Below are 56,717 nucleotides of genomic sequence, written 5' to 3' on the forward strand. Positions count from 1 at the left end.
CACCGACTCATCCAGCACCGCCACCACGTCGACGATTCGCCCGTCCACCGGCACCACCTCGCCGGGCCCGACGACCAGCACATCATCGACGGCCACCTCGGCCAGCGGAATCACGCTGACCTGCGACCCGACGCGTCGCCGCGCGAACCGTGGCGCCCGCTCCAGCAGGGCCCGCAGATCGTGGGAGGCACGCCGCGCAGCCGCCGCGTCCAGCGCACGGCCGCCGGCCAGCATTACCGCGATCAGAGCGCCAGCCAGATACTCGTGGACCAGCAGGGTGCCGACCAGCGACAGCACCGCAATGACATCCACGCCGACTCGTCCCCGGCGCAATGCCACCAACACCCACACCAACGCCGGCACCAAAGCAAGCACTGTGCCGGCGATCCAGCAGCCATCGGCTACATCCCGCCAACCGGCCAGCCACGCGATCCCGCCGCCGGCAAGCGCGCCCAGGGTGAGCACCACCAGGGCCGGTTCGATCAGCGGGCGCAGCCGCGACAGCCTCCGCACGGCCACAGAATCCGTACCGGCCATCACCACTGATCCTCTCGGCCGCACATACTTTCCGTGTACACACCACTGCCAACGCGCACAGGGTGGCAGCGTGGCGAAACGAACTCACATTGAGTCGATCAGTGGCAGCTAGTGGAATCTAGGGTCGCAATACCTCGCCATTACGGGCCGTTAGGCCCGCGAGTCCAGTGGGGACGAGATTGGCCATTTTTTGGCCCACCATGAGTTACACGTTTGGCGGGTCGAGGATGCGGACAGGACGCAGCAGCTCGGCCAGCTTGGCGCGCTGCTCACTGGTTACCGGCGGCGCTTGCGCCAGCACACGCTTGATGTGATCTTCGAGTTTCTTGTAGGCGGCGCAGCCAACGGCTCTCGCGGGGATACCGGCGAATTCCTCGGCCGATTCCGCGCCGCAAGGTCGCGAAAGCCCCACTTCAACGCATCCGCCAAACTGGTCACGTACTCCTGCTCAAGAGAGTCATCGTGCTGCCGCTTGACCCAGGATGGGTGCTTGGCAAATAGGAGATCGGGGGAGGGCGCAGCCTTTGCCTGGGGGGCGTGCAGGCCTATGAACGGCCATCGCAGCTCTCGCGCCTGGGGATAGAAAGCCCGCAAGGCAGCTTCGGCGTCTCGCCCCAAGCCGATAACCAGCCTCGGCTGGCACCGGTTGTTGTGTCGGCGCACACCGGGTCTCTGTCCCGGCCACGTGATCTCGTCGAGCTCTGTCTGGCCTTCGAAGTGCATCGCCAATTCATGTAGCGGTCTCGGAGGCCCCACGCCGGCGACTACAACGCCGACGGGCAGCTGTTGTTCCGGTTTAGAACTCTTGCCCGGTCGGAGCGGCTGTCTGCCACCCCATGGGATCGGCCTACGGGACAGTTCTAATCATTGCGCGTCGTGGTCCGCTCAGCGGACCGCTTTCTTCTCATTGCATATGTTTGCCGAAACAATGCGGCGGTATGTCGAAAGATGAATTAGGCGCCTCCCTCGCCAGTCAGTTGGGAAAGCGGCTTCCCACAGTCGGTATGGCGACAACGTGACGACGTCGCCGCCGCTTCCCCCGATACCGACAGTCACGACGATCGACGGGGTAGTAGAAGCAATTGAGTCGATCATCGATTGGTCCATCTCCGTTTCGAGCCGTCTGGGATATTTCGCTGCGCTGTACAAGCGGATCACGATCGCGATCGGCACCGCGGTCTCACAGGGAGAGTTCGAGGACGCGACGCGCATGCAGCGCTTCGACGTCACATTCGCCAGCCGCTACTTCGACGCGCTCAACGGGTACTTCCACCCCACCCAGTTTGCGAAGCCGACACGGTCTTGGCGGTCGACGTTCGATGCGGCGAGCGGGCCGGAGCCGATCATCCTGCAGCACTTGCTGGCCGGCGTGAATGCACACATCGAGCTGGATCTCGGTATCGCCGCTCAAATAGTCGCTCCCCGAGGAAATCTGGAGGCGCTGCACAACGACTTCAACACAGTCAACGCCGTATTAGCCAGCCAGGTCGGCGGGGTAGTCAGCGAGCTCGATGAATTGTCGCCCGTCCTGGCCGACCTCTACCACGTACTGACGAGCAACGAGATATTCATCATCGACGAGGCCGTGAAGACCCTTCGCGACAGCGCATGGACATTCGCCATGATTCTCGCCCTCGAGCCTGCGCTCGCGCACCCGGCCACGATCTGGGCCCGGGATGAAAAAGTGTCAGCGCAGGGTGAACTGATCTACGACCCGCCGGGACTGATCGGTCTGCCCCAGGACATCGTCGCTTCCATTGCGGCGCGCGAGAGTCGGGACGTCGTCAAGAACATCCGAACGTTGAATGCGATCGCAGCGACTCCCGCGCCGATCAACCCCAACTTGTGACCTAATTCCCGCCGTACGTCGGCCCTTGTACGCCGTCGCGCCAGGTGGTGCATTTCTGCGCGATGCAACAGGTCTCGATCAGGCTGGGGGCCTGGCCGAAGTGAGGTGATACCTCCTGCGATGTGTATTGGCCGCCGGAGCTCGCGCACTGACCCTGAACATCGGTTGCGTGGGCAAGGGGCGCGGCCAAGATGGTCACCGCGGTCGCTATTCCGAATACAAGACGCTTCATGTTCCTCCGTAGCTCCGACGGCGACAGTTTACCGGTTCCATCCTTGACCTCGACTTCTTCGGCCTCCGCAGCTGCCCGTAGGCGCGGGTAAACTACAGGGATGTAATTCGGCGTGACGCGGGCGAAGATCGCCCTCGCCGACCAAAGGAACGGCCCATGGACCCACTCAAAATAGCCAGCGTTGAACTCGACGATCGAGATCCTTTTCGAGCGACTTTCAACGTGCACCTGACCCGCGACATGACCGAATTCGAGCGCCAGACGCTCCCTCCGCTGCTCTCCGGCAGCTTCTCACCGTCCGAGGCTCGGGGCGAGGCGGTGGTGGCCATCAGAAACGCGACCATCGCGATGATCGAAGATCACCGTGACCTCCTCAAACAGATTGTGGCGGAAGCCGAATCGCTGGCCAAGACAATGGAGCACGATCAACACGCGGTTGCCGCCCAGGTCGCGGCCAGGGTGGAGGATGTTCGGCAGCGCGCCGCGGCCATCGACTGGAGCTGACGCATCGGCGACGGATAATGGGGCCGTGACAGCCACCACGCGTCGGTTCCTGGTTGCGCTGCTCCTTATCGCGACTGTCAGCAGCTGGGGTGCGCGCGCCAATGCCGACGTGCCTCCGCTCGGCGCCGCGGCGCGCTCGGCGGGATTTACCGACGTCCGCTCCGTCGTTGCCAGCGCGGTCATCGATCTGCGCTATGCGACGACGAACAATTTCACCCACATGCCGTTGTATCCGGCCGATGCCCGCTGTCTGGTGCACGAATCCATGGCGCCCGGGCTCGCCGCTGCAGAGAAGACCTTGGCTTCGCACGGCGGCGTACTGGTCTTCTGGGACTGCTATCGACCGCACGATGTGCAGGTCAAGATGTTCAACGTTGTGCCGAATCCGGCCTGGGTCGCGAAGCCCGGCCCCGATGCCCGCAGCCATGAGTCGGGGCGCTCAGTTGACGTGACGATCGCGAGCGCACAACAGCCATGCCCGCCCGCGCGGCAGTTGGCCGGCCGGTGCCTCGTCGATATGGGAACCGACTTCGACGACTTTTCGCCCCGCGCAACCGCCTTTGCCACCGACGGCGTCAGCCCGGACGAGCAGGCGAACCGGGCCCTGCTCCGCGACGCGATGAGGGCCGGCGGTTTGTCGGTGTACTCCGGTGAGTGGTGGCATTTCGACGGCCCGGGCGCCGGGGTCGGGCGCCCGATCCTCGACGTTCCGGTCGACTGAGGCGTTGGTTGCCGATCCCATATCGTGGGATATTTGTTTCGTATCATGAAATGCGCGGCGGTAGCCTGGATTCGGGCATGGTTCGACAGCGAGGAGCCGCACGATGAACAACAAACCCCATGCCGTCTACACCCACGGGCATCACGAGTCGGTACTGCGTTCGCACCGCAGGCGCACCGCAGAGGATTCGGCCGGCTACCTGCTTCCGCACCTGCGACCCGGGATGTCGGTGCTCGACGTCGGTTGTGGGCCGGGCACCATCACCGTCGACCTGGCCGCCCGTGTTGCACCCGGCCGGGTTACCGCCGTCGAATTGACCGAGGACGCTTTGGATCTGGCTCGCGCAGAGGCGCAAGCGCGCAAGCAGTCGAACATCGAGTTCCTGACATCTGACGCGCACGCTCTCGACTTCCCGGACAACACCTTCGACGTCGCGCACGCGCATCAGGTGCTGCAACACGTCGCCGACCCGGTGCAGGCGCTGCGGGAGCTGCGGCGGGTATGTGTGCCGAACGGCATCGTCGCGGTCCGCGACGCTGACTACGCCGGATTCATTTGGTTCCCGCAGCTTCCGACGCTGGATCGGTGGCGCGAACTGTACGAGGAGGCGGCCCGCACCAACGGCGGCGAACCCGACGCGGGGCGGCGGCTGTTGTCGTGGGCCCGGGACGCGGGATTTGACGACATCACGCCCACGGGAAGCACGTGGTGCTTTGCGACGCCCGAGACCCGCGACTGGTGGGGCCGGATGTGGGCCGACCGGATCGTCGAGTCGGCCCTCGCCCGTCAGCTGGTGGACTCAGGCATGGCCACCACCGCGGAGCTCGACGAGATCTCGTCGGCCTGGCTGGACTGGGCCGCCGCTCCGAATGGCTGGCTGGCCGTCCCGCATGGCGAGATCTTGTGCCGGGCCTAGACCGGCGCTAGCTCGCCTTTAGCCTGGTCAGACATACGGTATTGGCATTCTCTTTTTTTGCAAGTACGTTATCCATCGATGGATAACCACACCGAAACGTCATCCGGCATCCCGCTGGAGCCCGTTTATGGGCCGGGGGACCGGGGTGTCGAGCCGCCGCCACCGGGCAGCTATCCATTCACCCGGGGCAACTTCGCCAGCGGCTATCGCGGCAAGCTGTGGACGTTTCGGCAGTACTCCGGATTCGGCACCGTCGAGGAGTCCAACCGCCGTTACCGCTACCTGCTGGAACAGGGCGGGACCGGGTTGTCGGTGGCGCTCGACCTGCCAACCCAGTGTGGCTATGACTCCGATGATCCCGAGTTCGGTGAGGAGGTCGGCCGGGTCGGCGTCGCGATCGACACCCTCGCCGACGCCGAGATCCTGTTCGACGGCATTCCGCTGGACAAGATCAGCACCAGCTTCACGATCAACGGCACCGCCGCGATCCTGCTGGCGTTCTACGTGGCGGCCGCCGAGCGCAAAGGCGTGCCGCGCGCCAAGCTCACCGGGACCATCCAGAACGACATCCTCAAGGAATACGCCTCGCGCGGCACCTGGATCTGGCCGCCGGAGCCATCGCTGCGATTGATCGCCGACACCATCGAGTTCTGCGCGGCCGAAGTTCCGAAATTCAACGCAATCTCGGTGGCCGGTGCGCACTTTCGTGACGCCGGGGCCAACGCGGTACAAGAGATGGCGTTCACCCTGGCCGACGGCGTCACCTACTGCGACACCGTGGTGGAACGCGGCCGCATGACCATTGACCAATTCGCACCGCAGATTTCGTTCTTCTTCTACACCCACGGCGATTTCTTCGAGGAGATCGCGAAATACCGCGCCGGACGGCGACGTTGGGCGACGATCGTGCGGGAACGCTACGGCGCCACCACCGACAAAGCGTCGATGTTCCGCTTCGGCTGCGTGTGTGGCGGGGCGTCGCTGTTTGCCCCGCAGGCGCAGAACAACTTGGTGCGGGTGGCCTATGAGGCGATGGCCGCCGTGCTGGGCGGCGTGCAGTCGATGTTCACCGCGGCCTGGGACGAGCCCTTCGCGCTACCTACCGAAGAGTCCACCACGCTGGCGCTGCGCACCCAACAGATCTTGGCCCATGAAACCGGTGTCGCCCGCGTCGCCGATCCACTCGGCGGCTCCTACTTCGTCGAGGCCCTCACCGACGCCACCGAGGCCCGCATCGTCGAGATCATGCACGACCTCGAGCAGCACGGCGGAATGGTCCGAGCCATCGAAGACGGCTACCTGCAGGGCCTGATCGCCGACGAGGCCTTCCGGATCCACCAGGACATCGAGGCGGGCACGCGGCCGGTCGTCGGGGTCAACCGGTTCGTCTCCGAGGAGCCGCCGCCCGAAATTGTCACCTACGAGCTGGATGCCGAGGGACGTGATCTGCAACTCAAACGCCTCTCCAAGGTGAAGGTCGAAAGAGATTCGGCCGCAGTAGAATCCAGCCTTGCGGCGTTGTCGCGCGCGGCCGAAGGAACCGACAATCTGATGCACAAGCTGATCGACTGTGCCAACGCCTACTGCACGGTCGGTGAGATGGTGTCGACGCTCAAAGCGGTCTGGGGCGAATTTCAGCAGCCGGTGGTGTTTTAGATGGCAGTGCGCATCCTGGTCGCCAAGCCCGGTCTCGACGGACACGACCGCGGCGCCAAGATCGTCGCACGCACCTTGCGCGACGCGGGATTCGAGGTGATCTACACCGGCATCCGGCAGCGCATCGAGGACATCGCATCCATCGCCGTGCAAGAAGATGTGGCCGTCGTCGGGCTGAGCATTCTGTCCGGTGCGCATGTCGCGCTGACCACCCGCACCATCGAGGCATTGCGCGCGGCCGACGCCGCCGACATCGCCGTGGTGGTCGGTGGAACGATACCCGAGGCTGACGTGCCCAAGCTGCTGGACGCCGGCGCGGCAGCGGTGTTTCCCACGGGCACTTCGCTTGACGTCCTTGTGCGCGACATTCGCTCGCTCACCGGCACCCCGAACCCCGAGGCAAAGGAAACACAGTGCGCATCGGAGTGATGATCGGCGCCGAGCGTGGCGATATGGCCCGCAAGGTGGCCAAGTTGGCCTCCGATATCGAGTGGGCGGAATCTGCGGGACTGGATACCGCATGGATGCCGCAGGTGCCCAACGACTTTGACTGCCTCACCATGGTGGCGTTGATGGCAGCCCACAGCTCGCGCATCGAACTGGGCACCGCGGTGGTGCCGCTGCAGGCCCAGCATCCGATTGCTCTTGCCCGCCAAGCGCTCTCGACGCATGCGGTGGCCGGTGGACGGCTGGCGCTGGGCGTCGGGCCGTCGCACCACTGGATCATTCGGGACATGCTCGGTCTGCCCTATGAGAAGCCCGCTGCCTACACCCGCGATTACCTGCAGGTGCTCAACGCCGCCCTCAGCGGTCCGGGAGCTGTTGACGTCGTGAATGATTCGTTCACGGTGCACAATCCGACGGCGATCGGGGCCGACACCCCGATGCCGGTACTGGTCGCCGCGCTGGGGCCAGTGATGCTGCAGCTTGCCGGTGAACTGGCCGACGGCACCGTGTTGTGGATGGCCGATGAGCGCGCGATCGGTGATCACATCGCGCCGAAGATCACCAAGGCCGCCGCAGGTGCCGGACGCCCCGCGCCGCGTATCGTCGCCGGTATCCCGGTATGCCTGTGTGCGCCTGCCCAAGTCGACGAGGCCAAGGAGCGGGCCAACCGCATCCTGGGCGAGGCCGAGGTGTCACCCAACTACCAACGTCTGCTTGAACGCGGCGATGCGCGAGATGTCGGCGATCTCTGCGCGGCCGGCGACGAGGCAGCCATCCTGGCGCGGATGCGCCGGTTCGCCGACGCCGGGGTCACCGACCTGTCGGTGCGCCTGCTGCCGATCGGGGAGAACCGGGACGAACTCATCGCTTCCAAGCGCCGGACGCGGGAGATGATCGCCGAGCTCGCAGCGGAGTTGCGTTGACGCCCGCACCGCTGGCGGGAATACGAATTCTCGAAGTCGGCACCATGCTCGCCGGCCCGTACGCGACCATGCTGCTGGCCGACCTCGGTGCCGAGGTGACCAAGATCGAACCCGGCGGTGGTGAGATATCGCGCGGTGTCGGGCTCAGCTACTTCGCCAGCCTCAACCGCAACAAGTCCAGCATCTGCCTTGACCTGAATTCCGATGCGGGACAACGGCGGTTGGGTGAACTGGTGTCGGAATCCCACGCTCTGCTGGTGAATCTGAAACCGTCGGCCATCCGCCGGCTGGGTCTGACTTATGACCAGCTGCGACGGTGGAACGAGCGGATCGTCTGTGTTGCGATCACCGGCTTCGGGCTGTACGGCGGTGACGACCCGGCCTTCGACTACGTGGTCCAGGCGGGTGTCGGTATCGCCGCGTTGACCGGCGATCCGGACGGCCCACCGACGTTGCCGGGCTATTCATCGGCCGACAACTCCACCGGAATGTGCGCGGCGCTGGGGCTTTTGGCCAAGATCATCTCCGGCACAGGCGGACAAGTTGATGTGTCGCTGCGCGACGTGATGCTGTCGCAGCTCAACTACCACGCGTCGGCCTACCTCAACGACGGCGTCGAGCCGGCCCGCAGGCACAACGGCGCCCACTCGTATTACGTTCCGGCCCAGCTCTTTCCGACCGCCGATGGATACCTCGCGCTGTTCATCACGCACGACGGCTTCTGGAAGTCGTTCGCCGCCGAGGCGGGTATCGACGGTTTCGAACGGATGGCGGAACGGGTTGCCCGGCGGGACGAGGTGCTCGCCGTCGTCACGGCCACGCTCGCAACCGACACCGCCGCCGGTTGGGAAGCCCGCCTGCGTCCGCTGGGGGTGCCTGCGGCGGCGGTGCGGACACTGCCGGAAGCGTTGCAGGCCACACCGGAAATCGTGGTCAACGCAGGCGATTTCCGCCTGGTCGGCAACCCGATCCGGGTCGACGGCTACCGGCCGGACTACCGTCCGCCGCCGGAGCTGGCCGTCGACTGAGATCAGTCCGGCGCGGTGAGGTGCGCTTCGGCCAGTTTGCGAAAGACCGCCACCAACCGGCTGCGATCATCCGCCCGGGTGGCCATTACGACGTGGCTGGGCTCGACACCCTCCAACGGGACTGTGACGATGTCGGGCCGCAGGCTGTTGAGGTGGATGCCGGCCGTGATGGCCACCGCCTGCCCGGCGGCAATGACTTCGAACTTGTCTTCCAGCGCCTCGATAAACGGACCATCTGGTGCGCGGCGCCCATCGGGGCGCGGATCGACCCGCCAGAAGGCACTCCAGGTCGGATCAGAGCCTCGCACCCGTGGGATGGGTTCGTCGGCAATGTCTTCGAGCTTGACCGATCGCCTGCCGGCCAGGCGGTGATCGGTCGACACCGCGAGCACCCGAGGCTCGTCATAGAGGATCGTCACGTGCAGCCGGTCGGTCGGAAAAGGCAGTCGCGTCACCACCGCGTCGACTCGATGGTCAAGTAGCGCATCCCGCGCTTGATCCCAATCCACGTGCATGACTTGCACTTCGGCGTCCGGGTGCTCGCGGCGCATCTCGCGCACCGCCGGGGTGACGATCAGGCCCGACGTATAGCCGATCGTGATGCGGCTTGGCTGGGCTGCCGCGCGGGCCTGTGCTGCGGCCTGCGATGCCGAGCGCAGCAGCGCCTTCGCCCGCGGCAGGAACACGTCGCCGGCCTCGGTCAGCCGGGTCCCTTGCGGCGTGCGATCCAACAGGCGCACCCCCAACTGCTGCTCCAGGCGCCGGATCTGCCGGCTCAGCGAGGGCTGCGCGACGCGCAGAGCGGTGGCCGCGCGACCGAAATGCCGGTGCTCGGCCACCACGACGAAGTACCCGACCAGCCGCAGGTCGAGATCTACCACCGGCGATACCGATTCGGTCATGCATGAAGTGTAGGCGCCCAATCCAGCCATGTGCCGCGCGTAGCCTTGCTGAGCTGCTGTGATGCCTAGATTGCATGGCGCCATCTGAAATAGGACTTGGACAGGCTTGGTGGGCCGTCGTTGACTTGATGACATCGACCAGAACGGGTCGACCAGGAAGGGATTGCCATGCACGTCTTTGTCACCGGCGCGACCGGACACATTGGTTCCGCCGTTGTCACCGATCTCCTCCAAGCCGGCCACCGCGTTACCGGCTTGGCCCGTTCGGACACGTCCGCCGCGGCGCTGACGGCCAAGGGCGCCACGGTGCACCGGGGCGACCTCGCCGACCTCGACGGCCTTCGGGCCGCGGCCGCGGCAGCCGATGGCGTCATCCACCTCGCGTATCGAGACGATTTCGACAGCGACTTTGTCGGCGCCGCCGAGACGGATCTATGTGTCGTCGAGGCAATGGGTGAGGCGCTGGCGGGCTCCGACCGTCCCTTGGTAAACACCGCCGGAACGCTGTTGCTGGCGGGAGTCGTGCAAGGACGGACCGCGACGGAAAACGATGTCGCCGAGGGCGGTCCGCGGATCGACTCGGAGAACGCGACGATCGCGATGGCCGAACGCGGCGTACGATCGTCCGTCATTCGCCTGTCGCCGCTGGTGCACAGCACCCTCGATCACCACGGCTTCGCTCACCGCCTGATCGACATCGCCCGCGAAAAAGGCGTCTCCGCCTACGTCGGCGACGGTTCCAACCGCTGGCCCGGCGTCCACACGCTCGACGCCGCGCGCCTGTACCGGCTTGCCGTCGAGGCGGCTCCGGCGGGGACCAGGTTGCATGGTGTCGCCGACGAAGGCGTGCAGTTCCGCGACATCGCCGCCGTCATCGGCCGTCACCTTGACCTGCCGGTAGTGAGCATCTCCGCCGAACAAGCGTATGAGCACTTCGGATTCCTTGCGATCTTCGGATCTTTGGACAATCCGACCTCAAGCGCCCTGACGCAGAAAGTGCTCGACTGGCATCCCAAAGGGCCTGGGCTCATCGAGGATCTCGACGCGGGCCACTACTTTCAACAGTGATGGCCCGCCAAACGCTGGGGCCGGTAGGCATTTGCCTACCAGTCTCGTTCACCAGCGCGGCACCCGCCGTCGCGCAGCGCGAGGCCGTCGCTCGGCTGGAACACGCCGGCTACCAGGCTATCTGGACCAATGAGGTCATTGGCAAAGACGCGTTTGTGCAACTTGGTGTGCTGTTGGCCACCACCGAGCGGACGGTGTTCGGCACCTTTGTCGCCAATATCTGGGCCCGGCCGGCGCAGACCATGCATGCCGCGGCTGCTCAACTCGCCGAGGCGTACCCCGGCAGGCTCGCTGTAGGCCTGGGGGTCGGGTATCCCGAGCAGGCGGCAAGCGTTGGGCAGGAATTCGGCAGCCCGCTGGCCACGATGCGCGACTACCTGGAGCGGATGGACAGCCCGACCTGGCCGCCGGCGCCTGATGCCGCGTATCCGCGGATGATCGCCGCCAACGGACCGAAAATGCTTGCGCTGGCCGGCGAGATTGCGGATGGCGCAATGCCGGCCGGGCTGCCCGCGACGTTCACCGCTCAAGCCCGCGAGGTGCTCGGGCCCGACAAGCTCTTGGTCGTCGGATTGTCGGTGATCCCGGACGCCGACGCCGACCGGGCGAAAGCGGCTGCGCGGGAATCGGTGTCGGGCCGCCTCGCTGCGCCGTCATATGCGGCCAGAATGGCCGGGCTGGGCTACACAGCCCAAGAGATCGCCGAGGTAGGCGATCGTTTGGTGGATGCGCTTGTCGCCCATGGCGATTCGGCAGCGGTCGCGGCCAGGGTGCAGCAGCATCTGCGCGCCGGCGCGGACCAAGTTGCGCTGCTGCTACCGATTGGCGGCGAATTCAGCGCGGGCATCGACCAAGTCGAACAACTCGCACCGGCACTGGCCGAACTCGGCTAGTTCGACGCCGGATTCGTGTAGGCGCGGGTCGGTGAGATCAGCACAGCGGTGCGGCGCTGTTCGCGCATCACCCGGTCGTAGGTGTCCCAGTCGTCGTGGGTTCCGCCGGCCGCCGTGAAGATCTCACGCAGCAAGACCCGGAGCCGCTCGTCGTCGACGTCGGGATGCGGGTCATCGGGCCCGATCAGCTGGGCCGAGCCCTCGACGGTGGCCCACTGCCAACCGGCGCGGGCCGTGACGGTGGTGCGTGGATCGGCGCGCAGATGGGCCAGCTTGCGGGCGCCCCCGATGGCCACCAGCGCGACGACCGGCTCATTCGTCAGTGGGTGTGCCATGACCCCGGCGTTGACTACCGATGCCTGGGCGCTGCCGTCGCGGCGCAACGTCGTGAACACAATCAGCCCCTGGTCGGCAGAGGCGAGATCAGCGAAGCCGGACAGGTCGGTCATGACTAAGTCTCCTTCCGCCCCGGCTATAGCTAAAGCCGTTACAGTGCGGGGCTACTCGTAAACCACTGTCACCGACGTCGTGTCGGGCACCGCCTGACACGTCAAGATATAACCGTCGGCCAGCTCGTCTTCTTCCAGCACGTCGTTGTTGCGCATGGTGGCGCTGCCTTCGGTGAGCAGGGCCATGCACGTCCCGCAGTTGCCGGCCTCACAACTGAACGGCGGCGACAGCCCGGCCCGGCGCGCGGTCTCCAGCAGCGTCTCCCCGGCGACCTGCGGTACCGACACCTTCTTGCGTTCGAGGTGGATCGTCACGGTACCGCCCGCTTCTCCGGCGACGGCCACATCAGCAGTGGTCGCCTTGAGCGGCGGTGATGCGTCGAAGTCCTCGACTAGGACCCGCGCGCCATCCGGCAGCGCGGAGCGCACCACGGCCATGAAGCCTTCCGGGCCGCACACATAGCATTCGGCATCCGTATCGCCGCCGACGAACCTCGTGACGGCGTCCGGTTCCAACAGCCCGTGCTCGGCGTCGATATGGCGGTCCACCGACAGCCGGCCGGGATAACGCTCGACGAGTTCATCGATGACCGCCTCGAAGATCACCGAAGCCCGGTCGCGGTCGGCGCACAGTATGCGCACCGCGCGGTCGGTGGTCGCCAATGCGCTCTTGGCCAGCGACAGGATCGGCGTCACGCCGCTACCGCCGGCGAAGGCCAGCAACGGCACCGAGGTAGGGCTGAGGACAAACGTGCCCGCGGCTCTGGTCATGGTCAGCTCATCGCCTTCGACCACGTTGTCGACCATCCAATTGGAGACCTTGCCGCCGGCGACCCGCTTGACCGTGGTCATCAACTCGCTATCGGTCTCGGGCGCGCTCGACATCGAATACGACCGATACAGCTCCTGGCCGTCGACCGTCACCCGGAAGGTGCAGAACTGGCCGGCGCGATAGGCGAACGGCGTCTCGTGTGGGTCCAGCACAAAGGTGCGGGTGTCAGCCGTCTCCTTGACGATCCGGGTCACCGTGGCCTGCTGGAACACGTGGCGTTCCGCCATGCCTGCACCCTCCACACTTTGCGTTCTTCACTTCAGAGAATACTATTCTCTCAAAACGATAGGATGTTCTCAATGTCGCAGGCCGGGCCGCCACAACGTGCGCCGACCGCGCTCGCGTTCGAGGACCGGCACTACAGCCTTGCGCAGCTCAACGCGCTGGCCGACGGGCTGGCGGCCAGCCTGCGCGGACGCGGCGTAGCGGCCGGTGACCGGGTGGCGCTGATGTCGTCCAACCGCCCCGAGTTCGTCGTCGCGCTGCACGCGATCTGGCGGCTGGCCGCGGCCGTCGTGCTGATCAGCCCGGCCTGGAAGCGTGACGAAGTCGAGCACGCGCTGGCGTTGACGAATCCGTCCCACGCCGTCGGGGACCATGCGGTGCTGTCGGAACTGATGCCGATGCGCCATCTCGACGAGCCGATCGCGCCGGGCGAACCGGTGTTCGGCTCGCCGTCGCCGGACGCCGATGCGGTGTTGGCGTTCAGCTCGGGCACCACCGGTCTGCCCAAGGCGGTTCGGCACACGCATGCGTCGTTGCAGGCCGCCGTTCGGCATTGGCGCGACGCGCTGGGCTTGACCGCAGGCGACCGAATCCAGATCGCCACACCGCCGTCGCACATCCTCGGTTTGCTCAACATCGAGACGGCATTGCACACCGGGGTATGGATGCGCCTTCATCGCCGATTCGACATCGACCGCATCCTGCAGCACATCCAGGCCGACCGGATCACCGTCGAAATAGCCGTCGCGCCAATCGCATTGGCGATCGCCTCGCATCCGCGCCTCGAGTCCTACGATCTCTCGTCGTTGCGGTTCATCATGTGGGGCGCGACCCCGGTCAGCGAGAGCGTCGCCGAAACCGTCACCCGGCGCACCGGCATCGGCTGGCTTCCCGCGTACGGCACCACCGAGCTGCCGGTCATCGCCTGCAATCCGCTTGAGGGTGCGCGGCTCGATTCGGTGGGGCGGCCGGTGCCCGGCGTGCAGGTGCGGGTGGTGTCGCTGCAGACCGGCGAGCCGGTCGGCCCCGGCGAGGTCGGCGAGATCCAGGCCCGGTCGGAGTCGCTGATGGCCGGCTATCTGCCCTGCGAGGCGACGCGAGATGCCTTGTACGACGGCTGGTATCGCACGGGCGACGTCGGCTATCTCGACTCCGGCGGCTGGCTGCGGATCACCGACCGGTCCAAGGAGATGATCAAGGTCCGCGGTTTCCAGGTTGCGCCCGCCGAGATCGAGGCGGTGCTGCATGCTCATCCCGCCGTCGAAGACTGCGCGGTGTTCGGGATCCCCGACGGCGTCGACGGGGAGTCGGTCGTCGCCGCGATCGCGACGCGGGCACCGGTCGACGCCGCCGAACTGACGGCCCGGGTGGGTGAGCGGCTTGCGTCGTACAAAAGCCTGAGCCGTGTGGTGTTCGTGCCCGAAATACCTCGGCTGCCCTCCGGAAAGGTGCTACGCCGAGTTCTCAAGGAGCGCTATGGATGTACGTCTGACAGCTGAACAACAACAACTGTGCGACGCCGCCGCCAAAATGGCCGACGACCTCGGCCCGGGTTCGGTGCAAGACCTCGACGACGACGATCGAATTGCCCGGCTGGACAAGCAAATCGAGATGACGGGCTGGCGATCGCTGCGTACCGACGGGGCCTCCGGGGTGGAAGTGGCTATCGTCGCTGAGGAATTCGGCCGCGGATTGGTCGACGCCCCGTTTCTCGGACCGGTGCTTGCCGACGATCTGGCCCGGCATGTCGGCGGCGACGGCGCCGGGTCGACGATCGCCGTGGGGGGTCACGGTGTCGACGCTCGGGGTTATCAGCGGGCGTTGTCGTTGGACGGGACGACGGTCCTGGCCGCCGATCTGAGCGCAATCGGCGAGGCCGTGGACCTGACCAGGGCCACCGCCGACGTCGTCGGAAAAGCAAGCGCCATAGGCGAACTGGACGCCGATGTCGCCGGCCGCTGGCTGGCACTAGCCCTGGCCACGACCTCGGCGGATCTGGTCGGAACGGCCCGAGGCGCACACACCCTGGCCTGCGACTACGCGAAAATCCGTGAACAATATGGTAATTCGATCGGCTCCTATCAAGCCATCGCGCACCTGCTCGCGGAAAGCCTGGCGCTGATCGAGGGTTCGGTGAGTGTGCTGCGACATGCCGCCTGGGCGGTCGACGAACTGGCCCCGGACGAGGCCATCCGCGCGGCTCGGGTCGCGAAGATCTATTGCGCGCGCGCCGCGCGAACGGTGTGCGAGACCGCCATCCAGGTGCACGGCGGCATCGGCAACACTTGGGAATGCCTGGCGCACGTCTACCTGCGGCGCGCGTTGACATCGACCGAACTGTGGCCTGTCAAGTTGGAGGAGATCGACGTTGGACTTTCGTGATTCGGCCGACGAAGCGGCCTTCCGTGATCAGCTGCGGTCGTGGCTTGCCTTGCACGCCAAGGAGTTTCCGAGCTCGGGCGACGAATACTGGGCCAAGCAGGGCGAATGGCATCGGGCGCTGTATGAGGGTGGCTTCTTCGGGCTGTCCTGGCCCCGTGAATACGGCGGGCAGGAGCTGCCGCCGGTGTACGACGTCATTCTCGACGAAGAGCTGGCGCGGGCCGGCGCCCCGCCCCGGCCCAGCCTCGGCTATCTGGTCTCCGGCCTGACCCGACACGGCAGTAAGGAGCTGTGCAGTCGGTTTTTGCCCGGCATGATCAACGGCACCGAGCGATGGTGCCAGGGCTTCAGCGAGCCGGGCTCCGGCTCGGATCTCGCGTCGCTGACCACCACCGCCACCCGCGACGGCGACAACTACGTGATCCAGGGACACAAGATCTGGACCAGCTACTCCGATGTCGCGGACTGGTGTCTGCTGTTGGCCCGTACCGATCCGGACGCCAAGCGCCATCGCGGCATCTCGGCGTTCATCATCTCGATGAAACAGCCAGGCGTGCAACAGCGTCCGCTGCGGATGATCAACGGTGTCACCACCGAATTCGGCCAGGTGTTCTTCGACGGCGCTCTCGCGCCGGTGCAGCACATGGTGGGTGCCCCGGGCGAGGGGTGGGCACTTGCCATGACGGTGGTCGGCCACGAACGCGAACCCTCCACGCTGGGGTACGCGGCGCGCTACGGCAAGCTCGTGCGTGAGCTGGCCACCCGCACCGATGGTCCGGCACCCCCCGAATTGGCTTGGGCCGCAGTGCAGACCGAGATGCTGACCCATCACGTCCGGCGTCGGTTGTCCGAACAGCTCGACGGCGTGACGCACACGTCGGACGGATCGCTGGACAAGTTGCTGATGACCTGGGTCGAGCAGTCGGTCGGCCACGCCGCGTTGGCCGTCACGGGCATCGACGACCCCGGCCTGCTGTCCGCCTACCTCTACAGCCGCGCGCAAAGCGTGATGGGCGGGACATCGCAGATCCAGAAAAACATCATCGCCTCACGAATCTTGGGATTGGGAGCCTGACGTGTACGACATGCCGACCGAAATCGACGTTCAGGCCGACGGGCCGCTGCGGATCATCACGCTGAACCGGCCCGATTCGCTCAACTCGGTCAACGACGATCTACACCACGGGCTGGCCAAGCTGTGGCAGCGGATGAGCGACGACCTAAGTGTCCGTGCCGCGGTGATAACCGGTGCCGGCCGGGCGTTTTCGGCCGGCGGCGACTTCGCGTACCTCGAGGAGTTGGCCGGCGACGCAGCGTTGCGGGCCAAGACGATCGCCGACGGGCGCGAAATCGTGCTGGGCATGGCTCGCTGCCGGGTCCCGGTGGTGGCTGCCGTCAACGGTCCGGCCGTCGGGCTGGGCTGCAGCCTGGTCGCGCTGAGCGACATCGTCTACATCGCCGAAGACGCGTACCTGGCCGACCCGCACGTGCAGGTGGGGTTGGTGGCCGCGGACGGAGGACCGCTGACCTGGCCGCTGCACATCAGCTTGCTGTTGGCCAAGGAGTATGCGCTGACCGGCATGCGGATTTCCGCGCAGCGGGCGGTCGAACTCGGCCTGGCCAACCACGCGGTGGCCGACCCGCTCGCCGAGGCCGTGAAGGCCGCGAAAAAGATTCTCGAACTGCCGCAGCAGGCGGTCGAGAGCACCAAACGCGTCCTCAACGTGCATCTCGAGCGCGCGGTGCTGGCCACGATCGACTATGCGCTGTCCGCCGAGAATCAGTCCTTCCAGACCGAGGACTTCCGCTCAATCGTGACGAAGTTGGCGGCCGGCAAAAATTGACCGGTCACGCACCCACCGAACGTCACGCCAGAGTGGCGTTGGGCGGCGACTGTTGCGCTGGCGTGACGTTCGACGCGCCGACGGCTATTCGACCGCCGGCACCGCCAACGACGATTGCGTCCCCGCTTGCCCATTGGAGAAAAGCCGGCGATGTGTGCGGGCGGGGAGTTGGGTTCGGCCACGGTCATCGAGGCTCCGGCGGCATGATCGTCAGATGACGATCGCTGATCTGATCGCCGCCGCGCGCGGCGGTTCGCCGCGAGCCGCCGGCCGGTTGCTCAGCCTGGTCGAAGGTGAGCGTCGCGACGAGGTGCTGGCGAGCCTCGATCCGTCGTCGGTGCTCGTCGTCGGGATTACCGGCCCGCCCGGCGCCGGTAAGTCGACGACGATCGCGGCGTTGGTGGGGGCCTACCGGCAACGCGAGTTGCGGGTGGCGGTGCTCGCCGTCGATCCGTCGTCGCCGTTCAGCGGTGGTGCGTTGCTCGGCGACCGAATTCGGATGGCCGCACACATCAACGACCCCGATGTGCTGATCCGCTCGGTGGCCACCCGGGGTCATCTGGGCGGGCTCGCCGCGGCCGTTCCCGCGGCCATCCGGTTACTCGGGGCGCTGGGCTACGACGTGATCCTGCTGGAAACCGTTGGCGTGGGGCAGTCGGAGATCGAGATCGCCGCGGTCGCCGATCCGACCGTGGTCATCCTCAACCCCGGTGCCGGCGACGCGGTGCAGGCCGCCAAGGCCGGACTGCTCGAGGTCGCCGACATCGTGGCGGTGAACAAGGCCGACCGGGAAGGCGCCGAGCAGACCGTCCGCGACCTTCGCGGCGAGACCAAAGCTCCGATCATCAGCCTGATTGCCGCCAAAGGTGAAGGGCTGTCGGGCTTGATGGAGGCGATCGACGCCCATCACCGCGCCGACAGCCGCGATCGCCGCTCTGCTCGCGCGCGGGCCCAGATCCTGTCGCTGGCGCAAACCCGGCTGCGCACGCACCCCGACCTCGATCGGCTCGCCGAATCGGTGGCCGACGGCCGCGACGATCCCTACACTGCCGCCGAACAGCTGCTTGCCCCCGCACCCCAACCGTACTGTGCCGCAGAGGAGAAGACGCATGACAACGCGATCCACGACTAGCGAGGTTTTGGTCATCATCGGCGTCGGCGGGATGGGGCTGTCGATCGCCCGTCGTGTCGGAGCGGGGCGGACGATCGTGTTGGCGGACGTCAACGCCGCAGCTTTGAAAGCTGCTGCCGATGCGCTCACCGGCGACGGGCATCGGGTGTTGACCCGGGAAGTCGACGTCACTTCCCGCAGCTCGGTGGCCGCCGTTGCGGAGATGGCTGTTGAGGCCGGGCGTGTCACGGCTGTTGTTCATACCGCAGGACTTTCGCCGCAACAGGCACCCGCAGAAGCGGTGATGGCGGTCGACCTGCTGGGGGTTGCCTTGACGATCGACGAGTTCGGCCGCGTGATCGAGCCAGGCGGCGCCGCGGTCGTCATCGCCAGCATGGCCGGCCACATGCAGCCGGCACTAGACTCGGAAGTCGAGCGGCAGCTGGCGACCGCGCCGGCCGACGAGCTGCTCGGCCTCGAAGCGTGCTCGAAGATCACCAACAGTCAGATGGCGTATCCATTCGCCAAGCGGGCCAACCAAATCCGGGTTGCCGCCGCGGCCGGATCCTGGGGCGAACGCGGTGCGCGGATCAACAGCATCAGCCCGGGGATCATCTCCACGGCGATGGGCCGCTTAGAGCTGGGCAGTGAATCCGGCGCGCTCATGCAAGCCATGGTCGACAACTCTGGACTGCGACGGCTTGGCACACCCGAGGACATCGCCGCCGCCACCGAGTTCCTGCTCGGGCCGTCGGCGGCATTCATCACCGGTGCCGATCTGTTGGTCGACGGCGGAGTGGTCGCCGCGATCCAAACCGGCACAATCGATCTCGCCAAGGCGCTCGCCGGTCGATGAGAGCCTCCATCGTCACAGCGCCGGGGGAGACGCAAATTGTCGAGCTACCCAAACCTGCGGCTGGTCGCAGCGATGTACTGGTGAAGATGCGGGCCTGCGGCATCTGCGGGTCGGACGCGTTGTACATCTCGTTGGGTGGCCTGCCACCCCGCCAGGGGAAGATGCCGCTCGGCCATGAGCCCGCCGGCGAAGTCGTCGAAGTCGGTCGCGACGTCACCGGCATAGCCGTGGGCGATCATGTCGTGATCAACCCGATGGTCGCGCCGGGCGGGATCATCGGCAACGGTGGTCCGACCGGTGCGCTCGCGGACTATCTGCTCGTCGAGGACGCTGTGCGCGGCAAGAGTCTCGAGGTCGTGCCCGATCACATCCCGTTCGAAGTGGCGGCGCTGAACGAGCCGATGGCTGTCGCGCGACACGCCGTGAACCAAGTTGCGCCCAAGGCCACCGACAAGGTGGTGGTGTTCGGCGCCGGTCCGATCGGGCTCGGCGCGACAATCGGATTCAAATCGGCTGGGGTACAACACGTCACCGTGGTCGACCTGATCCAGTCACGGCTGGAGAAAGCCCTCAGAGTGGGTGCCGATGCGGTGCTCAATTCCGCCGACGAAGACGTCGCGCAACGCCTGATCGACATCCACGGACGGGGCGAGTCGATGTTTCCGGGCAAGGCCGGCACCGACATCTATCTTGACGCCGCGGGCGTACCGGCGGTGATCAATACCGCCTTGACGGCTGCGAAGACCGGAGCCAAGGTTGTGGTGGTCGCCGTCCACAAAGAACCGGTACCGGTGGACTTTCTCAACATCATGAGCAACGAGGTCACCATTGTCGGGTCGATGGGCTACCCGAAGGAAATCTTCGAGGTCACCAAAGACATCGCCGCCAACTGGGAAAAGTATGCCGTCATCGTGAGCCACACGCTGCCGTTCGAGGACGTAGCGGAGGCCCTGCGGATGGCCGGCACGCCCGGCGCCGCCGACAAGGTAGTGGTCACTTTCGGCTGACGGCGCGCTCTTGATTTGCTGCCGGTCAACATGTTGCATGAGAACATGACTCGTTCCGCCGATGAGCTGGTAACCGAATTCTGCAAGCTGTGGTCATCTCCGAACCCGGACGAACTGGCCGGCTATTTCACCGAAGACGCCGTCTACCACAACATTCCCATGGAGCCGGTGCAGGGTCGCGAGGCGATCAAGCAATTCATTGCGGGCTTCGTCGCCGCGGTCGACGGCATCGACTTCAACGTGCACCGACAGGTCAGCGACGGCACGGTGGTGATGAACGAACGCACCGACGTGATGCACCGCAAGGACGGCGGCGAGGTATCGCTACCGGTGATGGGTGTCTTCGAGGTACACGACGGCAAGATCGCAGCCTGGCGCGACTACTTCGACATGGCAGCCATCACCCAGGCTTTCAGTTAGTCGACCGGCTTGCCTGTCGCCGCGGCATAGCCGGCGCGGAAGCCGAAAACCATTGCCGGACCGATGGTTCCGCCTGCGCCGCCGTAGGCCCGCCCGGTCACCCCGCCCATCGCGTTGCCGGCGGCGAACAGGCCCGGTATCGGCGCGCCACTGACGTGCAAAACCCGTCCGTCACGGTCGGTCCGCGGTCCACCCTTGGTTCCCATCGCACCGATCGAGATCGGGACCGCGTAGTACGGCGCGGTATCGACGGGGCCGAGCGTCTTGCCGGCCAGCGTCGTCGCACGGTCGTCGCCCCAGTAGCCGTCGTACGCGCTTGAGCCACGGCCGAAGTCGGGATCCGAGCCGGCGAGCGCATTCTGGTTCCAGTTTTCGATCGTGCGGGCCAGCCGGTCGGGCTCGATACCGGTCTTGGCTCCCAGCTCGGCCAGATCGGCCGACGCGCAGAACCAGTCCGGGACCGGCTCATCCGGCTCGACGCCCAGGAATCCGTAGTGCTTGTGGTGAATCGAGTCGAACACCATCCACGCCGGGTCGTTGACGTAGCCGTCTCGCGGGTCGAGGTAGTGGAAGGCCCCGGCCATCGAGTTGTAATCGCAGGCCTCGTTGACGAAACGTTTCCCGGCGCGGTTGACGATGATGCTGCGCGGGCGTGTTCGTTCCAGGCGTACGCTGCGGCTGCGTTGTTTCCCGTCGATCGTGTCGCCCGGGATCTGCACGATCGGCACCCACCACGCTTCGCCCATGTTGGCCAGGTCGGCGCCGTGAGCCATCGCCATGCGCAAGCCGTCGCCGGTGTTGTTGGGCGGCGAGACGGCGCCGTGCATCGGTCCGCGCAGAAAAGCGTTGACCAACGAGGGATCCCATTCGAAGCCGCCGGTGCCCAGGATGACACCGTGACGCGCACGCACGGCCAGTTCCCGGCCGGCGCGGCTGACCCGGACGCCGACGATCTCGCCGTCGTCGGCGATAAGCTCCTCGGCCCGGGCGTTCGTCGCGGGCGTCACGCCGGAATCCAGTAATCCCCTGAGCAGCCCGGCAATTAGCGCAGTGCCCGCCACACACAGGTCGGTGGTGGTCTCATCGACCGCCGCGTGCAGCCTCGCCCGGGTTTCGGCGTCGAAACCGACGTTGGACCAGTCCGCGGGAAACGACGTGATCCGATCCCGCCAGTCACCCAAGCGGGCGATGTCGAACGGGGCAGCGGTCAGCGATCGACCTCCGGCCGGGCGACCGCCCGGCAGCTCCGGCTTGTAATCCGGGAAACCGTCCGCGATTTCGAAGCGCAGACTGCTGTGCGCCTCGACGAAATCGAGCATCGCCGGCCCGGTTCGCACAAACGTGTCGACCAGCGCCTCATCCATCGAGCCGAACGACTGCGCGTCGAGATACCGCAGCGCATCCTCTACCGTCAATTCCCCGTCGGGCGAGCGATTATGCGCGGGGATCCACACCACGCCGCCCGAAACCGCCGTGGTGCCACCGACAGTCGCGGCTTTCTCGTAGACCGCCACCGAAGCGCCGTTGGCGGCCGCGGTCAATGCGGCGGTCAGCGCGGCGCCTCCGCTGCCGAGTACGACGACGTCGACTTCGTGGTCCCACGACCGCATAAGCTCGTTATCCTTCCAGCTCAGGTCAGCTGAGTAGCACCGATAATTCCTTGGCTGCCTTGATGACTGCGTCCTTGCCTCGCATCACCACGTCTTCGCGGTGCGAAATCAGGTTGATGCACGTCGGTAGCGACGGCGGCAGGCGGTGCACCGGGACGGCCAGACCGTAGGTGTTCGGCTCGATCTCGCCATGGGTGATCACCCACTCCTGCTCGCGGGCACGGACGACGAGGTCGCGTTCGTCCGGGCGCGGCGGCATGCTCGCCAGCAGTGCGATGCCCGCGGCCCCCCGATCGAGCGGGTAGCGGCTGCCCTCATGGAAGGCGAGCTGGTAAGCGACCTGGGTCGGGACGATCACCGCGACCGCGACCTGCTGGTCGCCCTCGGCGACGAGCAACGACACCGTGGTGCCGAGATCGTCGGCCAGGGCGCGCAGGGTGGGCAGACTCAGCTGGCGCACATTGCGATCGAACGATGCACCGAGAACCGCCAGGCCCGCGGCCGGCCGGTAGCGCCCGTCGTCGCCCTTGGCGACGAACCGAAATTGGGAAAGCGTCGCGAGCAGGCGATAGGCGATTGTTCGATGGACGCCGACCCCGTCGGCGACCTGCGTCACGGTCAGCCCCGACGGGGCGTCGGCCACCAGCTGCAGCGCATTGAGCCCTCGGGCCAGCGTCTGCGAACCGGGCGCGGCAGTGATCGGGGTGTCCGGCATGTCAGCACACCGTGCCGCAGTCGGCCAACGCGACCTGCGCTTCCCTTGACAGACAACCGACGGAGAGCGATGCTCTATACATAGTGCACATTAATGTGCGATTTTAGCACACACGATTGGCGCAAAACGAGAACAAAATTTCCCTGAGGCCCACGAGCCATAACAAGAGAGGAACCGGTGGCCGAGCACGAGAGCGTGTGGAGTGATCTGCAGGGTGTCCCGTTTGTGCAGGGCTACCTCGACGCCGGCGGTGTGCGAACCCGCTACCTGCATGCCGGCGATCCGGCCAAGCCGGCGCTGATCCTGCTGCATGGCTCGGGTGGCCACGCCGAGGCGTACGTCCGCAATCTGGAGGCCCACGCGGAGCACTTCTCGACGTGGTCGATCGACATGTTGGGCCACGGCTACACCGACAAGCCCGGCCATCCGTTGGAGATCGGCCACTACATCGAGCACCTGCTGGCCGTCCTGGACGCCGTCGGCGCCGAGCGCGCCCACTTGTCCGGTGAATCGCTCGGTGGTTGGGTGGCCGCCCGCGCCGCTGTCGACCATCCCGACAAGGTCGACCGGCTGGTCCTCAACACCGCGGGCGGCTCGCAGGCCGATCTCGAGGTGATGCAGAGGATCATCACCTTGTCCATGGCCGCCGCGGAGAACCCGACCTGGGAAACCGTGCAGGCGCGGATCAAGTGGCTGATGGCCGACAAGTCCAAGGATTACGACGATCTGGTCGCCAGCCGGCAGCGGGTGTACCGCCAGCCGGGCTTCGTGGCGGCGATGCGGGACATCATGGCGTTGCAGGATCCTGAGATTCGGGCCCGAAACCTCTTGGGCCCTGCCGAGTATGGCTCGATCACCGCGCCCACCCTGGTGTTGTGGACCAGCGATGACCCGACGGCCGATGTCACCGAGGGCCGCCGCATCGCGTCGATGATCCCGGGCGCGCGGTTTGAGCTGATGCCTGGTTGTGGGCACTGGCCGCAGTACGAGGACGCCAAGACCTTCAACCGCCTGCATCTCGACTTCCTGCTGGGGCGCTGACTGTGGCCGACGACCAGGATGTAGACGTCGACGTTGTGGTGGTCGGCGCAGGCCCGGTCGGTTTGACCCTGGCCAATATCCTTGGCCTGCAAGGCGTACGCACCCTGGTGGTCGACGAGCGCGCGACGCTGATCGACTATCCCCGGGGCGTGGGCCTTGACGACGAGTCGCTGCGCACTTTCCAGGCGATCGGTCTGGTCGAGCGCATTCTGCCCCACACCGTGCCGAATCAGATCCTGCGATTCGTCGACGCCAAACGTCGGGTGCTTGCCGAAATGGCGCCGCCCGACGCGCGTTTCGGCTGGCCCAAACGCAACGGCTTCGTGCAGCCGCTGGTCGATGCCGAGTTGCTGAGCGGGTTAGACAGATTCGAGCACGTCGACGTGTGGTGGAACCGTCCCATGACGTCATGCGCCGAAACCGCCGATGCGGTAACCGTCGAGCTCGACGGCGACCGCGGGCGAAAGAACGTGCGGACGCGTTACGTGGTCGGCTGCGACGGCGGACGGAGCACCACCCGGCGGCTGATGGGCGTGTCCTTCGACGGCACGACCTCACCGACGCGCTGGCTGGTTGTCGACGTCGCCAACGATCCGCTCGGACATCCCAACAGTGAGGTCGGCGCCGACCCGCAGCGCCCCTACGCTTCGATCTCGATCGCGCACGGAATTCGCCGCTTCGAGTTCATGATTCACGCCGACGAGACCGACGAACAGGCCGAAGATCCGGCCTTTCTCGCGCGCATGCTGGCTTACTTCGTCCCCCACCCGGACCGCGTCGAGGTGATCCGGCATCGGGTTTACACCCATCATTCGCGGATCGCCGGGGCGTTTCGGCGGGGTCGGCTGCTGCTCGCGGGTGACGCCGCCCACTTGATGCCGGTGTGGCAGGGCCAGGGCTACAACAGCGGGATCCGCGACGCGGCGAACCTGGGCTGGAAACTTGCGGCGGTGGTGACCGGATACGCTGAGGATGCGTTGCTCGACACCTACGACGTGGAACGCCGCAAGCATGCCCGCGCGATGATCGACCTGTCGACGATGGTGGGCCGGGTCATCTCGCCGACCAACCGTCGAGTCGCCGCGGTTCGTGACATGGTGGTGCGATCGGCGTCAATTGTGCCGTCGCTCAAGCGGTATGTCCTGGAGATGCGGTTCAAACCGATGCCGCGATACGAGCACGGGGCCGTCGTGCACTCCGAACCGCGCCGTACCGATTCGCCGGTCGGCACCTTGTTCGTGCAACCCTGCGTGGACACCCGCGAACAGCAGAACGTCCTGCTCGACGATGTCCTCGGTGGCGGGTTCGCCGTGCTGTGCTGGAACAACAATCCGCGCGAAATTCTCGGACCGACAGCGTTTGCGAACTGGAAGGCGCTGGGCGCGAAGTTCGTAGCGGCGCGGCCAATGAGCCAGCTGCACTGGACCGGGCACGACGATCCGGACGTCCTGGTCGTCGGCGACCACGGCGGCGACCTCAAAGCCTGGTTCGACACCCACCAAGAGTCCGTGCTGTTCCTGCGCCCCGACCGTTGCATCGCGGGCGCCTGTATCGCTCAACTCTCACCCGAGCTGAGTGCCTCGCTCTTCGACGTCCTCACCCTGACACCGGGAGGCAACCGTGCCACTAGCCCTGTGCTGTATGTCTCACAGCCCGCTACTGAATCTGCCCGGGCCGGCGCAGGACCTCCTTGATGACATCGACGGCGCACTCACGCAGGCAAGGGAATTCGTCGAGGGCTTCGACCCGGAGCTCGTCGTCATCTTCGCCCCCGACCACTACAACGGCTTCTTCTACAAGCTGATGCCACCGTTCTGCATCGGTACCGAAGCACAGGGGATCGGCGATTACGGCACACACAAAGGCTCGCTTGACGTTCCCGAAGCCATTGCGGTCGCCTGCGCGAAAGCGGTCCTATCGGCCGGCGTCGACGTCGCCATATCGGCGAACATGGACGTCGACCACGGAACCGTACAGCCATTGGAGAAATTGTTCGGTCGCGCGACTGCGCGCCCGGTGATACCGATCTTCATCAACTCGGTCGCAACCCCGCTGGGGCCGCTGCATCGTTGCCGGGCGCTGGGAACCGCGGTCGGTAGCTATCTGGCCACCCTGAACAAGCGGGTACTGGTGGTGGGATCCGGTGGGCTGTCGCATGATCCACCGGTCCCTACGCTGGCAACGGCGACGCCGGCAGTGGTGGAACGAATTGTGCACGGCCGGCCGATGACGACCGAACAACGGCAGGCCCGGCAGACCGCGGTGATGGATGCGGCCAGAAGCTTCGCCAACGGGGGCAGCGAGCTACAAGCCCTCAACCCGGCTTGGGATCAGCGATTCCTCGACATTCTCGACAGCGGAGAACTCGACGAGCTGGACAAGTGGTCTAACTCGTTCATCGCGCAAGAGGGTGGCAACTCCGCACACGAGATCCGCACCTGGGTCGCCGCTTTTGCGGCGCTGCGGTCCACTGGGCCATACCAGACCGGGGTGCGCTACTACAAGCCGGCTCCCGATCTGATCGCCGGCTTCGCCGTCAGAACGGCGGTGCCGACATGACTGCGCCGGCGACGATGCAGAGCGTAGCGATGAGGAGGAGCGGCGCCGATGACCTGTGACGTTGACGTGCTGGTGATCGGTTCCGGCGGCGGCGGCATGACGGCCGCTCTGGCTGCCCACGCCTCCGGTCTGGAGACGCTGGTCGTCGAAAAGTCCAGCCAATTCGGCGGTTCCACCGCGCTGTCCGGCGGGGGCATCTGGGTACCGGGCGCGCCCGCGCAGCGCCGGGCAGGCTACGCGCCGGCGCCAGAGGGTGTTGTCGACTACCTGCGGCGGATCACCGACGGTTTGGTCAGCGCCGCGCGCATCCGGCAGTACGTCGACTCGGCGCCGAAGATGATGGAGTTCCTCGAGCAACTCAGCCCGTGGTTCGAGTTCGTGTGGAAGCCCGGCTACGCCGACTACTATCCGGAACTGCCGGGTGGTTCCGAACTCGGTAGCACGATCAATGTTCCGCCGATCGATTTGCGCACGTTGGCGGAGGAGGAACAACATCTGCTTCAGCCCCTGGCCTTGGCACCTCGCGGAATCTGGCTGGGCCCCAAGGAGCTTCGGTCGTTCTACCAGGTTCGCCAGTCATGGGCCGGCAAGGGCGTCCTGGTGAAGCTGGTGTGGCGGATGGTCAGGGCGCAAGTCTTCGGGGATCGAATCGCGGCGATCGGCCAGTCGCTGACTGCGCGGCTCCGGCTGGCGATGAAAGACCGCGGTATCCCGCTGTGGCTGGACTCGCCGATGACCGAACTGCTCACCGACGACGACGGGTCGGTGACCGGTGCGACCGTCGTGAAAGACGGCTCCCCGCTGCAGATTTCCGCCAGGCGCGGGGTCATCCTGGCGACCGGCGGATTCGATCACGACATGGCATGGCGCAAAGAGCACCAGCCGACCGTGGAACAGGACTGGAGCTTCGGTAATCCCGCTGCCACCGGTGACGGTATCCGTGCCGGCCAGCGGGTCGGCGCGGCCACCGACCTGCTCGACGAAGCCTGGTGGTTCCCGGCCATCCAATGGCCCAATGGCCGAATGCAGTTCATGCTCAACGAGCGAATGATGCCGTCGCAGTTCATCGTCAACGGTGACGGGAAGCGCTTCATCAACGAGGCGGCTCCTTACATGGACTTCGGCCACGCGATGATCGAGGGGCAGAGATCCGGTGTCACCCACATTCCGTGCTGGCTGATCACCGACCATCGGTCCTTCAATCGGTATGTCGTCGCGGGACATCTTCCGCTGCCCAAGATTCCGGGCGCTCCGGTGCCCACGGGGCGAAACCTACCCAAGGCGTGGCTGGAGTCGGGCGTGGTCAAAGCGGCGAACAGCTGGGATGAGCTCGCCACCAAGATCGGGGTGCCGACCGGACAGCTTCGCACCACCGCCGAGCGTTTCAACGAACTGGCGCGCAAAGGCCATGACGACGACTTCAACAGGGGTGACAGCGTTTACGACAATTACTACGGAGATCCCACTCTGCCCAACCCCAATCTGTATCCGCTGGGCAAACCGCCCTACTACGCCTTTCGGGTCGTTCTCGGCGACCTGGGCACATCGGGTGGTCTGCGCACGGATGAGTACGCCCGGGTGCTGCGCACCGACGGCACCGTCGTACCCGGCCTCTATGCCGTCGGTAACACCTCGGCGGCGGTGATGGGACGCAGCTACGCCGGCGCCGGCGCGACCATCGGGCCGGCGATGACCTTCGGCTACGTCGCCGCCAAGCACCTAGTCAGTGAAAGCTCAACTCACTCAATTGTTCCGGGAGGTTCCAGTTGAAAATCTCATTGTTCTACGAATTCGCGCTACCCCGTCCGTGGGTACCGGACGACGAGCACGTCCTGCTGAAGGATTGTCTCGACGAGGTCGAGGCGGCAGACAAGGCCGGCTTCTCCACGGTCTGGTTGACCGAGCATCACTTCCTGGAGGAGTATTGCCATTCCACCGCACCGGAGATGTTCCTGGCCGGGGCCAGCCAGCGGACCAAGAACATCCGGCTGGGATTCGGCATCATGCACCTGCCGCCGGCCGTCAACCATCCGGCCCGGGTCGCCGAACGGATTGCCACCCTTGACCTCATCTCGGACGGACGGGTCGAGTTCGGCACCGGAGAGTCCTCATCGATCGGCGAGTTGGGCGGCTTCAACATCGATCCCGCCGACAAGCGGGCCCAGTGGGAAGAAGCGCTGGAGGTCGCGATCCGGTGCATGATCGAGGAGCCGTTCACCGGGTTCAAGGGCGAGCACATCGAAATGCCGGCCCGCAATGTCATCCCCAAGCCGCTGCAAAAGCCGCACCCGCCGGTGTGGGTCGCCTGCACCAGGCCGGCGTCGGTGCAGATGGCTGCCCAGAAATGCATCGGGGCACTGAGTTTCGCCTACACCGGCCCGGGCCCGCTGACCGAGCGAGTGAACGGCTACTACAAGGAGCTCGAGGAAGCCGGCGTCCCGATCACCCCGCAGATCAACCCGAACATCCTTGCCATCGGCGGTGACCTGTCGATGATGGTGGCCAAGACCGACGAGCAGGCGGTCGAACGCCTCGGGATGGGCGGCGGGTTCTTCTCGTTCGGGATCATGCACTACTACATGACCGGAATCCACACCCCCGGACGGACCGGAGTCTGGAAGCGCTATCTCGAAGAATGCGAGAAGGATCCGACGCTGGCCTATGGACCCGGTCGCGGCGCCATCGGCTCGCCGGCCACGGTGCGGGAGTTCCTCCGCGGTTACGAGGACAGCGGCGTCGACGAGATCATCTTGCTGCTCAACCCGCGCAGCCACGAAGGCACCATGGAATCCATCGAGCTGATGGGCAAAGAGGTGCTGCCCGAGTTCATCGAGCGCGACGCAAAAGCGGTCGCCGACAAGAAGAAGCGGCTGGAGCCGGTGATCGAGAAGATCGAGGCGCGCCGGCCGGAGTCGACCGCGCCGAAGTTCGACGAGGGCTACTCCTTCGGCGGCCTGCCCACCGGCCGCGGCGGCAAGTTCACCGCGAGCGAGATCCCGGAAGCCATGGCAGAAATCAACGAAGGTCGCGTTCAGGCGGCGCAGCGCGCCAAAGAGCAGAAAGCGCAGCAGTCGTGATAGCGGAAGTTGCTTGACACTTGGGGCAAATCGACGAGTTGTGGCGTTACGACGGTCGCCGAGCGGTGGTGACCGGATGCGCGTCGGGGATCGGGGCGCACGTCGTCAGGCAGCTCACCGAACTCGGCGCCGACGTCGTTGGGTTGGACAAGCATCCGCCGAGCACCGACATCGCGGAGTTCCACGCGCTTGACTTGACCGACCCGGCGTCCATCGACGGTGCCGTGGCGTCGATCGGGGGCGACATCGACGCGCTGTTCAACATCGCCGGCGTCTCCTCGGGCATCGGCGATCCGTTGCTCGTCGTGACGATCAACTTCCTCGGCCTCCGGCATGTCACCGAGGCGGTGTTGGAGAAGATGCCAACGGGGTCGTCGATCGTGAGTGTGTCCTCCCTCGCGGCCGCTAAGTATCGGGAGCATCAGCAGGTCGTCGGCGGGCTGCTGAACACCCGCACGATGCCCGAGGGGATCGAGTGGTGTCACCGCCATCCCGATGCGCTGGCCGACGGGGGCTACCGGTTGTCCAAAGAAGCGATCATCCTTTACACCATGAGAAATACCGCTGCGCTCGGTGCTCGAGGCATTCGCATCAACTGCACCGGACCGGGCGTCACCGAAACTCCGATCCTTGACCAGCTGCGGGCCGCCTACGGCCAGGGGTACCTGGATGACATCCCCAAACCATTGGGCCGGGTCGCCGACCCGGCCGAGCAGGCCGCGGTCCTGGTGTTCTTGAATAGCCAAGCCGCCAGCTATATCTCGGGCCAGGTCCTGTGGGTCGACGGCGGCAATATCGGCGCCGCGGTCGCGCGGGAACTCGAGGAAGGGCAAGCACTGTGGCCAGCCTGACCGATTTTCGCCGCGTCGCGCACGACGTCTGCAACTGGGGACGCTGGGGCGACGACGACGAACTGGGCACGCTCAACTTCATCACCGCGGAGAAGGTCGCGCAGGCAGCCAGTCTGGTCAAGCACGGCAAGGTGTTTCCGCTCGGTGTGGACTTCGGGTCGTCGGGTCCGCAGGGCGCATTCAAGTTTCGGCACAACCCGATCCATGTGATGACCATCGATGGCGGCGATGTGAGCGCGTTGGGCCGCTACGGGCCGGAGTGGGCGCGCAACCCCGGTGCGCAAGAGCTAGGAAAATACTTCGGGGGCGGTCTGCTCCGCTTCAACGACGACATGATCATCATGCCGCTGCAGGCGGCCACCCAGTGGGATGCGCTCTCGCACGTCTACTACGACGATCAGCTCTACAACGGCTTCCCGGCGAGCTCGGTGACGAGCCTCGGTGCATTTCATTGCGGCATCGACAAGGTCGACGGCAAGGGCATCACCTCGCGTGGCGTGCTGCTGGACATCGTTCGGCATCGCGGTGTGGAGACTTTTCTCGAGCTCGGGAACCCGATCACCCCGGACGAGCTTGACGACGTCGCCCGGTCGCAGGGCGTCACGTTCGAGCGCGGCGACATCGTCTTGATCCGAACCGGCTGGTGGGCAAGGTTTCTGGAGACCGGCAACGGCGGCGAGCCCGGTTCGGGATTGGACTGGCGGTGCGCCTCCTGGCTGCACGATCACGAGATCGCGGCGGTGGCCGCCGATAACCTGATGGTCGAAGACCCGATATCCGGGGTTGAGGGAACGTTCCTGCCCATGCACATGCTGTGCCTGCGGGACATGGGGCTGATGCTCGGCGAGTACTGGGATCTCAACGCATTGGCGGCGGATTGCGCGGCCGATGGCGTGTACGAGTTTCAGCTCGTCGCCCCGCCGTTGAGAATCGTTGGTGCGGTGGGTTCTCCAGTGAACCCCATCGCGATCAAGTAAGGAGGGGCGCGGTTGATGCTGACAGAAGAGCCGGAAGGGGACGGGCCGCTGGTGGTCGGCCTCGGCGGCACCCTGCGGGCCAACTCGTCCACCGAACGAGCCCTGCGCCACTGTTTGGCCGCCGTTGCGCGGCAGGGCGGACGCACCAAACTCTACTGCGGCGGGGACATCGAACTGCCGATGTACAACCCGCATGACCCGGCCCGCACGCGAGAGGCGATTCAGCTGATCGAAGCCCTGCGCGAGGCAGACGCCGTGATCGTCGGCTCGCCCGGATACCACGGCGGCGTCTCCGGGCTGGTGAAAAACGCGCTCGACTACATCGAAGACATGCGTGCCGACTCCCGGGTCTACCTCGACAACAAACCCTGGGGCTGCATCAGCTGCGCCTACGGGTGGCAGGCGGCGGTGGGAACACTCAACCAACTCCGCGGCATCGGTCATGCGTTGCGAGCCTGGCCGACTCCCCTCGGCGTCGCGATCAACTCCGCGGACCAAATCTGGGACGAGGCAGGCGAACTGATCGATGTGACCGTTACCAATCAACTGGATCTGTTGGCGTCGCAGTTGTTGACGTTCGCGCGATCCGGACCCGGCCAGGTCGTCGGGTAAGGATGCCATGGAGATTCAACGCAAAGATCTCGTCGTCGACGGCCTGGTCACCAGCTACCTGGAAGCCGGCCAAGGCGACCCGGTGATCCTGCTGCACGGCGGCGAATTCGGTGTGACCGCCGAAATCGGCTGGGAGCGAACGATACCTGCGCTTGTTGACCGGTATCGAGTGTTGGCGCCCGATATGTTGGGCTTCGGGCAGTCCGCCAAAGTCATCGACTTCAACGATGGCCGGGGGATGCGGATCCGACACATCGCCCGGTTCTGCGACGAGCTTGGCGTCACGTCCGCGCATTTCGTCGGCAATTCGATGGGCGCCATCAACTTGCTCACCGATGTCACGTCGGATTCGCCGGTGTTGCCGATGCGCAGCATGGTCGCGATTTGCGGCGGCGGCGAAATTCAACGCAATCAGCACATGGAGGCGCTCTACGACTACGACGCGAGCCTGCCGGCGATGCGCCGGATCGTCGAGGCGCTCTTCCACGATCCGTCGTATCCCGCCGACGACGACTACGTCCAGCGTCGCTACGAATCCAGCATCGCTCCCGGTGCGTGGGAGGCGCTCGCCGCGGCCCGTTTCCGCCGGCCCGGCGCTGCACCGCCGCCGGCACCGTCGAGCAAACGGGCCTACGAGCGCGTCTCGGTTCCGACGCTTGTGGTCGAGGGCGCCTGCGACAAATTGCTGCCGCCTGGCTGGGCGAAAGAGATCGCCGACCAGATTTCCAGGGGACGGTCAGCCGTGGTCGAGGCGGCCGGTCACTGCCCGCAGATCGAGCAATCGGCAGCCGTCAACGAGCTGCTGCTGCAATTCCTGTAGTTACGGCCAATCAAGCTTCAGCGCCGACGGATTGCGATCAGCCGGTTGGCTACGGCAGCCAGCATGTAGACGACCGCCACCACGATGATCAATGTCAGAGCAGCACCCCAAACCCGCAGGAAGCCAGCGTGTTCGGGATTGTTGAGTTCGCTGTAGATCAATAGCGGCAGCGACGCCATGTTGCCCTTGAAGATGTCGGTGTTGATCGAGCGGCTATATCCGACCAGCACCAGCACCGGCGCGGTTTCGCCCATCACACGCGCGACCGACAGTAAGACGCCGGAGATGATGCCCGGCATCGCGACGGGAACGACGATCCGCATGATGGTCTTCCATTTCGGAATGCCTAAGGCGTAGCTGGCTTCCCGCAGGTCGTCGGGCACCAGCTTGAGCATCTCCTCAGCCGACCGCACCACGATTGGCAACATCAGCAAGACCAATGCGAGTGACACCGCAAAGGCACTCTGCTCGAATCCCATGGTGGCGATCCATAGGCCGAAGATGAAGAGCGCGGCCACGATCGAGGGCAGCCCGGCCAACACGTCAACCATGAAGCTGGTGAACCGCGCTAGCCGATTGGAACGGTATTCCGCCAAGTACACCGCGGTCATGAATCCCAGTGGGATGGCCAGGAAAGCCGCCACCGCAGCCTGCACCACAGTCCCGTAAAGGGCGTGGTAAACCCCGCCGGAAAACTGCTCCGGCAGCACTCCGCGTAGTGACTGACTCCACCACCCGGGCTGCACGATGGCGTAGAAGCCTCTGTGGATAACAACCCATAGCAGCCAGATCAGCGGTACCAACGCGATGACGAAGCAGAAGACGAAAAGCGATGCCGCAATGTTGTTTTTGACCCGTCGTCCGAGACTGATCGGCTGGACCGCCGAAGCTTTGACCGGAAGGTCGAGGGCAGGGGCGCTCATGTCTTGACCGCCCTGCCAACGATCGCGCGGGCAGCCGCATTGACCATGAAGGTGAGAACGAACAGCACAAATCCCGCCGCGATATACGCTCCAGTCGGCAGTGGTTCGCTGAATTCGCTTGCCGCAGAGGCAATTTTGGAAGCAAATGTGTAGCCACCGTCGAAAAGCGACCAGTTCCCGGCATGCGCGGACGCTCGCAAGATGATCAGCACCGCCACGGTTTCACCGAGAGCACGACCCAACCCCAGCATCGAAGCGGCGACGGCACCGCTACGACCGTAGGGGAAGACGGTCATCCGCACCACCTCCCACTTTGTCGCGCCCAGTGCTTGCGCCGCTTCGATGTGAGTAGAGGGGGTCTGCCGGAACACTTCTCGCGATACCGATGTGATGATGGGCAGGACCATCACGGCAAGCACGACACCAGCGGTGAAGATATTGCCGGCACCGGCCAATGAAACGTTGCCGGCCTTGAATAAGGGCAACCATCCCAGGTCTCGGTTGAGCAATGCCTCGATCGGCTCGATCACCGGTGCCAGCACGAAAATCCCCCACAACCCGAAGACGATCGACGGCACTGCGGCGAGCAGATCGACCAATGCCCCGCAAAGGCGTGACAGCCTTGCCGGCGCGTATTGGGTCAGGAACACCGCGATCCCGATCGCAACTGGTACCGCCAAGGCCATGGCCCAGAGTGAGCTCAGCACCGTCACCATAAAGAGATCACGGATACCAAACGCCAGGTTGTTGCTGTCGGTGGTATTGAATTGCGCGCTGGTAAAGAAATTCGCGTGGTTGGCGCGCAGTGACGGGATGGCTTCGATCAGCAGGAAGATCGCGATCAGACCAATTGCGATCGTGATCGTCGAACCCGCGGCGCCGGCGACCAACTTGAACAGTCGGTCGCCGCGCCGTGCCCGGGCTCCGTCGCCGGCGCTCAGCGCAGGCGTTGTCCGCAGCGCAGGCGTTGTCGCAGTCAAGGTGGTCCTAGATGATCACGCGATGGCATTAACGGCGGTGGACAACCTCGACTTGAATGCGTCGGGTATCGGAATGTATCCGTTGTCCGCCAACCCGTTCTGGCCGGGACCGATGGTGGCCTGCAGGAAGGCCTTCACGGCCGTGCCGACCTGACTGTCGGGGTATTTCGAGCAGACAACCTCATACGTCGCCAGGACGATCGGATACGAGCCCGGCTGCGTAGGCTTGTAGAACGACACCGTGTCGAGCATCAGGTCGTTGCCCTGTCCTTTGACCTTTGCCGCGGCGATGGTCTTGCCGACCGAATCGGCGCTGATCGACACCGGGTCGGGACCCGCCGAAGTGACGATCTTGGCCATGTTGAGCTTCTGTGCCTGGGCAAACGACCATTCGTTGTAGGTGATTGATCCCGGGGTGCTCTTGATGGCCGCCGAGGTGCCGTCATTGCCTTTGGCCCCTTCACCGACACCACCGTTGAACGACTTCCCGGTGCCCTTGCCCCATGCACCGTCCGATGCGGTATCGAGATACTGCTGGAAGTTATCGGTCGTTCCCGATTGGTCACTGCGGAACACGACGTGGATCGGCAGTGCGGGCAGGGTGGCGCCGGAATTCAGCGCCGTGATGGCCGGGTCGTTCCACGTCTTGATGGTCCCGTTGAAGATTTTCGCCGCTGTCGGCCCGTCCAGACTCAGTGCCGTCACGCCGCTGACGTTGTAGGTCACCGCAATCGGGCCGAACACCACCGGCAGGTCCCACGCCGGCGAACCGCACCGCTGCTGCGCTTTGCCGTGCTCCTCGTCGCTCAGCGGCACGTCCGAGCCACCGAAGTCAGTTTGATTACCCACGAACTCATTGATCCCTGCACCCGAACCATTGGCCGTGTAGTTCAAGGTTTGACCCGAGCACGCCTGTTCGAACGCGTTGACGAACCGAGCCATGGCATTCGCCTGGGCGGTGGATCCGCTGGCTTTCAGCGTCTGCTTTCCGCCGCAGCTCACGTTCGCCGACGACGAACCAGACGAGGACGTCGCACCGCCTTGACTTGTGGTGTTGTTGTTTCCACACGCGGACAGCATTAGCGCACCGGTGGCCAACACGCCGAGCGCAGCACCAAATCGGTTGTGTTTCAAATTGGTTCCTTTGAACGGTCGGGTCGATGGACTACTTTCACTGGGCCACCAGCTCGGGCTGGCCTACAGATCCTGCCAACATACGAAACCGTTGCTGCTCCAGGCCAACGCCGCGAGGATTCGAAGTTAACAAACCGCGTCGTCGAGCCGAACGTAACACCCAGCCGAAACAGTCAGAGACCTCTGAGCTAAATCAATCGCTTGACTTAACCGATCCCGCGCCGATTAACTCTTCGACATGGTCAATGAACTGACCGGCAAGGTTGCGATCGTCACCGGCGGCGCATCTGGCATCGGTGCCGGCGTCGTCGAGAAGTTTCTGGCGGAGGGCGCGCGGGTCGTGATCGCCGACGTCGAGCGCGATCGCGGTGAAGCTCTCGCCTTCGCACTGGGCGCGGACGCAGTTTTCCGATTGACCGACGTCTCCGACCCCGTCCAGGTCGGTGCGCTGGTCGCGGCTGCCGTTGAGACGTTCGGTGGGTTAGACGTGATGGTGAACAACGCCGGAGTTTCCAGCCGGATGCACCGGAGCTTCCTTGACGACGACCTCGCCGACTTTCAGCGGGTCATGTCGGTCAACGTATTGGGCGTGATGGCCGGTACCCGCGATGCGGCCCGTCAGATGGCGACCAGCGGCGGCGGGTCGATCATCAACATGTCGTCGATCGGCGGCATCCAGGCCGGCGGCGGCGTGATGACCTACCGCGCATCCAAAGCGGCGGTAATCATGTTCACCAAGTCCGCCGCGATCGAATTGGCGCGTTACGAGGTTCGGGTCAACGCGATCGCGCCCGGCAACATACCGACACCGTTGCTCGCGACGACGACGTCGGAGAAGTCCGCCGAGGAGCTCGCGCGCTTCGAGCATGCGATCCGCGAGCAGATGCGAGCCGACCGGCCGCTGAAGCGAGAGGGCACAACCGCGGACATCGCGGAGGCCGCGCTGTACTTGGCCGGCGACCGGTCCCGGTATGTGACCGGGACCGTCTTGCCGGTCGACGGCGGCACCGTTGCCGGCAAGGTGCTCCGTCGTCGCAGCGAGAAGACGAATTAAATCAATCGCTTGACTTAATCGCGATGAGGGCGTTGACTGGCCGGGTGACCACCGCGAAGGCTGCGCGCTCCGACCGGGCGAGTACGACTCAGGAGGCCATCCTGACCGCGGCCGAGCGGCTGTTCGCCGAACACGGGGTCTTCGCCGTCTCCAATCGGCAGGTCAGCGAGGCCGCCGGCCAGGGCAACAACGCCGCGGTCGGCTACCACTTCGGCACCAAAACGGATTTGGTGCGCGCCATCGAGCAGCGGCACCGCGTGGCCATCGAACAGCTGCGAGAAAGCATGGTCGCCGAGACCCTGCAATCGGGGGACGGCGACGATATGCGGAGCTGGGTCGCGTGTCTGGTACGTCCGTTGACCGATCACCTCGCCGCGCTCGGCAACCCCACCTGGTACGCGCGCTTCGCCGCACAAGTGATGACCGATCCGGCCTACTACAACATCGTGGTCAAGGATGCGCTCACATCCGAATCGCTGGTCCAGGTGATAGATGGCATCAACCGGTGTCTTCCCGAGTTGCCGATCGACGTTCGGGTGGAACGCAACCTGATGGCCCGCAACCTACTGATGCATACCTGCGCCGAGCGTGAAAGGGCAATGGCCGCAGGCGCATCCGTGCCGGGTTCGTCGTGGCAGGCCGCCGGTACCGGTCTGATCGACGCGGTCGTGGGACTCTGGCTGGCGCCGGTCACCCCGCACGAGTAGAAGAGGTTGGCCGTAAGAATCATGAAAGTGACTGTGGACCAAGACATCTGCGCATCGTCGGGAAACTGCGTGATGCATGCGCCCGAAATTTTCGACCAGCGAGACGATGACGGAGTCGTCATTCTGCTGAACGAGAACCCGCCCGCCGACCAGGCCGACAACGCCCGCAAGGCCGCGGCGGGTTGCCCCGCACTGGCCATCCACATCGAGGAGTGAGAAGTGTCCGAGACCCTCACCGGCACCGAAACCGAGACGGTTTCCGACGTTCCGGAATATCCGATGGGAAGAGCGGCCGGCTGCCCGTTCGCCCCGCCGCCCGAGGTGATGGAGCTCGGCGCGGCGCGGCCGCTGTCCCGGGTCAGGATCTGGGACGGCAGCACACCGTGGCTGATCACCGGCTACGACGAAGTACGGACGCTGTTCTCCGATTCCCGCGTCAGCGTTGACGACCGGCGGCCCGGCTTCCCGCATTGGAACGAAGGCATGTTGTCGACCGTGCACAAGCGGCCCCGATCGGTGTTCACCTCGGACGCCGAGGAGCACACCCGGTTTCGGCGCATGTTGTCAAAGCCGTTCACCTTCAAGCGGGTAGAGGGCCTGCGGCCGGCGATTCAGCAGATCACCGACGAGCACATCGAAGCGATGCTGGCGGGACCGCAGCCGGCGGATATCGTCACGTCGCTCGCGCTGCCGGTGCCGTCGTTGGTGATCAGCCAGCTGCTGGGCGTGCCTTATGAGGACGCCGAGATGTTTCAGCACCACGCCAACATCGGGCTTGCGCGCTATGCGACCGGTGAGGACACCGTCAAAGGTGCGGTGAACCTGAACAAATACCTGGCTCAGCTGGTCGAAGCGAAGATGGAAAATCCCGCCGAAGACGCGGTGTCGGATTTGGCCGAACGCGTCAAAGCTGGCGAGCTCAGCGTCAAGGAGGCTGCGCAGCTGGGCACCGGGCTGCTGATCGCCGGGCATGAAACCACCGCCAACATGATCGGCCTCGGCGTGCTTGCGCTGCTGCAGTACCCCGAACAAGCGGCGGTGCTACGTGACACCGACGACGCGAAAGTCATCGCAAACGCGGTCGAGGAACTGCTGCGCTACCTGTCCATCATCCAAAACGGGCAGCGTCGCGTCGCCGCCGACGACATCGAGATCGCTGGCGAGGTCATCCACGCCGGCGAAGGGATCATCATCGACCTGGCGCCGGCGAACTGGGATGCCAAGGCATTTGCCGAACCCGAGCGGCTTTACCTGCATCGCTCGGGCGCCGGGCAACACGTCGCGTTCGGCTACGGCAGGCACCAGTGCGTCGGTCAACAGCTTGCCCGTGCCGAGCTGCAGATCGTCTTTCACACGCTGCTTCGCCGCATCCCGACGCTGGAACTGGCCGTGCCGGTCGAGGACGTCCCGCTCAAGCACGACCGGCTCGCATACGGCGTCTACGAACTGCCGGTGACCTGGTGAATCCCTTCACCAAGCGATCCGAGATAACTACTCTCGAACGAACATGGATCCGATTGGAGGGCCATTGATGTCGCCTCAAACAAGCACCGCCTCGCTCTACCCCCCCGGAGGGTTTGGCGCACCCAAGGATCGACACGGCCGCGCCAGCGGCGCCAACGTCGGCCTGCCGGAAGGAACCGTGGTTTTCTCTGCGGACAACCACATTTCGCTGGCCGCCGACATCTTCTACGAACGATTCCCGGACGAGCTCAAAGAAAAGGCGCCGCGGATCTGGTACGAGGACGGCGCCTACCAAGTCGGACGCAAAGGACAGTCCTTCCTACCGGGCGACTTCAGCGCCGTGCTGATGCAGTACGACGACCTGCCCGGGGCCGCGAGCACCAACATCGAGGCCCGGATTCAGGAGCTGCGCGAGGACGGCGTCGAGAAGGAGCTGGCGTTCCCGAACGCGATCCTGGCGCTGTTCCACTACCCGGACAAACAGCTTCGCGAGCTCGCGTTCCGCATCTACAACGAGTACATCGCCGAGTTGCAGGAGCGTTCCAACGGCCACTTCTACGGTGCGGGCCTGATCAACTGGTGGGATCCGGAAGGCACCAAACGGACACTGGCCGAATTGAAGTCTTTGGGGCTCAAGACTTTCCTGTTGCCGCTGAATCCGGGCAAGGACGACGAGGGCAACATCATCGACTACGGCAGCACCGCGATGAAACCGGTCTGGGACGAGATCGAAGCCGCCGGACTTCCGGTGGCCCACCACATCGGTGAGACCCCGCCGAAGACCCCGTGCCAGTACAACAGCGTCGTGGTCGGCATGATGATCAACATCGACGGATTCCGCGAACAATTCGCCAAGTACCTCTTCTCCGGGATCCTCGACGATCACCCGAGTCTGCGGATCGGCTGGTTCGAAGGCGGAATCGCCTGGGTGCCTTGGGCTTTGCAGGACGCCGAGCACCTGGTTGCGTCATACCAGCACATGTTCAATCGCCCCCTGGAGCACGACGTGCGCTACTACTGGGACAACCACATGAGCGCATCGTTCATGGTCGACCCGCTCGGACTTAAGTTGATCGACCAGATCGGCGTCGACAAGGTGATGTGGTCCAGCGACTACCCGCACAACGAAAGCACCTTCGGTTATTCGGAGAAGTCGTTGGCCTCGGTGGTCGATGCGGTCGGTCCCCAGGCGGCCGCGCAGATCGTCAGCGGCAACATCACCAAATTCCTTGGTCTGTAGGGGACCCAATGACTTCGCCCACTTCGTTCCTGGCCGCACCCGCGTCGGCGCTTGACATCCCGGATACACCCGATCTCGATCGGATGCGTCGCGAGACCGGCGCGCGGCTGCGGTCGGCGATGGCCGACCGAGGCGTGGATGCCCTGATCCTGCTTGGAAATAACAGCGTCGTCTACGCCACCGGGGTGAGCTGGCCACTGGGTGACGCCGGTTTGTCTTACGTCGAGCGCCCGGTCGCGGTGGTGCTCGCAGACGACCCGTATCCGCACCTTTTCTTGCCGTTCCGTGAAGGGGCCGCATCGGAATCGGGGCTGCCGGCCGACCACCTGCACGGCCCGGTGTATCTGGAGTTCGACGAGGGCGTGGAGAGCTTCGCGCGGGTGGTCGATGATCTGGTCCCGTCCGAGGCGGTGCTCGCGGTGGACGAACTCACCGGTGCGATGCGCCGTGCGCAGGCGCGACTCTTCCCGTCCGGGCGGCCCGCCGACGCGGCGCAGATTGTCGGGGCGGCCAAGCTCATTAAGACTCCCGACGAGCTGTCTTGCATGCGCACCGCGTGCCGGATCACCGACGAAGCGATGGTAGATGTGCAGGCCGCGCTGGCACCCGGGATTCGCCAGATCGACCTGTCGGCCGGCTTCATGCGCCGCGCCTTCGAGCTCGGCGCGATGGCCAGCATGCTGGAGCCGATCTGGCAGGTGATGCCACCGAGCAAGGAAGACGGTGTCTGGACCACCCACGGTGATCTGGCGTTGCCGCTGTTGACGACCGAGCGTGAACTGCGTGCCGGTGACGTGCTGTGGACCGACGTCAGCATCACCTATGCCGGCTACTGCTCTGATTTCGGCCGCACCTGGATTGTTGGCCAAGACCCGACGCCGCGCCAGCAGGCGCAATTCGACAAGTGGCGGGAAATCATGGACGCCGTGCTCGACGTCACGCGAGCCGGCGCCACCGCGGCCGAGTTGGGCAGGGCGGCAACAAAAGCCAACGGCGGCACCCGACCGTGGCTACCGCACTTCTATCTTGGGCATGGAATCGGCGTGAATGCCGCCGAAATGCCAATGATCGGAACCGATCTCGGCGACGAGTTCGACGAGAACTTCGTTTTCGAGCCAGGAATGGTGGTGGTGCTGGAACCGGTCGTGTGGGAGGACGCCACCGGCGGCTATCGCAGCGAAGAGATTGTCGTCATCACCGAGGAAGGCTGGATTCCGTTGACCAACTACCCCTATCACCCGTATGGGAACTGAAGTTTTGCCCGACGGCCGCGCGCTGCGTGCCGGTCGCCGGGAGCGGGCGCTGGCCCAGATGGAGAAGCACGACCTCGACGTGTTGGTTCTCGGGCGGCAGGCCAACGTGCGCTACGTCACCGGTGCGCCCCAGCTGTGGGTGGCAGGCACCCGTCCGTTCGGACCGACCTGCGTGTTCATCCGGGAGACCGGGGCGATCCACCTGCTCAGCACCTGGGACGAGGGCGTTCCCGACGACATCCCGCACGAGAACCTGTACGGCATCACCTGGAATCCGACGAACACGATCTCGGTGCTGAAGGAAATCCAGGGTGCGTCGACTGCCAAACGCGTTGGCACCGATGCGCTTTCGCCGGGGTTTGCCCAGCTACTGCCGATGGCTTTCCCCAACGGCGAGCTGGTCGACGGTGAGCTGGCCATGCGCGCCGCGAGGCGGATCAAGACCCCCGAAGAGGTCACCGCGCTGCGCGAGGCCATCCGGGTCGCCGAGGTCGGCCTGGCCGCCGCGGTCGCCGAGCTGCGACCGGGCGTAAGCGAGAAGACGCTGGCCGGGATCCTGCTGGAGGCAATGGCAGCCGGCGGGGTGAGCACCCCGTCGACTCAGGATGCCGCGTGGGTTACCGCACGCGATCACCCGTGGCGACGGGCGAGTGATGACGGTCGGATTCAGGCCGGCGATTTAGTGGCGTTTTCCGCCGGTGTGCTGGACGGCGGCTATACCGGTGAGGTGGGACGTACCTGGCCGGTCGGCGAGATCAACCGTGCTACCGATCTCTACCGGCGATGGGATGCCTTGTGGCACCGGCTCTATGACGCGTGCCAACCGGGCGCGCCGGGCACCGACCTGCTGACCGCCTACGATGCCGCGGGGGAGCAGTTGCCGCCGATGCCGATCGCACGGGGTCTGGGGCTCGGATTCGACCCGCCGGTTGTTTCGCAGCATCTACCGGCCACCGCTGCCGGGGAGCATCTGGAAGCGGGCATGGTGCTCGCGGTTACCGGTTATGTCTGGCAAGAGGGCGTCGGCGCGGTGTTCGGGCGGGAGGCGGTCTTGATCACGGCCGACGGCCCTGAACTCCTGACATCGAGTCCGTCGGCCAACGTTGCCGTTGGCGCCTGAAAATGGCTGAGTGACGCCGAAATCGCCGAGTTGGAAGCCGAGAGCGTGATCGGCCGAGTCCCTGGCGGCACCAGAAAGGCCGCGACTCGGTGACGGCTAGCTAGTGGGTCCAGCCGTCGGCGGCCTGATCGTCGAACGTGCGGTCAATCCGCTCGAACCGGCGGCGGACTGACGCACGGGCGGCCGCGTGTGGCAGCACATAGAGGCGGTTGGCCACAATCGCATCGGCGGTGAGGGTGTCTTCCTGGGAAGGGGCCGGCCCCGGCCCCTCCGTCACAACCGCCGTTGACGCCAGGCCATAATCCGCGCCGCGGATCCGTTCCGAGTTGGACACGAGTTTGGTTTCGACGACCATCGGGCAGAGCACCGACACACCGATGCCGTGGTCTTTGACCTCGCGGGCCAGCGTTTCGGCCAGGCTGACTACGCCGTATTTGGCGACGCTATAGGCGCCGAGGCCGACATTGGGCACCAGGCCGGCGAACGATGCGGTGAAGGCGATATGGCCGCCAGTACCTTGCTCGAGCAGCCTGGGCAAGAACGCCTCGACGGCATGGATGTTGCCCCACAGATCAATGTCGATGACCCAGCGCCAGTCCTCGTGCGTCATCTGTGCGATCGGGCCTGCGACCACAATGCCGGCATTGCTGAAGACAATGTCGACTTGGCCGAGTAGGCGAAACGACGCGTCTGCCAGGTGAACCATCTCGTCGAGTTGCCGGACGTCGCACGTCACGGGGTGTGCATCAACTCCCTGACCATGCAAGTGTGCCACCGCCTGTTCCAGCCCGGGCTTATCGACGTCGGCGAGCACGATACGTGCTCCACGGCGAGCGAACTCGGTGGCGGTGGCGAACCCGATACCACTGGCACCGCCGGTGATGACGGCGGCTTTGCCTTTGAAATGGTCCATGGCGCGAGACGTTACGCGGTGATGGAATTCAGCGCCTCGTGGGTCTTAAGGTCAACGAACGCAGCTGAATATCGCTGCGCGAGCGCCAGGCAAATCTCGGGGCGCTGCCACGCGTCGCCGCCGCTGAGGGTAGCGATCCAGATCGCTAGCCCGTGTGCGACCGACGCGCGGTAGCGCAGCCAGATTTCGTCGGCGGTTGGCATTTCGTCGTCGGGCAGGCTCAGCGCTTGCCGATATTCACCGAGCAGGTCGCGCTCGTGGCCGCGACGGTCTTCGATGGTCAGCGCGCCTTGTAGGAAGTAGCCGAGGTCGAGTGAAAAGTTGCCGTGGCGCACCATCTGCCAATCGAGGAAACCAACCGTGTCATCGGGAAGTACATAGGTGTTGCCGATGTGCGGGTCGCCGTGCAGCAGTGTCGGCGGCACCGTCGTCAAGGTGCGAATGTAGCGGGCCCAGATATCGACGAACAGGTCAGTGCCCGTCATCGTCGGGATCTCGGCGGGAACGGAGTCTCCCAAGCGCTCGTAGGCGATCTCGAGAGGTGCGAATTCCAGGCCGGCGAACGGGATGAACGGCTCGACCCAGCCCAGTGCCGGATTATCGGTGGTCCGATCGCCCCAGTATTCGCTGTGCAGTTTCGCCAAGCCGCGAACTCCGCTGGCTGTCTGATCGACTGTCAACGGGCGCGTGGAATCCCGTGGATCGGCACCTCGTGCGACGACGTCCTCCATGATCATCAGGAAGTCGGATCCTTCCTCGTCGATGATCGCGGTGTAAACAGCCGGATGGTCAAGCGGCAGAGCGATTCCCGAGGTGAACAGCCTAGGTTCGTGGAACAGGCCGCTGGTCAGACCGACAAGTTCCACATGTGCGGGATCCGCCGCCTTGGCGAACACCGTGGCGGGGCCGGTACCGGCGGAGTACGTCAGCTCGAGTCGGGCACGCCTGTTGGTGCCGTCATCACGCAGCACCACCGCGATATCGCTGACTACGGCATCGGGATGGTGGGCGCGTAGTGCGCCCGTCATCCAGGTCGGCGTGATCTCCTCCCAGCCGTTGGGGATGGTTAATCCTGCGACCGTCATAACGACCGGCTATTTCAGGCAGCTGCCGGCGTCGATGGGAAGCGTGACACCCGTGACGTAGCGCGCCTCGTCGGATGCCAAGAACAGCACCGCATTGCTGACGTCCTGCGGCTCTACCCACGGGATCGGCAAGGTGTGGAACATCTGACAGATGGGCGCCATGTCGTCCGGGCCGGGGTTCTCCAGATCGGGACGGAACATCTTGAACGTGCCGTCGTTGTGCAGCATGGGTGTTTTCACGTGCGTCGGGTGCACCGAGTTGACGCGAATCATGTGTTGCCCCAACTCCACTGCGAATGCGCGCATCAGCCCGACAACCCCGTGCTTGGCCGCGACGTAGTGGCCGGTGTGCGGGTATGCCTTGAGTCCCCCGACCGAGCTGGTCAGCACGATCGAACCGCCGTTGCCGCCCGCAAGCAGGTGCGGCACACCGGCTTTCACGGTCTTCCACACCCCGGCCAGGTTGATGTCGATCATCTCCGTCCAGTCTTCTTCGCTGGTTTTGTCCAGCGTGTCGCCGCCGTTGCCGATACCCGCGTTGGCCACGATGATGTCAAGCCGGCCGAGCTGCTCGACGCCGTTGTCCACCGCTGCTTTCAGGGCGTCGTAGTCGCGCACATCGACTTCGGCGGTGAAGATTCGGCGGTTGTGGCCCTTGACGAGGTCGGCGGTCTCGGCCAGGTCCTCCGGTGTGGAGGCCGGGATCGCGGTGTCCGTAACGCCGTCGCGGATTGGCTTACAGATATCGATCGCGATGATGTCGGCGCCCTCCTGCGCCAATCGCACCGCGTGCGAGCGGCCCTGTCCACGGGCCGCGCCGGTGATGAACGCGACCTTGCCTTCGACTCGACCCGCCATCGTTACCTCATTTCCTGATTTGTGTTGGGCTCAACCGAGAACCGCCGGCATTGCCTCCCAGCCACGCACGGTGGACGTCGGAGACAACGCGGCGTTGCTGAGGTCGACCTCCCATTCTGGGAAGCGCTTCAAGACGAAGTCGAAACGGCCGGCACCAATCAGCCGATCCAAACTGCGAGCGCAGAATTCGCGGATCTTGGGTTCCAGGTCGTTGATCTTGCGCGGGGTGAACATGCGGGCCAGCAGTTTTCGGTGCACGTTGTGGATCGGCGGATCCTCGAAAATGATTACACCGGGCGGTATATCGATGTTGGCCTTGATCAGTTCGATGATCGCGCCGCGGGCCGAGCTGAACGTTTCGTGATCGACGATCGCCCGGTCGACATCGGCGAAGCGGCTCAACGCATAAAAGTCGTGTAGCTCGTTGTAATACAGCGGTGCTTCTTCGCGCAGCCCTCGAAACGCCAAGTAGGGGTCGGCATTGATCTGCACGTCGTACGGGTCGTAATAGACACCGTCCGGAGCAGTGACTGTCACAGGGTTTCGCCTCTCGCCGCAACCGCGTTGTTGGTAGCGCGGAATTTCTCTCGCGCTCAGCATCTGCGGCAACTCTGTCATCAGCCACCTGTGGGTGTCAACGTGGGATCCGTTTTCGCTACTTATTCTTCTCTCTAAGTGAGAATATCGTTCTCATGCGATCGCGTGATGTGCGATATGCGAACGCTCAAGCGTCTTGATCGCCGGCGTCGCGGAAGCGCAGCAGCGCCTCTTGCGCGTAGGACGCGACCAGCAAGCCATCCTCGCTGAGAACGTCGCCACGACCGAAGCAGCGGCCGTGCGTCAACATCGGACTGTGCTGACGCAGCAGCAGCCAGCGATCGGTGCGGAATGGGTGATGGAACCAGATGGTGTGGGAGGTGACCGCCGAGGAGAACAGGGCGCCGTTACCACGGTGGTTGAAACCTTCGAGGGGACGAAGCGCGGTTCCGATGAGCGTGAGGTCGGTGGCGTAGGCGGCCAGCGCGGGCGCCAGCTCGCCGCCCACAGCGGGGGTGCGCATCCACACTTCGAGTTGCGGTGGGCCGGCGCTCGACGCGTTGAGGTCGTCGGCGCAGCGTGTCTCCCATGAGATGAGATCCAATTCGGCGCGGTACTTTTCGTCCAACAGCGCCGGAACGGCGTCGGTGCTCTGGTGCGTGGGGCCGTCCTCGGTGATGTGCATGCTCACTGAGCTGGTCGCCAACACACCGCGCGGCTGGCGCGCGGTGATCGTCAAGGTCGCGAACGACCGACCTTGGTGGTGCCGCGTCACCTCGTAACGGACCGGATCGTAGCCCGGCCTTCTTTCGCGAACACCGCGTGCAGCGATTTGACGGCCTTGTCGGGACAGACCACGGACGCGGCCCGGATGAACTGCGCCAGGAGTTGGCCGCCAAACAACCGGTGGTAATTCAGCTGTTGGTTAGCGCCCTCGAACACCCAGACCTCTTGTGCGTCGGGCCGCTCGCCGTCCTGGGCACGCAGCTGCAGACAACCCAGCGGATCGGTCCAGGGGTCGGGCACGAGTCAGGTTCTCGCTGACGGGTAATGCAGTTCTCGCGCTAGTCGCCGACGAATCCGCGTGAGCAGAAGTCCCACACTTCGTCGGCGGTAATGGGGTGCGTGGTCGCGTCGCCGGACCCGCCGCTGGACTGCGCGATGAACATCACCGTCGACATCGTCATCGCGGCCATCCGCTTCGGGTTGATGCCGGCGCGCAGCTCGCCGGCATCGCCGGCGGCTTCCATGAGTTCGGTGAGCAAACTCACAAGCGGTGCATGAGCGACTTTGACCTCCTCCGGATGCGAGACCAGCAACCGTGGAGCAAAGTCGGTGAACAGTGGCCTCTTGGCCGTCGGGTCGGGGCGCGAAGCCTCGAACAGCAACTCGATCGCGACCTTGAGTCGTTCGATTGGATCGGAGTGGTTGGCCGTGGCGGCGCGTATCTGGTCGGCCGAGCGGCTCAACGCGTCTTCGAACAGCGCGAGCAGCAGTTCGTGCTTGCCGTCGAACTGCAGGTAGAAGCTGCGCAGCGACTGCCGCGAGCGGTCGACGACCTCTTGCACGGTGAAGTCCGTGCTGCCCTTCTCGATGATGATGGCCTGGGCCGCGTCAAGGAAGCGTTGGACGCGCTGCGCTGCCCGCAGTTTCGCCGTCTTGATCGACCGCTCGACAGCACGCTGCTTCCAGGCAGGCTCTTCGCTTGGGCTGGTCACCGGCTGCTCAGGTGATTGCCGCGAGGGGAGAACATGATTGGACTGTACCGGAGAACGCCGTGTCATTGTGGGCTAGACCCCCTGCCGGGACGACGTGTCTGAGATTGTAACTTTCTCGCCACGAGAATACTATTCTCTTGCTGCTCTCCAGGGAAGCGGAACGGAAATAACGGGCCGCGATGGCCGTGTCGTTGGGAATTATTACAGCGGGCGTCGGCTCGGATTTGGCATGGCCACGCACCCGGGCAGTGCGCTGCTCGGCAGCGTGATCGATGCCCTGCTGCATCATGCGTTGCCTTTAGGTCAGAAAATATGGGGCATGGTCGATCAGAAGCCGCCCCGATCGTTGGGTGACGAACGACAAGTGTTGATGACGTTGCTGCAATATCAGCGGGAATCCCTGATCCGCAAGGTCTTTGGAGTCGACGAAGCGGCGGCCCGTCAATCACCGGTAGCGAGCGGGATTACACTGCTGTGGCTTGTTCGCCACCTGGCTTACGCGGAGCGGTTGTGGATAATTCATCGTTTTGCCGGTAGGGAGAAACCTCCGCCTGTGAACGACACATCACACGACACCGTCGATGCCGCGCTGACTGCGTATCGGGGCACCTGGGCCGATGTCGACGCCGCCATCGCCGCCGCCCCCACGCTCGACGAGGTCAGCGCGATCGCCGATGACCGCGGCCACGTCACCCTGCGCTGGATCCTGGCGCACCTCCTGGAGGAAACGGCCCGCCACGCTGGCCACGCCGACATCCTTCGCGAACTCATCGATGGTGTGACCGGTCGTTGAGTTGGGAACCTGATCGGCATTGCGGGTCCCGCTACAGCTGCGCGAGGCGCGGCGCAAACCGTTTGGCGCGCAGCGTCGCTCCGGCCTCCCGGGTGAGTTCGCGGGCGCTGCCCAACATGCCATCCAAGACCAGCGAACGCTTCACATGACGATGCAACTCATGCTCCGCGGTGAACCCGATACCGCCGAGCACCTGTTGACAGTGCCGCGCGGCGATCAACGCCGCCTGGCCGGCCGCCGCCTTGGCGAGCAGGAAGCTCAGGTCGTCGGGCTCGGCGGCGGCGGCGACCAGGGTCGCCTCCGCACCCTCGACAGCGACCAACGTCTCGGCCAGCCGATGCCGGATCGCCTGGAACGAGGCGACGGGCCTACCGAATTGCACACGGTCCAAGGCATGTTGGCGCGCCAGCGCCAGCATGGCGCGGCCGGCGCCCACCAGCCACCAGCCGAGCGCGTGCCGGCCCGCGGCGAGCGGCACCGGATCTCCCTGCGATACCCGATGTATCGGTAGGTCATCGCCGAGCGCCGAGCCGGCCTGCTCGGCGCGGTCCCAAACGACCCATGAGCCACCCGCGTACGGCAGCGGGACGGTACCCCCGCCGTCGCGTCCGGCGGCGCGCAGCACGACATCGTTGAGCACGGGCGCGTGGGCGCCTGTCTCGCCGAGCAGCCGAAACACCAACGGAATTGCGGTTTCCGGCATTTCGTCGAGCATTTCGAGCCAGCCCAACTCCGTCAGGGCCGCATCGAGTTCGCGACCCGACGCTGCGCTCATGGTCTTCTGTAAGGCGTCTTCCAACAGGTGCAAGGATTCGGTGTCCACGCTCACTCCTTGCCCAGATCCAACAGCCGGCGCGCGATGATGTTGCGCTGGATCTCCGCGGTGCCGCCGTAGATGGTTGCCGCGCGGGAGTAGAGGTACTCGGATCGCCATGGCGTGTCGTCCAACTCGATGGTGCCGGGCAGCAGGTCGCGAACGGTGTCGTAGAGCCGCTGCTCGGCGGTGGCCAGCAGGACTTTGTCGATCGATGTCTGCGGCCCGAGTGGCTCCCCGTCGGCCAGCCGGTGTTGGGTTGCCCGAGACCGGCAGCGCAGGGTGTGCAGCGCGAGATAGGCTGCGCCGAGCTCGTATTCGTCTGGGTCGACTGCTTCTGCGATGAGTTCGTCGAATCGTGCGTAGAGGTAGGCGATCCGCTGCCAGAAGCAGGTGGAGCGCTCGTAGGGCAGCAGGTCCATCGCCAGCCGCCAGCCGTCTCCCGGCTGGCCGAGCATGCGTGCCGCGGGGATCACCACATCGTCGAAGTAGACCTCGCAGAACTCGTCGACTCCGTGCATGGTGCGCAGCGGCCGAATGGTGATGCCCGGCGTGTCCAGGTCGACGAAGAACGCGGTGATGCCATCGTAGCCAGGTGCGGTGCGGGTGAGCAGGACACAACGTATCGAATATTGCGCGTAGCTGGTCCAGACCTTCTGCCCGTTGACAATCCAGTTGTCGCCGTGCAGGGCGGCGCGGGTGGTCAGCGACGCCAGGTCGCTGCCGGAGCCCGGCTCGGAAAAGCCCTGACACCACTGTTCGCGACCACTGAGCAGCCGCGGCACCATCTCCGCCGCGAGTTCAGGTGGGGCGTAATCGATCATGGTCGGCGCGAGCACCTCGACCATCGAATAGGGGCCCGGCTCGGCTAGACGGCGACCGACCACCTCCTCGCCGACGATCGCGCGAAGCATTGCCGGCCCGCCCAACCCGCCGACGTGCTGGGGCCAGCCGTATCGCATCCAGCCGGCGTCATAAAGCGCGGAATGGACGCGGGCGAGTTGCTTGATGTGGCCTTCCAGCGAGTGGTCCGGCCCGGGGGTCAGGTCGTGCTCGTCGAGCCAGGCCCGCAGGTTCGAACGGAACTCGTCGACCTTCATGCAGGATTCGCGGACGGGCGCCCGATCGCGTGTGGACGGCCGGAGTCGTGTGCGCCGCTGCGCCGGATAAATGTCATCGCACGGGTTTTCAAGCGCCAGCCGTCGTCGGTCCGCACATAGGTGTCGTTGTAATAGCCGATCCGCATGTCATGGCTGGCGTGGTCGATGAAGCACAGCGGTTGTGTTCCGGTGGCGGTGTCGCCGTTGAGTTCGATCACCGGAGTGGCCGTCATGAACAGCCCCTTGGGCGCGGCGTCGACGAGCACGGGAAACCGGTCCAGCGAATAGGTTTCGCCGAAGGCGCTGTAGGTGCCATCAGGTGTGAAGACTTTGACCAGCCCGTCGATGTCCTGTTGCGTGATGGTCACGGCGTAGCGCGCCAACAGCTGCTGGATCTCGACCAGGTCGTCAGTTCGTGTTGGCATAAACCTTGCCTCCCTTCATCACGAAACTCACCTTCTGGGTAACGCCGATGTCGGACAACGGGTCTCCGGGGACGGCGATGACGTCGGCGAGCAGGCCCTCGGCCAGCCTGCCTCGGTCGGTGGCGTTGATCAAGTCGGCGGCCGTGGTCGTCGCCGCCCGCAATACCGCCAACGGCGGCAGGCCCCAATCGACCAGGGTGACAAGTTCGTCGGCGTTGCGGCCGTGAGGTATTGCGGGCGCGTCGGTGCCCACCGCGATCTTCACCCCGGCCTCGTAGGCGGCCAGTATCGAGGTCCGCGACTTCGGGAACATCTCGGCGGCCTTGGCCTGCAGTTCGGGCGGGGCGTGCGAGACGTCCATTCCCTCCGCCAGACGCCGGGTCGAGACCAGGAAGGTGCCGTGCTCGACCATCACCGCGATCGCCTCGTCGTCGATCAGAAACCCGTGCTCGATGCAGTCGATGCCCGCTTCGACCGCGTGCTTGACGGCGTCGGCGCCATGCGTGTGCGCGGCGACCCGCAGCCCGCGCCGGTGCGCCTCGTCGACGATCGCCCGCAGCTCTTCATCCGAATAGTGTTGCGCGCCAGGCGGACCGGTCAGCGACATCACGCCGCCCGAGCAGCAGACCTTGATCAGCTCGGCGCCGTGCTTGATCTGATACCGCACCGCCTTGCGGATCTCGTCGATTCCGTTGGCGATGCCCTCTTCGACGGTCAGGTCGAGCACATGCGGGGCGAACGCGGCGAACATGGTCGGATCCAGATGCCCGCCGGTCGGGGTGATCGCATGCCCCGCGGGTACCACGCGCGGGCCGTCGATCCAGCCGGCGTCGATGGCCTTTCCCAGCGCGACGTCCAGCAGATAGCCGCCGGTCTTGACGAACAGGCCGAGGTTGCGCACCGTGGTGAACCCCGCACGCAGTGTCCGGCGGGCATTGCCGACCGCGCGCAGCATCCGGGTCGGCGGGTCGTCCTGGACCTGGGACAGTCCGGGCTTCTCTCCGCGCCCGCCCATCAGCAGGTTGACCTCCATGTCCATCAGCCCGGGCAGCAGGATCGAGTCCCCGAGGTCGATCAGGTCACCCTCGGGTTCGCCGCCGACACCGACGATCCGGTCGCCGTCGATCCGAAGGATTCCCGGTCGTGCGATCTCGCCCGCGTCGACGTCGAGCAGCCCGGCTGCCTTAAGCGTCAGCACCGCTTAAATCACCGGCTCCCTGGTCAATTCGACCCAGGCCGCGCCGCTGTCAGGCACGCGCGGCTGCTTCCACGCTTCAATCGGAAACGACACCATGATCAGCGACTGCATCAGGTGCATGAGGGTCCGCGCGTCCTCGGGCAGATCATACAGTGGGTACTTGTCGCAGTAGGCGATCACGTCGTTCAGGCGCGGGAACGCGACGTCGTAGAACGCCTGCATCTCGCTCATCGTCGAGGACAGCCGCTTGGCATAGCGCTCGGGTTCGGTGGCCAGGTCCCAGTCCAAAAAGGGCTCCAGGTCAGCGAATTCAGACGGTAGCGCCATTGTTCTGGTACTCCTTTACGTAGTCCCCGGTCACTTTGTGCAGATGCCGGAGCAGGATTTCCTGATCGCACAGCAGAAAGTCTTTGACGACCTTGGTGCCGATCATCGTCTGGGTCGCTTCGAGGGTGTTGGAATCCTGCAGCGCATACTCCTTAAACGTCACCGCGGCCAACTCGTGGGCAAGGCGTTCCCGCGCGTTTCTCGGCGGAACGAAATACAGCGTGCACTCGAAGATGTGCTTGTCGACGGCGGTCGGCCAGTAGTGATACGTCAGGTACCAGCCGGGCTCCCAGATCAGCAGCATGAAGTTCGGGAAGAAGTGCCACGAGTCAATTCCCCACTGCGGTATCCGCTTTGGGTTGACGCCCGGAGGCAGCTCAGCAAGCTTCTCGATGACCTCCGGCTTGTCCCAGGGACCGAACAGACCGCTGCGCAGCACCTGGTCCATCGGCTTGACCATCGACATGTCCGAGGGCGGCGCCTGACCGCCCCAGGTGGAGATCATCCCGTGCGGGCTGGCCAGCTCGTAGTGCAGCGCCTCGAAGCCGTACTTCATGATCTTGGCGGCTTCTTCTTTGGTGTACTGCCCCTGGTGCAGCACCGGCGCGTGGTAGAACTCGGCGAACGCGTCGATGAACAGCTTCCAGTTGCTACCGACCTCCGCGCGGTAGGAGTAGTACTCCGTCATCTCGCCGAACGGGTAGCCCTCGATGCCTTTGGCCAAGGGGCCCAGGTAGTCGGCGAGCGGCTTGGCGTTCTGGTCGAGGTTGATGAAGATGAAACCCTCCCACACCTCGCAGCGGACGCCGACCAGGCCGTACTGGCTCTTGTCGACGTCGAAGAACTCGTCCTCTTGCTGGATGAACGTCAGATCGCCGTCGAGGCTGTAGCGCCAGGCGTGGTACTTACAAGTGAACTGCCGGCACGTGCCCGAGGTCTCCTCGTGTGGAAAATCGTTCCACACCAACTTGTTTCCGCGGTGGCGGCAGACGTTGTGGAAGGCCTTGATGGACCCGTCCTTGGTCTTGACGATGATCACCGAGACGCCCGGGCCCGCCGACGGTAGCTCTTTGGTGAAGTAGCTGCCGGTGCGCGGCAGCCGCTCCACCCGACCGACGTTGAGCCACGTCCGCTTGAAGATCGCGTCGCGCTCGGCCTCGAAGAACGCGGGATCGATCGAGTCGGTGTAATCGACTGGTGCGGTGCCCAGTTCTGGGTAGTTTTCTGTCCAGCTGCCGGCAGCCGGCTTCGCGAAATGTGGCAATGTTCTACCTTTCTGTCCGGGCTGTCTGGTCGTGTTCGACCTCGACGCCAAAAGTGTTCAGGGCCATCGCAAGTGCGATATAGCCGCCGGTCGTGAAGATCAAATCCATCCGCTGGTGCTCGTCGAGCCGCTCACCGAGAGCTGTCCACGTCTGGTCCGAGAGGTTGGTCTTCTCATCGAGCTCATCGACGGCGGCCAGTACCGCGCGATCGAACTCGTCGCTCGGATTGCCCGATCGCACCGCCTCGATGTCGGCGTCGGACAGCCCCACGTCCTTGCCGATGTCCACATGGTGTGACCACTCGTAGGCGCAGCCGCGCCGATGTGCGACCCGCAGGATGACTTGCTCGCGGATGCGCGGCGGCAGCGTCGACCCGTAGAGCAAATAACTGCTGAAGCGGAGATACGCGCGGGTCAGCTTCGGATGGCGCACCAGGGTCGACAGCACATTGCCGGCGCCGCGGGGATTGCGCCGCTCCTCCGGCAGCATGCCGGAGACCGCATGCCGGGCAGCGTCGTCCCACTGGTCCGCCGGCAACGGGGACAGACGCATACGGCCTCCTCAGTTGCGAGAATCATATTCTCATATTTGACCAATAGGTTTCCACGAACTCGCGGATTGGTCAATGTTTCGCGTTCGACCAGCGGAAACGCCACCATCCGGTACGGGCTGCGTTAGTGCGCCGACCGGACCCCTGCCGCCGCAGGGGTACCGTGAAGATGTTGATTCTCGCGATCAGAGAAGATAATTTTCATACTTGAGAGAACGGGCCGCCGAACGACCCCCGACGAGAGGAACGGCCAGTGAACAAAGACGACATGATTTTGATCAGTGTCGACGACCACACCGTCGAGCCACCGGACATGTTCAAGGACCACCTGCCGAAGAAGTACGCCGATGACGCGCCGCGGCTGGTGCACAACGCGGACGGCTCCGACTGCTGGCAGTTCCGCGACACGGTGATTCCCAACGTCGCGCTCAACGCGGTGGCCGGACGGCCTAAGGAGGAGTACGGCCTGGAGCCGCAGGGCCTCGACGAGATCCGGCCGGGTTGCTACAACGTCGACGAGCGGATCAAGGACATGAACGCCGGGGGCATCCTGGCCTCGATCTGTTTCCCATCGTTCCCGGGGTTCGCCGGTCGGCTGTTCGCCACCGAGGACCCGGAATTCTCGGTGGCGCTGGTGCATGCCTACAACGACTGGCACATCGACGAGTGGTGTGGTGCCTACCCGGCACGGTTCATCCCGATGGCGATACCGGTGATCTGGGATGCCGAGGAGTGCGCCAAAGAGGTGCGACGGGTGGCCAAGAAGGGCGTGCACGCATTGACATTCACCGAGAACCCGGCCGCGATGGGCTATCCGAGCTTCCACAACGAATACTGGAATCCGCTGTGGAAAGCGTTGTGTGACACCAACACCGTGATGAACGTGCACATCGGGTCCTCGGGCAGGCTGGCGATCACAGCCCCCGATGCGCCGATGGACGTGATGATCACCCTGCAGCCGATGAACATCGTGCAGGCCGCCGCGGATCTGCTGTGGTCGCGGCCGATCAAGGAGTACCCGGACCTCAAGGTCGCACTGTCGGAGGGCGGCACCGGGTGGATCCCCTACTTCCTGGAGCGGGCGGACCGGACCTACGAGATGCACTCGACCTGGACGCACCAGGACTTCAAGGGCAAGCTGCCCAGCGAGATCTTCCGCGAGCACTTCCTCACCTGCTTCATCAGCGACAAGGTGGGTGTAGCGCTGCGCAACATGATCGGCATCGACAACATCTGCTGGGAAGCCGATTATCCGCACAGCGACTCGATGTGGCCGGGTGCGCCCGAAGAGCTCTGGGACGTGTTGTCCGTCAACAACGTGCCCGACGACGAGATCAAGAAAATGGCCTACCAGAACGCAATGCGGTGGTACTCCTTCGACCCGTTCAGTCACATCACGGAGGCGCAGGCGACCGTGGGTGCGTTGCGCAAGGCCGCTGAGGGTCACGACGTTTCGATCCGGGCCCTGAGCCACCACAAGGACACCAGGTCGGGTTCGTCGTTCGCGGACTTCGCCGCCAGCGCGAAAAATCTGACCGGCAACAAGGACTGACGCGGCACCGAAATGCACGCGCGCCCGTGGCGGTCGCCAGCGCGGCGAAGCCGGGCGCAGCGGGCCGACAGCGACAGCTGGTGCCTGAACTGATCGAAGGAGATTTACCAGTGCCCGGCGGTGGGATGAACTTCGAGCTGACCGACGACCAAGAGCTGATCCGCAAGTCGGTCGCCGAGTTGGCGTCGAAGTTCGACGACCACTACTGGATGGAAAAAGACCAGGCGCACGAGTTTCCGCACGAGTTCTATCAGGCGATCGCCAGCGGCGGCTGGCTGGGTATGACGATCCCGGAGCAGTACGGCGGCCACGGCCTCGGCATCACCGAAGCCACGCTGCTGGCCGAAGAAGTGGCCAAAGCGGGCGGAGCGATGAACGCCGCCAGCGCCATTCACCTGTCGATCTTCGGCATGCAGCCGGTGGTCAAACACGGTTCCGACGAACTCAAGGCTCGCACGCTGCCGAAGGTGGCGACGGGCGAACTGCACGTGTGCTTCGGAGTCACCGAACCCGGTGCGGGCCTCGATACCTCACGCATCACCACGTTCGCCAAGCGCGACGGCGACCACTATGTCGTCAACGGCCGAAAGGTATGGATCTCCAAGGCGCTCGAGTCGCAGAAAATCCTGCTGCTCACCCGAAC

59 protein-coding genes and 2 pseudogenes (1 of these 61 running past the window's edge) are annotated in these 56,717 nt (G+C 65.0%); 37 read left to right on the forward strand and 24 right to left on the reverse strand.

Translation table 11 applies throughout. The features are described from left to right. Both VKI00_RS30680 and VKI00_RS30685 read right to left on the reverse strand, forming a co-directional pair. Nucleotides 1-537: pseudogene (locus tag VKI00_RS30680) on the reverse strand (heavy metal translocating P-type ATPase); the annotation flags it as partial. A gap of 205 nt (nt 538-742) precedes the next feature. Beyond that, a complete protein-coding gene (locus tag VKI00_RS30685; protein WP_324446674.1) occupies nt 743-949 on the reverse strand; it encodes a hypothetical protein in 207 nt (68 codons plus the stop codon). Nucleotides 950-1,552: 603 nt separating this feature from the next. Between VKI00_RS30685 and VKI00_RS30690 the strand changes: the two genes are divergently transcribed. The 8 genes from VKI00_RS30690 (at nt 1,553) to VKI00_RS30725 (ending at nt 8,813) form a co-directional block, all read left to right on the forward strand. Beyond that, on the forward strand, nt 1,553-2,386 hold the full coding sequence (locus VKI00_RS30690) for a DUF5995 family protein (RefSeq protein ID WP_324446677.1): 834 nt from the start codon (nt 1,553-1,555) through the stop codon (nt 2,384-2,386). A 388-nt stretch (nt 2,387-2,774) separates the two neighbouring features. Beyond that, nucleotides 2,775-3,122, forward strand: a complete 348-nt coding sequence (locus tag VKI00_RS30695; RefSeq protein WP_324446679.1) for a hypothetical protein — start codon at nt 2,775-2,777, stop codon at nt 3,120-3,122. Next, complete coding sequence (locus VKI00_RS30700) at nt 3,085-3,843, forward strand: M15 family metallopeptidase (RefSeq protein ID WP_414687342.1); 759 nt, start codon at nt 3,085-3,087, stop codon at nt 3,841-3,843. The genes VKI00_RS30695 and VKI00_RS30700 overlap by 38 nt, the downstream gene beginning before the upstream one ends. A 103-nt stretch (nt 3,844-3,946) precedes the next feature. Further along, nucleotides 3,947-4,759: a class I SAM-dependent methyltransferase gene (locus tag VKI00_RS30705; RefSeq protein ID WP_324446680.1), complete on the forward strand. Its 813-nt coding sequence runs from the start codon at nt 3,947-3,949 to the stop codon at nt 4,757-4,759. Between the two features lie 78 nt (nt 4,760-4,837). Beyond that, complete coding sequence (locus tag VKI00_RS30710; RefSeq protein ID WP_324446682.1) at nt 4,838-6,415, forward strand: methylmalonyl-CoA mutase family protein; 1,578 nt, start codon at nt 4,838-4,840, stop codon at nt 6,413-6,415. Beyond that, the gene (locus tag VKI00_RS30715) at nt 6,416-6,844 is read left to right on the forward strand and encodes a cobalamin-dependent protein (protein ID WP_324446684.1); all 429 of its coding nucleotides are present in this window, start codon (nt 6,416-6,418) and stop codon (nt 6,842-6,844) included. Beyond that, nucleotides 6,829-7,785 (forward strand): LLM class F420-dependent oxidoreductase, encoded by a 957-nt coding sequence (locus VKI00_RS30720; protein ID WP_324446686.1) that lies wholly within the window; start codon nt 6,829-6,831, stop codon nt 7,783-7,785. The genes VKI00_RS30715 and VKI00_RS30720 overlap by 16 nt, the downstream gene beginning before the upstream one ends. Beyond that, nucleotides 7,782-8,813 (forward strand): CoA transferase, encoded by a 1,032-nt coding sequence (locus VKI00_RS30725; protein ID WP_324446688.1) that lies wholly within the window; start codon nt 7,782-7,784, stop codon nt 8,811-8,813. Before VKI00_RS30720 ends, VKI00_RS30725 begins: the two co-directional genes overlap by 4 nt. Before the next feature lie 2 nt (nt 8,814-8,815). Here the strand turns inward: VKI00_RS30725 and VKI00_RS30730 are convergent, their stop codons facing one another. Beyond that, nucleotides 8,816-9,715, reverse strand: a complete 900-nt coding sequence (locus VKI00_RS30730; protein WP_324446690.1) for a LysR family transcriptional regulator — start codon at nt 9,713-9,715, stop codon at nt 8,816-8,818. A 168-nt stretch (nt 9,716-9,883) separates the two neighbouring features. Between VKI00_RS30730 and VKI00_RS30735 the strand changes: the two genes are divergently transcribed. Then, nucleotides 9,884-10,783, forward strand: a complete 900-nt coding sequence (locus tag VKI00_RS30735) for an SDR family oxidoreductase (protein WP_324446692.1) — start codon at nt 9,884-9,886, stop codon at nt 10,781-10,783. Next, nucleotides 10,783-11,676 (forward strand): TIGR03620 family F420-dependent LLM class oxidoreductase, encoded by an 894-nt coding sequence (locus VKI00_RS30740; RefSeq protein WP_324446694.1) that lies wholly within the window; start codon nt 10,783-10,785, stop codon nt 11,674-11,676. Before VKI00_RS30735 ends, VKI00_RS30740 begins: the two co-directional genes overlap by 1 nt. Here the strand turns inward: VKI00_RS30740 and VKI00_RS30745 are convergent. After that, entirely contained in the window at nt 11,673-12,125 is a 453-nt protein-coding gene (locus VKI00_RS30745) for a TIGR03618 family F420-dependent PPOX class oxidoreductase (protein WP_324446696.1), read from the reverse strand. The genes VKI00_RS30740 and VKI00_RS30745 overlap by 4 nt on opposite strands. A 51-nt stretch (nt 12,126-12,176) precedes the next feature. Next, entirely contained in the window at nt 12,177-13,184 is a 1,008-nt protein-coding gene (locus VKI00_RS30750; RefSeq protein WP_324446698.1) for a ferredoxin--NADP reductase, read from the reverse strand. A 72-nt stretch (nt 13,185-13,256) separates the two neighbouring features. Between VKI00_RS30750 and VKI00_RS30755 the strand changes: the two genes are divergently transcribed. From VKI00_RS30755 to VKI00_RS30790, 8 genes are all read left to right on the forward strand, one after another. Beyond that, nucleotides 13,257-14,681: a class I adenylate-forming enzyme family protein gene (locus tag VKI00_RS30755; RefSeq protein ID WP_324446700.1), complete on the forward strand. Its 1,425-nt coding sequence runs from the start codon at nt 13,257-13,259 to the stop codon at nt 14,679-14,681. Continuing rightward, nucleotides 14,659-15,564, forward strand: a complete 906-nt coding sequence (locus VKI00_RS30760) for an acyl-CoA dehydrogenase family protein (protein WP_324446702.1) — start codon at nt 14,659-14,661, stop codon at nt 15,562-15,564. The genes VKI00_RS30755 and VKI00_RS30760 overlap by 23 nt, the downstream gene beginning before the upstream one ends. Continuing rightward, entirely contained in the window at nt 15,551-16,639 is a 1,089-nt protein-coding gene (locus VKI00_RS30765; protein ID WP_324446704.1) for an acyl-CoA dehydrogenase family protein, read from the forward strand. Before VKI00_RS30760 ends, VKI00_RS30765 begins: the two co-directional genes overlap by 14 nt. Before the next feature lies 1 nt (nt 16,640). Then, complete coding sequence (locus VKI00_RS30770; RefSeq protein ID WP_324446707.1) at nt 16,641-17,408, forward strand: enoyl-CoA hydratase/isomerase family protein; 768 nt, start codon at nt 16,641-16,643, stop codon at nt 17,406-17,408. Between the two features lie 214 nt (nt 17,409-17,622). Beyond that, the gene (meaB, locus tag VKI00_RS30775) at nt 17,623-18,540 is read left to right on the forward strand and encodes a methylmalonyl Co-A mutase-associated GTPase MeaB (RefSeq protein WP_324446709.1); all 918 of its coding nucleotides are present in this window, start codon (nt 17,623-17,625) and stop codon (nt 18,538-18,540) included. Further along, nucleotides 18,518-19,375, forward strand: coding sequence for an SDR family oxidoreductase (locus VKI00_RS30780; RefSeq protein ID WP_324446711.1), 858 nt, complete (start codon nt 18,518-18,520; stop codon nt 19,373-19,375). Before meaB ends, VKI00_RS30780 begins: the two co-directional genes overlap by 23 nt. Continuing rightward, a complete protein-coding gene (locus VKI00_RS30785) occupies nt 19,372-20,382 on the forward strand; it encodes a zinc-dependent alcohol dehydrogenase (RefSeq protein ID WP_324446713.1) in 1,011 nt (336 codons plus the stop codon). The genes VKI00_RS30780 and VKI00_RS30785 overlap by 4 nt, the downstream gene beginning before the upstream one ends. A gap of 45 nt (nt 20,383-20,427) precedes the next feature. Next, nucleotides 20,428-20,802 carry a nuclear transport factor 2 family protein gene (locus tag VKI00_RS30790; protein WP_324446715.1) on the forward strand — a complete coding sequence of 125 codons (375 nt, stop codon included), beginning with the start codon at nt 20,428-20,430 and terminating at the stop codon, nt 20,800-20,802. Here VKI00_RS30790 and VKI00_RS30795 read toward each other — a convergent pair. Further along, nucleotides 20,799-22,412, reverse strand: coding sequence for an FAD-dependent oxidoreductase (locus VKI00_RS30795; protein ID WP_324446717.1), 1,614 nt, complete (start codon nt 22,410-22,412; stop codon nt 20,799-20,801). The genes VKI00_RS30790 and VKI00_RS30795 overlap by 4 nt on opposite strands. A 25-nt stretch (nt 22,413-22,437) precedes the next feature. Next, complete coding sequence (locus tag VKI00_RS30800; protein WP_324446719.1) at nt 22,438-23,127, reverse strand: IclR family transcriptional regulator; 690 nt, start codon at nt 23,125-23,127, stop codon at nt 22,438-22,440. Between the two features lie 177 nt (nt 23,128-23,304). On the opposite strand from VKI00_RS30800, the gene VKI00_RS30805 reads away from it, so the two are divergent. The 9 genes from VKI00_RS30805 to VKI00_RS30845 are packed head-to-tail and all read left to right on the forward strand — an operon-like array spanning nt 23,305 to nt 33,064. After that, the gene (locus tag VKI00_RS30805) at nt 23,305-24,168 is read left to right on the forward strand and encodes an alpha/beta hydrolase (protein ID WP_324446721.1); all 864 of its coding nucleotides are present in this window, start codon (nt 23,305-23,307) and stop codon (nt 24,166-24,168) included. Then, the gene (locus tag VKI00_RS30810; RefSeq protein ID WP_324446839.1) at nt 24,165-25,862 is read left to right on the forward strand and encodes a bifunctional 3-(3-hydroxy-phenyl)propionate/3-hydroxycinnamic acid hydroxylase; all 1,698 of its coding nucleotides are present in this window, start codon (nt 24,165-24,167) and stop codon (nt 25,860-25,862) included. Before VKI00_RS30805 ends, VKI00_RS30810 begins: the two co-directional genes overlap by 4 nt. Then, the gene (locus tag VKI00_RS30815; protein WP_324446723.1) at nt 25,810-26,727 is read left to right on the forward strand and encodes a 3-carboxyethylcatechol 2,3-dioxygenase; all 918 of its coding nucleotides are present in this window, start codon (nt 25,810-25,812) and stop codon (nt 26,725-26,727) included. The genes VKI00_RS30810 and VKI00_RS30815 overlap by 53 nt, the downstream gene beginning before the upstream one ends. A gap of 48 nt (nt 26,728-26,775) precedes the next feature. Further along, a complete protein-coding gene (locus VKI00_RS30820) occupies nt 26,776-28,497 on the forward strand; it encodes an FAD-binding protein (protein ID WP_324446725.1) in 1,722 nt (573 codons plus the stop codon). After that, nucleotides 28,494-29,804 carry an LLM class flavin-dependent oxidoreductase gene (locus tag VKI00_RS30825; protein ID WP_324446726.1) on the forward strand — a complete coding sequence of 437 codons (1,311 nt, stop codon included), beginning with the start codon at nt 28,494-28,496 and terminating at the stop codon, nt 29,802-29,804. Before VKI00_RS30820 ends, VKI00_RS30825 begins: the two co-directional genes overlap by 4 nt. 20 nt (nt 29,805-29,824) lie before the next feature. Further along, the gene (locus VKI00_RS30830) at nt 29,825-30,655 is read left to right on the forward strand and encodes a coniferyl-alcohol dehydrogenase (protein ID WP_324446728.1); all 831 of its coding nucleotides are present in this window, start codon (nt 29,825-29,827) and stop codon (nt 30,653-30,655) included. After that, complete coding sequence (locus VKI00_RS30835) at nt 30,643-31,632, forward strand: cyclase family protein (protein WP_324446730.1); 990 nt, start codon at nt 30,643-30,645, stop codon at nt 31,630-31,632. The genes VKI00_RS30830 and VKI00_RS30835 overlap by 13 nt, the downstream gene beginning before the upstream one ends. Nucleotides 31,633-31,647: 15 nt before the next feature. Next, nucleotides 31,648-32,244, forward strand: a complete 597-nt coding sequence (locus tag VKI00_RS30840) for an NADPH-dependent FMN reductase (RefSeq protein ID WP_324446732.1) — start codon at nt 31,648-31,650, stop codon at nt 32,242-32,244. A gap of 7 nt (nt 32,245-32,251) precedes the next feature. Then, on the forward strand, nt 32,252-33,064 hold the full coding sequence (locus VKI00_RS30845) for an alpha/beta fold hydrolase (protein ID WP_324446734.1): 813 nt from the start codon (nt 32,252-32,254) through the stop codon (nt 33,062-33,064). A gap of 17 nt (nt 33,065-33,081) precedes the next feature. Here the strand turns inward: VKI00_RS30845 and pstA are convergent, their stop codons facing one another. From pstA to pstS, 3 genes are read right to left on the reverse strand one after another with little or no spacing between them, the layout of a single operon-like run. Further along, the gene (gene pstA, locus VKI00_RS30850; protein WP_324446736.1) at nt 33,082-33,987 is read right to left on the reverse strand and encodes a phosphate ABC transporter permease PstA; all 906 of its coding nucleotides are present in this window, start codon (nt 33,985-33,987) and stop codon (nt 33,082-33,084) included. Continuing rightward, a complete protein-coding gene (gene pstC, locus VKI00_RS30855) occupies nt 33,984-34,946 on the reverse strand; it encodes a phosphate ABC transporter permease subunit PstC (RefSeq protein ID WP_324446841.1) in 963 nt (320 codons plus the stop codon). Before pstC ends, pstA begins: the two co-directional genes overlap by 4 nt. Nucleotides 34,947-34,982: 36 nt before the next feature. Next, complete coding sequence (gene pstS / locus VKI00_RS30860; RefSeq protein ID WP_324446738.1) at nt 34,983-36,101, reverse strand: phosphate ABC transporter substrate-binding protein PstS; 1,119 nt, start codon at nt 36,099-36,101, stop codon at nt 34,983-34,985. Nucleotides 36,102-36,339: 238 nt separating this feature from the next. Here pstS and VKI00_RS30865 point away from each other — a divergent pair, with 238 nt between their 5' ends. The 7 genes from VKI00_RS30865 to VKI00_RS30895 all read left to right on the forward strand — a co-directional run bounded on the left by VKI00_RS30865 (nt 36,340) and on the right by VKI00_RS30895 (nt 42,939). Further along, nucleotides 36,340-37,155: an SDR family oxidoreductase gene (locus VKI00_RS30865; RefSeq protein WP_324446740.1), complete on the forward strand. Its 816-nt coding sequence runs from the start codon at nt 36,340-36,342 to the stop codon at nt 37,153-37,155. 23 nt (nt 37,156-37,178) lie between these two features. Next, the gene (locus VKI00_RS30870; protein ID WP_324446742.1) at nt 37,179-37,862 is read left to right on the forward strand and encodes a TetR/AcrR family transcriptional regulator; all 684 of its coding nucleotides are present in this window, start codon (nt 37,179-37,181) and stop codon (nt 37,860-37,862) included. Between the two features lie 21 nt (nt 37,863-37,883). After that, a complete protein-coding gene (locus tag VKI00_RS30875) occupies nt 37,884-38,078 on the forward strand; it encodes a ferredoxin (protein WP_324446744.1) in 195 nt (64 codons plus the stop codon). Nucleotides 38,079-38,141: 63 nt separating this feature from the next. Beyond that, nucleotides 38,142-39,326, forward strand: a complete 1,185-nt coding sequence (locus tag VKI00_RS30880) for a cytochrome P450 (protein WP_414687343.1) — start codon at nt 38,142-38,144, stop codon at nt 39,324-39,326. A 178-nt stretch (nt 39,327-39,504) separates the two neighbouring features. Next, a complete protein-coding gene (locus VKI00_RS30885) occupies nt 39,505-40,566 on the forward strand; it encodes an amidohydrolase family protein (RefSeq protein ID WP_324446843.1) in 1,062 nt (353 codons plus the stop codon). Between the two features lie 8 nt (nt 40,567-40,574). Continuing rightward, nucleotides 40,575-41,819: a Xaa-Pro peptidase family protein gene (locus VKI00_RS30890; RefSeq protein ID WP_324446749.1), complete on the forward strand. Its 1,245-nt coding sequence runs from the start codon at nt 40,575-40,577 to the stop codon at nt 41,817-41,819. Then, nucleotides 41,809-42,939 (forward strand): M24 family metallopeptidase, encoded by a 1,131-nt coding sequence (locus VKI00_RS30895; protein WP_324446751.1) that lies wholly within the window; start codon nt 41,809-41,811, stop codon nt 42,937-42,939. Before VKI00_RS30890 ends, VKI00_RS30895 begins: the two co-directional genes overlap by 11 nt. Before the next feature lie 100 nt (nt 42,940-43,039). Here the strand turns inward: VKI00_RS30895 and VKI00_RS30900 are convergent, their stop codons facing one another. The 7 genes and pseudogenes from VKI00_RS30900 to VKI00_RS30930 all read right to left on the reverse strand — a co-directional run bounded on the left by VKI00_RS30900 (nt 43,040) and on the right by VKI00_RS30930 (nt 48,050). Further along, entirely contained in the window at nt 43,040-43,852 is an 813-nt protein-coding gene (locus tag VKI00_RS30900) for an SDR family NAD(P)-dependent oxidoreductase (protein ID WP_324446753.1), read from the reverse strand. A gap of 11 nt (nt 43,853-43,863) precedes the next feature. After that, the gene (locus VKI00_RS30905) at nt 43,864-44,937 is read right to left on the reverse strand and encodes a phosphotransferase (RefSeq protein WP_324446755.1); all 1,074 of its coding nucleotides are present in this window, start codon (nt 44,935-44,937) and stop codon (nt 43,864-43,866) included. 9 nt (nt 44,938-44,946) lie between these two features. After that, on the reverse strand, nt 44,947-45,795 hold the full coding sequence (locus VKI00_RS30910; protein WP_324446757.1) for a mycofactocin-coupled SDR family oxidoreductase: 849 nt from the start codon (nt 45,793-45,795) through the stop codon (nt 44,947-44,949). Between the two features lie 132 nt (nt 45,796-45,927). Then, a pseudogene (locus VKI00_RS30915) lies at nt 45,928-46,332 on the reverse strand (cytochrome P450); the annotation flags it as partial. Between the two features lie 187 nt (nt 46,333-46,519). Further along, nucleotides 46,520-47,071, reverse strand: a complete 552-nt coding sequence (locus tag VKI00_RS30920) for a hypothetical protein (protein WP_324446759.1) — start codon at nt 47,069-47,071, stop codon at nt 46,520-46,522. A gap of 32 nt (nt 47,072-47,103) precedes the next feature. Then, complete coding sequence (locus VKI00_RS30925) at nt 47,104-47,358, reverse strand: hypothetical protein (protein ID WP_324446761.1); 255 nt, start codon at nt 47,356-47,358, stop codon at nt 47,104-47,106. A gap of 38 nt (nt 47,359-47,396) precedes the next feature. Continuing rightward, the gene (locus VKI00_RS30930) at nt 47,397-48,050 is read right to left on the reverse strand and encodes a TetR/AcrR family transcriptional regulator (protein ID WP_324446763.1); all 654 of its coding nucleotides are present in this window, start codon (nt 48,048-48,050) and stop codon (nt 47,397-47,399) included. A 94-nt stretch (nt 48,051-48,144) separates the two neighbouring features. Between VKI00_RS30930 and VKI00_RS30935 the strand changes: the two genes are divergently transcribed. Then, complete coding sequence (locus tag VKI00_RS30935; protein WP_324446765.1) at nt 48,145-48,843, forward strand: DinB family protein; 699 nt, start codon at nt 48,145-48,147, stop codon at nt 48,841-48,843. Between the two features lie 31 nt (nt 48,844-48,874). Here the strand turns inward: VKI00_RS30935 and VKI00_RS30940 are convergent, their stop codons facing one another. The 7 genes from VKI00_RS30940 to VKI00_RS30970 are packed head-to-tail and all read right to left on the reverse strand — an operon-like array spanning nt 48,875 to nt 54,524. Then, a complete protein-coding gene (locus tag VKI00_RS30940; RefSeq protein ID WP_324446845.1) occupies nt 48,875-49,618 on the reverse strand; it encodes an acyl-CoA dehydrogenase family protein in 744 nt (247 codons plus the stop codon). Nucleotides 49,619-49,668: 50 nt separating this feature from the next. Further along, complete coding sequence (locus tag VKI00_RS30945) at nt 49,669-50,757, reverse strand: acyl-CoA dehydrogenase family protein (protein WP_324446767.1); 1,089 nt, start codon at nt 50,755-50,757, stop codon at nt 49,669-49,671. After that, complete coding sequence (locus VKI00_RS30950; protein WP_324446769.1) at nt 50,754-51,182, reverse strand: nuclear transport factor 2 family protein; 429 nt, start codon at nt 51,180-51,182, stop codon at nt 50,754-50,756. Before VKI00_RS30950 ends, VKI00_RS30945 begins: the two co-directional genes overlap by 4 nt. Continuing rightward, complete coding sequence (locus tag VKI00_RS30955; RefSeq protein ID WP_324446771.1) at nt 51,166-52,380, reverse strand: amidohydrolase family protein; 1,215 nt, start codon at nt 52,378-52,380, stop codon at nt 51,166-51,168. Before VKI00_RS30955 ends, VKI00_RS30950 begins: the two co-directional genes overlap by 17 nt. 3 nt (nt 52,381-52,383) lie before the next feature. Beyond that, nucleotides 52,384-52,707, reverse strand: coding sequence for a hypothetical protein (locus VKI00_RS30960; protein WP_324446772.1), 324 nt, complete (start codon nt 52,705-52,707; stop codon nt 52,384-52,386). Next, a complete protein-coding gene (locus tag VKI00_RS30965) occupies nt 52,691-53,971 on the reverse strand; it encodes an aromatic ring-hydroxylating dioxygenase subunit alpha (protein WP_324446774.1) in 1,281 nt (426 codons plus the stop codon). Before VKI00_RS30965 ends, VKI00_RS30960 begins: the two co-directional genes overlap by 17 nt. Before the next feature lie 4 nt (nt 53,972-53,975). After that, nucleotides 53,976-54,524: a carboxymuconolactone decarboxylase family protein gene (locus VKI00_RS30970; RefSeq protein ID WP_324446776.1), complete on the reverse strand. Its 549-nt coding sequence runs from the start codon at nt 54,522-54,524 to the stop codon at nt 53,976-53,978. Between the two features lie 251 nt (nt 54,525-54,775). Here VKI00_RS30970 and VKI00_RS30975 point away from each other — a divergent pair, with 251 nt between their 5' ends. Together VKI00_RS30975 and VKI00_RS30980 are read left to right on the forward strand one after the other, a co-directional pair. Continuing rightward, on the forward strand, nt 54,776-56,074 hold the full coding sequence (locus VKI00_RS30975; protein WP_324446778.1) for an amidohydrolase family protein: 1,299 nt from the start codon (nt 54,776-54,778) through the stop codon (nt 56,072-56,074). Between the two features lie 125 nt (nt 56,075-56,199). Beyond that, nucleotides 56,200-56,717 carry the beginning of an acyl-CoA dehydrogenase family protein gene (locus VKI00_RS30980; protein WP_324446847.1) on the forward strand. It continues 649 nt past the right edge of the window, so only the first 518 of its 1,167 coding nucleotides appear in the window; its start codon is at nt 56,200-56,202; its stop codon lies beyond the right edge, outside the window.

Source organism: Mycobacterium sp. (assembly GCF_035314665.1).
Lineage (GTDB): Bacteria > Actinomycetota > Actinomycetes > Mycobacteriales > Mycobacteriaceae > Mycobacterium.

Coding starts and splice junctions, on each gene's coding strand:
- VKI00_RS30790 (WP_324446715.1), top strand. CDS start 20,428: ATGACTCGTTCCGCCGATGAGCTGGTAACCGAATTCTGCAAGCTGTGG.
- VKI00_RS30695 (WP_324446679.1), top strand. CDS start 2,775: ATGGACCCACTCAAAATAGCCAGCGTTGAACTCGACGATCGAGATCCT.
- VKI00_RS30735 (WP_324446692.1), top strand. CDS start 9,884: ATGCACGTCTTTGTCACCGGCGCGACCGGACACATTGGTTCCGCCGTT.
- VKI00_RS30940 (WP_324446845.1), bottom strand. CDS start 49,618: ATGAGCGCAGCGTCGGGTCGCGAACTCGATGCGGCCCTGACGGAGTTG.
- VKI00_RS30900 (WP_324446753.1), bottom strand. CDS start 43,852: ATGGACCATTTCAAAGGCAAAGCCGCCGTCATCACCGGCGGTGCCAGT.
- VKI00_RS30815 (WP_324446723.1), top strand. CDS start 25,810: ATGTCTCACAGCCCGCTACTGAATCTGCCCGGGCCGGCGCAGGACCTC.
- VKI00_RS30745 (WP_324446696.1), bottom strand. CDS start 12,125: ATGACCGACCTGTCCGGCTTCGCTGATCTCGCCTCTGCCGACCAGGGG.
- VKI00_RS30795 (WP_324446717.1), bottom strand. CDS start 22,412: ATGCGGTCGTGGGACCACGAAGTCGACGTCGTCGTACTCGGCAGCGGA.
- VKI00_RS30960 (WP_324446772.1), bottom strand. CDS start 52,707: ATGGCGCTACCGTCTGAATTCGCTGACCTGGAGCCCTTTTTGGACTGG.
- VKI00_RS30820 (WP_324446725.1), top strand. CDS start 26,776: ATGACCTGTGACGTTGACGTGCTGGTGATCGGTTCCGGCGGCGGCGGC.
- VKI00_RS30970 (WP_324446776.1), bottom strand. CDS start 54,524: ATGCGTCTGTCCCCGTTGCCGGCGGACCAGTGGGACGACGCTGCCCGG.
- VKI00_RS30730 (WP_324446690.1), bottom strand. CDS start 9,715: ATGACCGAATCGGTATCGCCGGTGGTAGATCTCGACCTGCGGCTGGTC.
- pstA (WP_324446736.1), bottom strand. CDS start 33,987: ATGAGCGCCCCTGCCCTCGACCTTCCGGTCAAAGCTTCGGCGGTCCAG.
- VKI00_RS30865 (WP_324446740.1), top strand. CDS start 36,340: ATGGTCAATGAACTGACCGGCAAGGTTGCGATCGTCACCGGCGGCGCA.
- VKI00_RS30840 (WP_324446732.1), top strand. CDS start 31,648: ATGCTGACAGAAGAGCCGGAAGGGGACGGGCCGCTGGTGGTCGGCCTC.
- VKI00_RS30905 (WP_324446755.1), bottom strand. CDS start 44,937: ATGACGGTCGCAGGATTAACCATCCCCAACGGCTGGGAGGAGATCACG.
- VKI00_RS30715 (WP_324446684.1), top strand. CDS start 6,416: ATGGCAGTGCGCATCCTGGTCGCCAAGCCCGGTCTCGACGGACACGAC.
- VKI00_RS30880 (WP_414687343.1), top strand. CDS start 38,142: ATGGGAAGAGCGGCCGGCTGCCCGTTCGCCCCGCCGCCCGAGGTGATG.
- VKI00_RS30780 (WP_324446711.1), top strand. CDS start 18,518: ATGACAACGCGATCCACGACTAGCGAGGTTTTGGTCATCATCGGCGTC.
- VKI00_RS30845 (WP_324446734.1), top strand. CDS start 32,252: ATGGAGATTCAACGCAAAGATCTCGTCGTCGACGGCCTGGTCACCAGC.
- VKI00_RS30740 (WP_324446694.1), top strand. CDS start 10,783: ATGGCCCGCCAAACGCTGGGGCCGGTAGGCATTTGCCTACCAGTCTCG.
- VKI00_RS30875 (WP_324446744.1), top strand. CDS start 37,884: ATGAAAGTGACTGTGGACCAAGACATCTGCGCATCGTCGGGAAACTGC.
- VKI00_RS30945 (WP_324446767.1), bottom strand. CDS start 50,757: ATGAAGGTCGACGAGTTCCGTTCGAACCTGCGGGCCTGGCTCGACGAG.
- VKI00_RS30800 (WP_324446719.1), bottom strand. CDS start 23,127: ATGCCGGACACCCCGATCACTGCCGCGCCCGGTTCGCAGACGCTGGCC.
- VKI00_RS30710 (WP_324446682.1), top strand. CDS start 4,838: ATGGATAACCACACCGAAACGTCATCCGGCATCCCGCTGGAGCCCGTT.
- VKI00_RS30700 (WP_414687342.1), top strand. CDS start 3,085: ATGTTCGGCAGCGCGCCGCGGCCATCGACTGGAGCTGACGCATCGGCG.
- VKI00_RS30750 (WP_324446698.1), bottom strand. CDS start 13,184: ATGGCGGAACGCCACGTGTTCCAGCAGGCCACGGTGACCCGGATCGTC.
- VKI00_RS30755 (WP_324446700.1), top strand. CDS start 13,257: ATGTCGCAGGCCGGGCCGCCACAACGTGCGCCGACCGCGCTCGCGTTC.
- VKI00_RS30890 (WP_324446749.1), top strand. CDS start 40,575: ATGACTTCGCCCACTTCGTTCCTGGCCGCACCCGCGTCGGCGCTTGAC.
- VKI00_RS30705 (WP_324446680.1), top strand. CDS start 3,947: ATGAACAACAAACCCCATGCCGTCTACACCCACGGGCATCACGAGTCG.
- VKI00_RS30895 (WP_324446751.1), top strand. CDS start 41,809: ATGGGAACTGAAGTTTTGCCCGACGGCCGCGCGCTGCGTGCCGGTCGC.
- VKI00_RS30950 (WP_324446769.1), bottom strand. CDS start 51,182: ATGCCAACACGAACTGACGACCTGGTCGAGATCCAGCAGCTGTTGGCG.
- VKI00_RS30785 (WP_324446713.1), top strand. CDS start 19,372: ATGAGAGCCTCCATCGTCACAGCGCCGGGGGAGACGCAAATTGTCGAG.
- VKI00_RS30910 (WP_324446757.1), bottom strand. CDS start 45,795: ATGGCGGGTCGAGTCGAAGGCAAGGTCGCGTTCATCACCGGCGCGGCC.
- VKI00_RS30870 (WP_324446742.1), top strand. CDS start 37,179: ATGAGGGCGTTGACTGGCCGGGTGACCACCGCGAAGGCTGCGCGCTCC.
- VKI00_RS30760 (WP_324446702.1), top strand. CDS start 14,659: ATGGATGTACGTCTGACAGCTGAACAACAACAACTGTGCGACGCCGCC.
- meaB (WP_324446709.1), top strand. CDS start 17,623: ATGACGATCGCTGATCTGATCGCCGCCGCGCGCGGCGGTTCGCCGCGA.